General features: G+C 60.8%; 49 protein-coding genes (2 of these 49 running past the window's edge). 13 read left to right on the top strand and 36 right to left on the bottom strand.

Annotated elements, in window-relative coordinates; all coding sequences use genetic code 11:
• Positions 1-73, bottom strand: the start of a protein-coding gene (locus tag XI04_RS06110) for a class I SAM-dependent methyltransferase (RefSeq protein WP_049824231.1). It extends 1,472 nt beyond the left edge of the window; only the first 73 of its 1,545 coding nucleotides appear in the window; it begins with the start codon at positions 71-73; its stop codon lies beyond the left edge, outside the window.
• Between the two features lie 185 nt (positions 74-258).
• Between XI04_RS06110 and XI04_RS06105 the strand changes: the two genes are divergently transcribed.
• Positions 259-1,578: a glycosyltransferase family 4 protein gene (locus tag XI04_RS06105; protein ID WP_049801690.1), complete on the top strand. Its 1,320-nt coding sequence runs from the start codon at positions 259-261 to the stop codon at positions 1,576-1,578.
• Here the strand turns inward: XI04_RS06105 and XI04_RS06100 are convergent.
• From XI04_RS06100 to XI04_RS06060, 9 genes are all read right to left on the bottom strand, one after another.
• Positions 1,548-2,798 carry a DegT/DnrJ/EryC1/StrS family aminotransferase gene (locus tag XI04_RS06100; protein WP_271608094.1) on the bottom strand — a complete coding sequence of 417 codons (1,251 nt, stop codon included), beginning with the start codon at positions 2,796-2,798 and terminating at the stop codon, positions 1,548-1,550. The two genes, XI04_RS06105 and XI04_RS06100, sit on opposite strands and share 31 nt — an antisense overlap.
• Positions 2,738-3,739 carry an NAD-dependent epimerase/dehydratase family protein gene (locus tag XI04_RS06095; protein WP_028143648.1) on the bottom strand — a complete coding sequence of 334 codons (1,002 nt, stop codon included), beginning with the start codon at positions 3,737-3,739 and terminating at the stop codon, positions 2,738-2,740. Before XI04_RS06095 ends, XI04_RS06100 begins: the two co-directional genes overlap by 61 nt.
• Positions 3,736-4,914, bottom strand: a complete 1,179-nt coding sequence (locus tag XI04_RS06090) for a DegT/DnrJ/EryC1/StrS family aminotransferase (protein WP_028143647.1) — start codon at positions 4,912-4,914, stop codon at positions 3,736-3,738. The genes XI04_RS06095 and XI04_RS06090 overlap by 4 nt, the downstream gene beginning before the upstream one ends.
• A 97-nt stretch (positions 4,915-5,011) precedes the next feature.
• Positions 5,012-5,533 carry an acyltransferase gene (locus XI04_RS06085; protein ID WP_038970400.1) on the bottom strand — a complete coding sequence of 174 codons (522 nt, stop codon included), beginning with the start codon at positions 5,531-5,533 and terminating at the stop codon, positions 5,012-5,014.
• Between the two features lie 31 nt (positions 5,534-5,564).
• Positions 5,565-7,040 carry an oligosaccharide flippase family protein gene (locus XI04_RS06080; RefSeq protein WP_271608095.1) on the bottom strand — a complete coding sequence of 492 codons (1,476 nt, stop codon included), beginning with the start codon at positions 7,038-7,040 and terminating at the stop codon, positions 5,565-5,567.
• 46 nt (positions 7,041-7,086) lie between these two features.
• Complete coding sequence (locus XI04_RS06075; protein WP_152103151.1) at positions 7,087-8,148, bottom strand: Gfo/Idh/MocA family protein; 1,062 nt, start codon at positions 8,146-8,148, stop codon at positions 7,087-7,089.
• Between the two features lie 70 nt (positions 8,149-8,218).
• Positions 8,219-9,481 carry a UDP-N-acetyl-D-mannosamine dehydrogenase gene (wecC, locus tag XI04_RS06070; protein ID WP_038970402.1) on the bottom strand — a complete coding sequence of 421 codons (1,263 nt, stop codon included), beginning with the start codon at positions 9,479-9,481 and terminating at the stop codon, positions 8,219-8,221.
• On the bottom strand, positions 9,474-10,598 hold the full coding sequence (gene wecB, locus XI04_RS06065) for a non-hydrolyzing UDP-N-acetylglucosamine 2-epimerase (protein ID WP_271608096.1): 1,125 nt from the start codon (positions 10,596-10,598) through the stop codon (positions 9,474-9,476). The genes wecC and wecB overlap by 8 nt, the downstream gene beginning before the upstream one ends.
• A 3-nt stretch (positions 10,599-10,601) precedes the next feature.
• The gene (locus XI04_RS06060; protein WP_038974206.1) at positions 10,602-11,396 is read right to left on the bottom strand and encodes a WecB/TagA/CpsF family glycosyltransferase; all 795 of its coding nucleotides are present in this window, start codon (positions 11,394-11,396) and stop codon (positions 10,602-10,604) included.
• 178 nt (positions 11,397-11,574) lie between these two features.
• Here XI04_RS06060 and XI04_RS06055 point away from each other — a divergent pair, with 178 nt between their 5' ends.
• Positions 11,575-12,462, top strand: coding sequence for a glycosyltransferase (locus XI04_RS06055; protein ID WP_271608097.1), 888 nt, complete (start codon positions 11,575-11,577; stop codon positions 12,460-12,462).
• On the opposite strand, the gene XI04_RS06050 is transcribed toward XI04_RS06055, so the two are convergent.
• From XI04_RS06050 to rfbC, 9 genes are all read right to left on the bottom strand, one after another.
• Positions 12,459-13,679 (bottom strand): hypothetical protein, encoded by a 1,221-nt coding sequence (locus XI04_RS06050; protein ID WP_271608098.1) that lies wholly within the window; start codon positions 13,677-13,679, stop codon positions 12,459-12,461. The genes XI04_RS06055 and XI04_RS06050 overlap by 4 nt on opposite strands.
• Positions 13,680-13,705: 26 nt before the next feature.
• On the bottom strand, positions 13,706-15,133 hold the full coding sequence (locus XI04_RS06045; protein ID WP_173015862.1) for an HlyD family type I secretion periplasmic adaptor subunit: 1,428 nt from the start codon (positions 15,131-15,133) through the stop codon (positions 13,706-13,708).
• Positions 15,130-17,334, bottom strand: coding sequence for a peptidase domain-containing ABC transporter (locus XI04_RS06040; protein WP_370156909.1), 2,205 nt, complete (start codon positions 17,332-17,334; stop codon positions 15,130-15,132). The genes XI04_RS06045 and XI04_RS06040 overlap by 4 nt, the downstream gene beginning before the upstream one ends.
• Positions 17,312-17,647 (bottom strand): hypothetical protein, encoded by a 336-nt coding sequence (locus XI04_RS06035; RefSeq protein WP_028143639.1) that lies wholly within the window; start codon positions 17,645-17,647, stop codon positions 17,312-17,314. The genes XI04_RS06040 and XI04_RS06035 overlap by 23 nt, the downstream gene beginning before the upstream one ends.
• A gap of 10 nt (positions 17,648-17,657) precedes the next feature.
• Entirely contained in the window at positions 17,658-24,323 is a 6,666-nt protein-coding gene (locus XI04_RS06030) for a DUF4082 domain-containing protein (RefSeq protein WP_271608099.1), read from the bottom strand.
• A gap of 87 nt (positions 24,324-24,410) precedes the next feature.
• Complete coding sequence (gene rfbA / locus XI04_RS06025; protein WP_080670220.1) at positions 24,411-25,313, bottom strand: glucose-1-phosphate thymidylyltransferase RfbA; 903 nt, start codon at positions 25,311-25,313, stop codon at positions 24,411-24,413.
• On the bottom strand, positions 25,222-26,211 hold the full coding sequence (gene rfbD / locus XI04_RS06020) for a dTDP-4-dehydrorhamnose reductase (protein ID WP_271608100.1): 990 nt from the start codon (positions 26,209-26,211) through the stop codon (positions 25,222-25,224). The genes rfbA and rfbD overlap by 92 nt, the downstream gene beginning before the upstream one ends.
• A gap of 7 nt (positions 26,212-26,218) precedes the next feature.
• Positions 26,219-27,277 carry a dTDP-glucose 4,6-dehydratase gene (gene rfbB, locus XI04_RS06015; protein ID WP_152103155.1) on the bottom strand — a complete coding sequence of 353 codons (1,059 nt, stop codon included), beginning with the start codon at positions 27,275-27,277 and terminating at the stop codon, positions 26,219-26,221.
• Positions 27,278-27,287: 10 nt separating this feature from the next.
• Positions 27,288-27,845 (bottom strand): dTDP-4-dehydrorhamnose 3,5-epimerase, encoded by a 558-nt coding sequence (rfbC, locus tag XI04_RS06010; RefSeq protein ID WP_028143636.1) that lies wholly within the window; start codon positions 27,843-27,845, stop codon positions 27,288-27,290.
• A gap of 297 nt (positions 27,846-28,142) precedes the next feature.
• Between rfbC and XI04_RS06005 the strand changes: the two genes are divergently transcribed.
• The 3 genes from XI04_RS06005 to XI04_RS05995 all read left to right on the top strand — a co-directional run bounded on the left by XI04_RS06005 (position 28,143) and on the right by XI04_RS05995 (position 34,287).
• The gene (locus XI04_RS06005) at positions 28,143-30,476 is read left to right on the top strand and encodes an AAA family ATPase (RefSeq protein WP_038970407.1); all 2,334 of its coding nucleotides are present in this window, start codon (positions 28,143-28,145) and stop codon (positions 30,474-30,476) included.
• 95 nt (positions 30,477-30,571) lie between these two features.
• A complete protein-coding gene (locus tag XI04_RS06000; RefSeq protein WP_050995559.1) occupies positions 30,572-32,671 on the top strand; it encodes a hypothetical protein in 2,100 nt (699 codons plus the stop codon).
• 146 nt (positions 32,672-32,817) lie between these two features.
• Entirely contained in the window at positions 32,818-34,287 is a 1,470-nt protein-coding gene (locus XI04_RS05995) for an exopolysaccharide biosynthesis polyprenyl glycosylphosphotransferase (protein ID WP_038970425.1), read from the top strand.
• 55 nt (positions 34,288-34,342) lie between these two features.
• Here XI04_RS05995 and XI04_RS05990 read toward each other — a convergent pair whose 3' ends face one another.
• Positions 34,343-34,708, bottom strand: a complete 366-nt coding sequence (locus XI04_RS05990) for an H-NS histone family protein (RefSeq protein ID WP_028143633.1) — start codon at positions 34,706-34,708, stop codon at positions 34,343-34,345.
• 679 nt (positions 34,709-35,387) lie between these two features.
• Here XI04_RS05990 and XI04_RS05985 point away from each other — a divergent pair.
• On the top strand, positions 35,388-35,771 hold the full coding sequence (locus tag XI04_RS05985) for an H-NS histone family protein (RefSeq protein WP_028143632.1): 384 nt from the start codon (positions 35,388-35,390) through the stop codon (positions 35,769-35,771).
• Between the two features lie 128 nt (positions 35,772-35,899).
• On the opposite strand, the gene XI04_RS05980 is transcribed toward XI04_RS05985, so the two are convergent.
• The 3 genes from XI04_RS05980 to XI04_RS05970 form a co-directional block, all read right to left on the bottom strand.
• Positions 35,900-36,976: a nucleotidyltransferase family protein gene (locus XI04_RS05980; protein WP_240536270.1), complete on the bottom strand. Its 1,077-nt coding sequence runs from the start codon at positions 36,974-36,976 to the stop codon at positions 35,900-35,902.
• On the bottom strand, positions 36,963-38,174 hold the full coding sequence (locus XI04_RS05975; RefSeq protein ID WP_244429138.1) for a serine/threonine protein kinase: 1,212 nt from the start codon (positions 38,172-38,174) through the stop codon (positions 36,963-36,965). The genes XI04_RS05980 and XI04_RS05975 overlap by 14 nt, the downstream gene beginning before the upstream one ends.
• 114 nt (positions 38,175-38,288) lie before the next feature.
• Positions 38,289-38,510 carry a hypothetical protein gene (locus XI04_RS05970; RefSeq protein WP_240536271.1) on the bottom strand — a complete coding sequence of 74 codons (222 nt, stop codon included), beginning with the start codon at positions 38,508-38,510 and terminating at the stop codon, positions 38,289-38,291.
• A 680-nt stretch (positions 38,511-39,190) separates the two neighbouring features.
• Between XI04_RS05970 and XI04_RS05965 the strand changes: the two genes are divergently transcribed.
• Together XI04_RS05965 and XI04_RS05960 are read left to right on the top strand one after the other, a co-directional pair.
• Positions 39,191-39,406: a hypothetical protein gene (locus XI04_RS05965; RefSeq protein ID WP_038948928.1), complete on the top strand. Its 216-nt coding sequence runs from the start codon at positions 39,191-39,193 to the stop codon at positions 39,404-39,406.
• 773 nt (positions 39,407-40,179) lie between these two features.
• Positions 40,180-40,377: a hypothetical protein gene (locus tag XI04_RS05960; protein WP_240536272.1), complete on the top strand. Its 198-nt coding sequence runs from the start codon at positions 40,180-40,182 to the stop codon at positions 40,375-40,377.
• 31 nt (positions 40,378-40,408) lie between these two features.
• Here the strand turns inward: XI04_RS05960 and XI04_RS05955 are convergent, their stop codons facing one another.
• From XI04_RS05955 to XI04_RS05910, 10 genes are all read right to left on the bottom strand, one after another.
• Positions 40,409-41,410, bottom strand: coding sequence for a formate dehydrogenase subunit gamma (locus XI04_RS05955; protein ID WP_038948932.1), 1,002 nt, complete (start codon positions 41,408-41,410; stop codon positions 40,409-40,411).
• Between the two features lie 39 nt (positions 41,411-41,449).
• Entirely contained in the window at positions 41,450-42,046 is a 597-nt protein-coding gene (gene fdh3B, locus XI04_RS05950; RefSeq protein WP_028143626.1) for a formate dehydrogenase FDH3 subunit beta, read from the bottom strand.
• 13 nt (positions 42,047-42,059) lie between these two features.
• Positions 42,060-45,002 carry a formate dehydrogenase subunit alpha gene (locus XI04_RS05945; RefSeq protein ID WP_038948933.1) on the bottom strand — a complete coding sequence of 981 codons (2,943 nt, stop codon included), beginning with the start codon at positions 45,000-45,002 and terminating at the stop codon, positions 42,060-42,062.
• Between the two features lie 12 nt (positions 45,003-45,014).
• A complete protein-coding gene (locus XI04_RS05940; RefSeq protein WP_028143624.1) occupies positions 45,015-45,224 on the bottom strand; it encodes a twin-arginine translocation signal domain-containing protein in 210 nt (69 codons plus the stop codon).
• Between the two features lie 29 nt (positions 45,225-45,253).
• Entirely contained in the window at positions 45,254-46,033 is a 780-nt protein-coding gene (locus tag XI04_RS05935; RefSeq protein WP_271608101.1) for a molecular chaperone TorD family protein, read from the bottom strand.
• A 147-nt stretch (positions 46,034-46,180) separates the two neighbouring features.
• On the bottom strand, positions 46,181-46,816 hold the full coding sequence (locus XI04_RS05930) for a DUF3306 domain-containing protein (protein ID WP_271608102.1): 636 nt from the start codon (positions 46,814-46,816) through the stop codon (positions 46,181-46,183).
• Entirely contained in the window at positions 46,813-47,328 is a 516-nt protein-coding gene (locus XI04_RS05925) for a DUF3305 domain-containing protein (protein ID WP_028143621.1), read from the bottom strand. Before XI04_RS05925 ends, XI04_RS05930 begins: the two co-directional genes overlap by 4 nt.
• On the bottom strand, positions 47,325-48,332 hold the full coding sequence (locus tag XI04_RS05920) for a DUF6352 family protein (protein WP_028143620.1): 1,008 nt from the start codon (positions 48,330-48,332) through the stop codon (positions 47,325-47,327). The genes XI04_RS05925 and XI04_RS05920 overlap by 4 nt, the downstream gene beginning before the upstream one ends.
• A complete protein-coding gene (locus XI04_RS05915) occupies positions 48,329-48,868 on the bottom strand; it encodes a DUF6505 family protein (protein WP_028143619.1) in 540 nt (179 codons plus the stop codon). Before XI04_RS05915 ends, XI04_RS05920 begins: the two co-directional genes overlap by 4 nt.
• On the bottom strand, positions 48,865-49,587 hold the full coding sequence (locus XI04_RS05910) for a biotin/lipoate--protein ligase family protein (RefSeq protein ID WP_240536273.1): 723 nt from the start codon (positions 49,585-49,587) through the stop codon (positions 48,865-48,867). Before XI04_RS05910 ends, XI04_RS05915 begins: the two co-directional genes overlap by 4 nt.
• Before the next feature lie 182 nt (positions 49,588-49,769).
• On the opposite strand from XI04_RS05910, the gene XI04_RS05905 reads away from it, so the two are divergent.
• On the top strand, positions 49,770-51,740 hold the full coding sequence (locus XI04_RS05905; protein WP_271623537.1) for a 4Fe-4S binding protein: 1,971 nt from the start codon (positions 49,770-49,772) through the stop codon (positions 51,738-51,740).
• Positions 51,741-51,792: 52 nt separating this feature from the next.
• The gene (locus XI04_RS05900) at positions 51,793-52,092 is read left to right on the top strand and encodes a hypothetical protein (protein WP_038948941.1); all 300 of its coding nucleotides are present in this window, start codon (positions 51,793-51,795) and stop codon (positions 52,090-52,092) included.
• A gap of 7 nt (positions 52,093-52,099) precedes the next feature.
• Here XI04_RS05900 and XI04_RS05895 read toward each other — a convergent pair whose 3' ends face one another.
• Positions 52,100-53,389: a c-type cytochrome gene (locus tag XI04_RS05895; protein ID WP_028143616.1), complete on the bottom strand. Its 1,290-nt coding sequence runs from the start codon at positions 53,387-53,389 to the stop codon at positions 52,100-52,102.
• 483 nt (positions 53,390-53,872) lie between these two features.
• Between XI04_RS05895 and XI04_RS05890 the strand changes: the two genes are divergently transcribed.
• The 3 genes from XI04_RS05890 (at position 53,873) to XI04_RS05880 (ending at position 56,053) form a co-directional block, all read left to right on the top strand.
• The gene (locus tag XI04_RS05890) at positions 53,873-54,109 is read left to right on the top strand and encodes a hypothetical protein (protein WP_028143615.1); all 237 of its coding nucleotides are present in this window, start codon (positions 53,873-53,875) and stop codon (positions 54,107-54,109) included.
• A gap of 90 nt (positions 54,110-54,199) precedes the next feature.
• Entirely contained in the window at positions 54,200-54,322 is a 123-nt protein-coding gene (locus XI04_RS05885) for a hypothetical protein (protein ID WP_256379433.1), read from the top strand.
• A 570-nt stretch (positions 54,323-54,892) separates the two neighbouring features.
• Entirely contained in the window at positions 54,893-56,053 is a 1,161-nt protein-coding gene (locus XI04_RS05880; RefSeq protein WP_028143614.1) for an iron-containing alcohol dehydrogenase, read from the top strand.
• Between the two features lie 92 nt (positions 56,054-56,145).
• Here XI04_RS05880 and XI04_RS05875 read toward each other — a convergent pair whose 3' ends face one another.
• Complete coding sequence (locus XI04_RS05875; RefSeq protein WP_271608104.1) at positions 56,146-56,757, bottom strand: TetR/AcrR family transcriptional regulator; 612 nt, start codon at positions 56,755-56,757, stop codon at positions 56,146-56,148.
• A 117-nt stretch (positions 56,758-56,874) separates the two neighbouring features.
• A protein-coding gene (locus XI04_RS05870) for an NAD(P)H-dependent flavin oxidoreductase (protein WP_038948944.1) crosses the window boundary here: on the bottom strand, positions 56,875-57,671 show its 3' portion. It continues 208 nt past the right edge of the window; 797 of the gene's 1,005 nt are visible here — the last part of the coding sequence; its start codon lies beyond the right edge, outside the window — the gene reads right to left on this strand; the stop codon is at positions 56,875-56,877.

The raw sequence follows: 57,671 nt of genomic DNA, 5'->3' as shown, positions 1-57,671 counted from the left end.
CAATCGCGACCAGTAGGCGAGGCAGGTGACGGCCGTCTTGGCGCGCCACGTGCCGTGCTGCATGCTCGTTCATCGGATTGGGGTCCCGGTGAGGGTCAAAAGCGGGTCTCGCGTTTAAATTCACGCAGATTATATAACCAAATCCGGACCGGTCGACATTTATTATGATTTAAATTTAGATTATATCGCGATATGGTTCTCAGCAATGTCAGGTTGGTCTCTTAGCGCTTTGGCGCGACACCCGGAGAATCCCATCGCATGAAGGTGCTGGTCTATCCCCATTCCATGGAACTGGGAGGGTCACAGCTCAACGCAGTCCAGCTCGCCGAGGCGGTTCGAGACCTCGGTCATGAGGTCACCGTGGCGGCAGAGACTGGCCCTCTTCTAGACAGAATAAGGGAGACCGGCCTCAGACATATTGAAATTCCTCGCCATCGGGCCCGCCCCTCGCCTCGTGTTGGCCAGATGCTCCGCAGCATCGTCAACGAACGCACCGTAGACGTGGTGCACGGTCATGAATGGCCCCCTATTGTTGAGGCTTTTCTGAGCGTTGGACTATCGACGAGGGCTGCCGTGGTGGGAACGGTCATGTCGATGTCCGTCCCCTCCTTCCTGCCGCGCAGCGTTCCCCTGACCGTGGGCACGGAGATGATCCGTCGCGCTGCGATCACTGCAGGACATCAGGATGTTACCTTGCTCGAGCCGCCAGTCGATACGAAGTCCGACCACCCCCTCGTCGATGGCACGGGCTTTCGCGCGGCTCACAATATTGGTCCGGACGAGGTCGTCATAGCGATGGTCTGTCGACTTGTGCCGAACCTTAAACTGGAGGGGCTGCTATCTGCGTGCGATGCTGTCGGCGAAATCGCGCTCGACGGCCTGCCAGTGCGGTTGCTGATCATTGGTAATGGACCGGCGCGACCGAACGTCGAAGCGCGTGCGGCCAGAATTAACTCGCTAGTCGGCCGGAACGCCGTCGTACTGGTGGGCGAGATGTCCGATCCGCGCCCTGGCTATGCTGCCGCGGACGTCATCATTGGCCAGGGTGGCTCGGCGCTGCGCGGAATGGCCTTTGGAAAGCCGCTGGTGGTCGTTGGTGAAGACGGGTTCAGCGAGCTGTTGACACCCGAGAGTGCGCCGACCTTCCTGCAACAAGGCTGGTACGGATTGGGCAAGGGCTCGCGTGGCGCCGGCGCCAGCGCACTTCGATCGGCTCTCGAGACCATTCTCGCCTCCGCGTCGCTCCGTCAGGAGCTTGGCGGATTCGGGCGGCGGCTGGTGGAGCACCGCTTCAGCCTCGCGCAGGCGGCGAGAACGATAGAGCAAACCTATCTACATGCCCTACGCAGCAAGCCCTCAACCAGCCAGCGATTGGCAGACGCCGGCCGATGCTCGGCCAGCCTTGCCAACTATAAAGTGCAGCGAAAATACCGGCGCTGGATGGGCCTGGCTTCCGCCGAAGACGACAACGATCGGGCACGAATCTCTGCGGTGCTATCCGCAAAGTCGGCGGCCCCTCGATCAGAAAGGGCCGCGCCAGATCCGACTCATAAGATATCCCGGCAGACAGATACATGACCCGCCACGGTGGCAGCGCGGTTTGAGCGGGCAAGTTCAGCCTTCACCGCATCTACGATACGATCCTGGTCCGCGCAGTCCATCTGCGCATAAAGTGGAAGCAGGATCGCGTGATCCTGAGCTAGCTCGGATTGCCGCAGATCATCGCGCGACCCAGCGCCGGCATAGGGCGCCTCGCGATGGCAGCACATGATGCCCCTGCGCGTAGCGATGCCCTGATCGAGCAGCGATTGCATCGTCGCCCGCTGATCCAATCGATCGGGCAAGCGTACGCAGTAGCTCTGCCAGTTCGATCGTGCCCACGCCGGCTCGAACGGCAACCGCAGCCCCTCAATATTTCCAAGCAGTTCGGCGTAACGGGATGCCAGCGCGCGCCGCCGCGCAATCAGCTGCGGAAGTCGCTCGAGCTGTTTGCGCCCGATCGCAGCCTGCATATCCGTCATTCTGTAATTGTAGCCGACGAGGACGTACTCCTCGAAAATGACACGCTGCGAACCATGACGCACGATATCCGGAACGCTCATCCCGTGTTGACGCAGAAGCCTGAACTTGCGATCGAGTTCGGCATCGGCAGTGGTGAGCATTCCCCCCTCACCAGTCGTGATCACCTTTCGCGGATGAAATGAAAAGCAGGCAATGTCTCCATGCGGCTTGCCGATCGCCTCCCATTGCCCGTTCATGCAGATCTGCGATCCGGCGGCACAAGCCGCATCTTCGATCACAGCGATCCCGTGACGACGCGCCACGGCCATGAGCGTTGCCATGTCGCATGGCATGCCCATCTGGTGCACCGCGATGATCGCGCGTGTGCGCTCGGTGATGGCTTCAGCCAGCCGAGCGCAATCCAAATTGTACGTCTCGGGCTCGATGTCGACGAAAACTGGAGTGGCGCCCTGATATCGGATCACGTTCGCTGTCGCGATGAAAGAATGGCTGACCGTGATCACCTCGTCGCCGCTGCCGATACCCAGCGCGGCCAAGGCAAGGTGCAGGGCGGTCGTGCAATTCGCGACGGCACAGGCGTGCGGAGCGCCGACAAGTGCGGCGAACTCCTCTTCGAACGCAGCCACCTGCCGACCTTGCGATACCCAGCCCGACAGCACCACGGCGCGCGCAGCGTCAGCTTCTTCGTCTGCAAGCAACGGAACTGCGATCGGGATCACGATGCCGCCACCTGCCGCTGGCGATCCGAAGGGAGTTCGCGTTCTGATCGCCACCATTTCACGAGGTCGGCGAGCCCCTGCTCGAGCGAAACCGTGGTGCGGAACCCCAGCAGACGATCGGCCTTTCCTGTCGATGCCAGCCGTCTCGGCACCGGATTCACCGAGCGCTCAGGCGCAAATTCGGGAGTCAGACCGCGGCGTCCCATCACCGAGGCAAGCACCGTAGCCAGTTGCGTCAGGCTGGTCTCAGTACCGCTCCCGACGTTGAAGACCTCGTCGGTAATCTTCGCCCTGGCCGCAAGGATGTTGGCGCGCGCGACGTCACGGACGTGAACGAAATCCATCGTCTGACGGCCATCACCAAAGATAACGGGAGGTAACCCGGCCTCAAGCCGCTCCATCCAGCGGATCAGGACCTCGGTGTACCGTCCGTGGATGTCCATGCGGCTGCCATAGACGTTGAAATATCGGAATGCCACGTAGTCGAGGCCGCATGTGTCGTTGAAGGCCCGCAGCAGCCCTTCGTTGAACGCCTTGGCCGCTCCGTATAGCGTCCGGTTGTTGTACGGATTTTGCCGCTCGGTCGTCGGAAACTCCTCGGCCAGGCCGTATACGGACGCCGAGGAGGCTGCGATGACCTTCTCGATATCGTGCTTGATGCACAGCTCGAGGAGGTCGTAGGTGGCGTCCACCATGACCTCCTTGGCCAGGCGCGGCTCCGCCGCGCAATGAGTGATGCGGAGTGCGGCCTGGTGAAACACGATGTCGGCAGCCTTCACCAAGGCTTCCATCAGCTTGCGATCGCGTATGTCGCCGTGAACCAGTCTCACCGGTCCACGACCGAGCGCACGCCGGAGATTTTCGGGGCGGCCTCTGACCATGTTGTCGAGCGCAACGATCTCGATGCAACCCTCATCGCAGAGCTGATCGACGATGTGGGAGCCGATGAACCCTGCCCCGCCAGTGATCAGAACGCGCTTTCCCTTGAGCTCAATCAAGACGCCCTCCTGTTGCAGGACCTTGTTGTGAAGCTTTGTGATTGCTGCGCCCGGTTGCCGGCGGCTTCGCTGGGGCGCAATGCTCCGGCGTTCCTCAACGTGGAGACAATTTCGGTCGCCCGGTCCGGCAGCAGCTCCGGATAAATGGGAAGGGAGAGAAAGTCGTTCGCAAGCATCTCGGTTACCGGCAGATCACCGGCCCGATAGCCGAGTTCGGCATAGGCCTTCTGCAGGTGCACCGGAATGGGATAGTGAATCCCTGCACCTATGCCTGCCTCCCGCAACAATGTGAGCGCGTCGTCGCGACGCTGCAATCTGATCGAATAGACATGATAGACGTGGCGGGAGTACGAGGGCGGTCGCGGACGCGCGAATGGGAGCTCGGAAAGTAGCTCGTTGTATCGTTCTGCGATCGATCGGCGGGCCTCGGTCCAGCCTTCGATGTAGTCCAGCTTGACATTCAGTACCGCACTCTGGATCTCGTCCATGCGATAATTGTATCCGGGAATGACGTGGTCGTATTTTGTCTCCTGCCCCCAGTCCCGCAGCAGCGACACGCGGTGCGCAAATTCAGGCCGATCGGTTACGACGGCCCCACCCTCGCCGAACGCCCCCAGATTTTTGCCTGGGTAAAAGCTGAAGCACCCCAGATCTCCGATCGAACCTGCGCGGCGTCCTCGGTATTCCGCGCCGTGCGCCTGCGCGGCGTCCTCAATGACGACCAGACCGTAACGTTGCGCAATCGACATGATGGGATCCATGTCGGCCATCAATCCATGGAGATGAACCGGCACAATGGCTCTGGTTCGAGGTGTGATTGCAGCCTCGATCAGACCGGGATCCATCGTCCACGTGACCGGGTCAACGTCGACAAAAACCGGCTTGGCGCCGCTGTAGAGTATCGCCGCGGTTGTCGCCACGAAGGTCATGGACACGGTGATGACTTCATCGCCCGGCCCGACGCCCGCCGCCAACAGCGCAAGGTGGAGCGCAGAGGTTCCACTATTCACGGTGAGGCAACGCGCAGTCCGGCAATATTCCGCAAAACGTCCCTCGAACGCCGCCACCTCCGGCCCGAGCACAAAATGCCCGCTGCTGACGACCCGTGCCACGGCGGCGTCGACTTCCGGCTTGATTTGACAGTATTGGGCTTTCAGATCCAGGAAGGGTATCAAGATTCAAACCTTGGATTGGAGCAACCGTTATTAAATAATTAACTCGGATTATAATATTTAATCAAGCGCCATTTTCAAGAAAATAAATTCGGTTAATTCAATCTAGCCCGAAAGACCGGCGGACGGAGGCACGATCGGCGGTGGCCCTGCTTCCGACTGCGGACATGGTCCGAGCGGGTACTCCGGCGACGGTGGCACCCGGGGCAACATCCCTCGTCACGACGGAGCCCGCGCCGACGGTCGCTCCCGCGCCGATCGTGACACCACATAGGATTGTGGCGTTGGAACCGATGGCAGCCCCCCTGCCGACACGAGTGCGCTCCAATGTCCAGTCAGAAGCTTGCTGAGGGCGACCATCCGCGGTCGTTGCCTTCGGATATTTGTCGTTCGTGAACACCACGCCATGACCGATGAACACTTCGTCCTCGATTGTGACGCCTTCGCAGATGAAACTGTGCGATGATACTTTGCACCGCGCGCCAATCTTTGCTCCCGCCTGGATTTCGACGAAAGCTCCGATCCTGCTCTCATCACCCACCGTGCAACCGTACAGATTGACCAGTTCCGGGTGAACGATGCGGACATCGCGACCAAGTTCTACGTCTTGTGTGATAGGCATATCGCGCACTCCGAATGATGTCGTAGAACCGCTATGGCGCCGTCCGCGAGGGCCACAGCCCCGGCGCCATTCTCGCCAAGCCGGCTGCGGCGTAGTGAAACTGCTGCAGGAGCGGGTGCCCAGTGACCATCAGTCCAAGCCAACAACAGAGCACAGCGACGGAAAAGGCTGACGCCAGCCCAGCACCCGAGGTAAGGCCTCCAGCTTCCGTCAGCGCCGCGCAAATAGACACACCGGCAATCACCAGAACCGTTACAGCTCCGCTTCTCCATAGGGTGCGTACAAATTCGGCGGGCCGAAGGCCGAGTTGTCGTCCCAGAAAATAGAACGCAACCAACGCCTGAAATGGCAATGTCACAAGAGCGGATGCAGCAACGGCGTGCACGCCAAGGAACGAGGCGCCCAAGATGACCAGAAGTGATGGTGGCAGCGAAATCAACGACGAGATCAGCGCATCCTGAACCCTTCCGACCGCAACAAACATCGGGTAGGTCAGGCACGCCGCGAAAAGCGCAAGGTTTCCGATACAGAGCAGCTGCACCAGCGGGACGATCTCCAGCCACGTCGGGCCGAGCCAGATCAGAATGATCGGCCGCGCCATGATCGCCATAAAGACCAGGAACGGCCACTGCACGGCGGAGAGCAGCTGGATGGCCTCGAGATAGACGGCCTTGAGATCACCACCCGCTTTGCTTCGCGCAACAATTGCCGGCATGACGACCGGACTAATCACCTGCGTGACCAGCTTGTCGAATATCTGTGTCGAGGCGGTCGCGCGGCTGTAAAAGCCGACAGCGGTGAAGTCGAGCACTCTGGCCAGAAACAGCTGCGGCGCCAGGCCAAAAAACACATTTACGACGCTCACCGCGCCCGAGTAGAGGCCGAAACCGACGATCTCTCGGCAATCGATCAAGGATGGCCGCATCGCACCGAAATCTCTCCGCCATATCAGCAGCATCACGGCCAGCACCCCGTTGCCGGCCACCCCTCCCCAGAGCGGGGCCATGTAGCTGAAGTGGGCCATTGCGAGGCCGACCGAAACGACAGCGATCGTCGTACCAGCCGCCAGATTGCAGATTGCGAGCACGCCAAACTGCATCTCACGACGGAACAATGCGGCTATGGTTCCGGAGAACGGCAGCAAGAGAAGATTTAGCGAGGAAACCTCGATCCCTCGGCCCAAGCGGTCCAGCTCGAAGAAGCGCGCGATCGGCTGGGCAGACACGAACAGCACGAAAGCCGTGGCAGCCGAAATCATGAGGGTAATCGTGAACGTGGTCTGCACGCTCGCGCGCGACAACTCTCGCTTCTGAATCAGATAGCTTGCGCCCGCAAATTCCTGGAAGCAGGCCGCAATGATGGACGTGACGGCGTTCGCGACGGCATAGATGCCAAACTCTTCCGGGGACAGCAAACGGGCAAGCACGGCGGTCACAACAAAGACCAGCAGCAGGCCGACGTAACGGTCGAGCGCCGAGAACAGAATGGAGCGCTGCACGGACTTCATTGCGTCGTCTGTCATGTCGGTCAGGTGAGCTGGATCGCCGCGCGCGTCATGCTATCGCTCTGGCGCGCTGCCGGGTTCCGTAAGGCTCGCGCAGCAAGACGGGCGCACCCTGCTTTGCGATCGAGCACGATGCCGCCTCCAGAACCTCGATCACGTGGAGTCCCGAGATGCCGCTGGAAATCGGCTGGCCACCGGTGCGGATGCAATCGACAAAATGATCGACCTCGGTCTGTAGCGCCTCCATAGTCGAGATATGCGGAGCCCACATGTCGCCGGCGCGATATCCGATCCGGAATTGATGTGCATCTTCGGGAGGCGCGTCGAGCGTAATTCCCTTGTCATAGACCTTGATCTTTTCGGTCGGCTCGAGATCGTCGTAGACGATCATCTTCTTGCTGCCACCGATGAAAGTCTGGCGCACCTTGACGGGCGACAGCCAATTGACGCTGACGTGGGCCACGCATGCGTTGGCAAAGAACAGCGTGATATGCGCCATATTTTCCGGCGAGCCGACAACGTGGCACGAGCCGGTTGCCGAGACCGCGATCGGCGCTTCATCGAGGATATGGTGGATGATCGAGATATCGTGCACCGCCAAGTCCCAGATCACATTTACGTCCTTTTGAAACAACCCGAGACTCGCGCGCGTGCTGTCGTAGTAGTAAATGTCGCCAAGTTCTCGGCTCAGCAGGAGCTCCCGGATCTTCTGGACCGCCGGCGTGTAGAGGAAGGTATGATCGACCATGAGCGTCAACCCACGCCGATCTGCCTCTTCGATCAAGCGGGTCACGAGCTCAGCGCTCGGCGCGAGGGGCTTTTCGACCAGAACGTGCTTCCCGGCTCTCAACGCCGCAATTGCCAGCTCGTAGTGCGTATGCACCGGCGTGGCGATAGCGATTGCATCGATACGGACGTCCTTCAGCAAATCTTCGTAGCGAGAGGTCGTCTCTACCGCCGGGTAAAGCTGCTTCATCGCGCCGAGCCTGCCTGGGTGCAGGTCGCTCACGCCGACGACGCGGGTGGCAGGATTGATGGAGAAATTACGAACGAGATTGGGTCCCCAATAACCGCAGCCCACGACGCCGATTCCCAGTTGACTGTCTCGCATGCTAACCTCGATGCATCCAGGTGATACGCCTCAAATCATCCCATTGCCGACGATCACTTCACGCCGGGCACTAGGTCCGCGCTGGCATGTCCTGCCATATGCCCCGGGTATCTATGACGTCGAGATGTCGGCGCTCCGATAGGGGCACCATCTTGAATTCGTCATGATCGACGAGGAGAACCGCGATTTCGCAACTGCGCAGAGCCTCCTCGATGTTCACGAAAGCGACACGGTGATCGGCCAACTGAGGCGGCAGGCGGCGAAGGTTCGGCTCAACGACCTTGACTCGTTCTCCGTACTTTGCCGCGAGATGCGTGGCGATCTCCATGGCGGGACTCTCACGCAAATCGTCGACATTGGCCTTGAAGGTCAATCCACAACAAGCGACGTTTGCATAGGGATGATCGTCGATCAGCGCCTCTGTACGTTCGATGATCTTCTGAGTTTTGGCGTTGTTGACTTCCCGGCTTGTTCGCATCACTCGAGCGAGGTCTGGTGCGGAGTCGATGATGAACCAGGGATCGACCGCAATGCAGTGCCCGCCTACTCCCGGTCCTGGCCGCAATACGTTTACGCGAGGATGGCGGTTGGCGATGTCGATCACCTCCCAGACATTGATGTCGAACCTGTCGCAAATCAACGAGAGCTCGTTCGCGAATGCTATGTTGGTATCGCGGAACGCGTTTTCCGTCAGCTTGACCAATTCGGCTGCCCGCGCTGTGGTCCCGACGCAGGCGCCGCGAACGAACATTTTGTAGAAGCGTTGAGCACGCCGCGTGCATGTTGGCGTAATTCCCCCAATGCACCTGTCGTTGTTGATAAGCTCTGTCAGGATCCGTCCCGGCAACACGCGTTCTGGACAGTAGGCGACGTAGATCGCTCCGTCTTCCTTGCCGTTGACGCCTATGTGTAGATCTGGCCTGCGTTCGACGATACGTTTTGCTATGGCCTCGGTCGTCCCGATCGGCGATGTCGATTCGAGGATGACGAGATTACCCGGCGCAAGGATGTCGACGATTTGGTCGACTGCGGCATTAACGCTTGAAAGGTCTGGACGGTTTTCGCGGTCGATCGGCGTTGGCACTGCGATGATGAAGACGTCCGCAGGCTGCGGCTTGGTGGCGGTCGTCAGGGCACCGCTCGACACGACCTTGGAAACGAGACCATCGAGATCGGGCTCCGCGATGTGAATCTTTCCGGATGCGACCGTATCGACGATACGCTCGTTTGTGTCGATGCCGACCACCTGCATTCCCCGGCTCGCAATCAGCGCTGCGGTCGGGAGCCCGATATAGCCAAGTCCAACGACATTGATCTTCTGAAATTCAGGCATCGAGAAGCACCTTCACGATACGCTCGCTCGCGTGCCCGTCACCAAACGGATTATGCGAACGGGCCATGGCGGCATAAGTCTCGTCATCGTCGAGCAAGCGAAATGTCTCGGCAACGATCTTGTCGTAGTTCGCGCCGACCAGGCGCGCCGTCCCGGCCTCCACCCCCTCAGGACGCTCGGTCGTATCGCGCATCACCAGGACTGGTTTGCCAAAGGTGGGGGCCTCCTCCTGCACGCCACCTGAATCCGTCAGGACCAAATGGGACAACGAGAGCAGACTCACGAAGTCCGTGTATTCCTGAGGAGAAATGAGGACGACCCTCGGGTGATCCGACAATCGGGACGCGAACAAGTCGCGGACGTTCGGATTCGGATGCACTGGGAGCACCACAGCAACGTCTTCCCTTTGCAGGATCGTCTCCAACGCGTTCACGATGTTGACGACACCGCCGCCGAAATTCTCCCGGCGGTGGCAGGTCACCAAAATGATGCGCCGATTGCCGTGTCGCTTCTTGATGCCGTCCCAGCGGCACGAAAGCCCCGGATCGGATTCGACCATGGCTTTCGCGAGGATGAGCGCGTCCACCACCGTGTTTCCGGTGACATGGATGCGGTCGTCCGAGACGTTCTCAGAGCGCAGCGCGCGGGCAGCGCGCTCTGTCGGCGCGAAATGCTGATCGGCGATCGACCCGACGATCTTGCGGTTCACCTCCTCGGGCCACGGAGCGAAGATGTCGCCGCTGCGCAGTCCTGCCTCGATGTGCGAGACCGGTATCCGGTGGTAATAGGACGCCAGCGCGCCGACCATGGCAGTCGCCGTGTCGCCTTGGACGATAACCCTGGTAGGCTTCACCTTGTCGAGGAGCTCACCGACTTCTCCGAGCAACCGGGCCGTTAGATGATCCAGCGTCTGATTGGCCGTCATGACGTTCAGATCAAAATCCGGAACTACGTTGGCAAGCTTGAGGACCTGATCAAGCAGCTGTCGATGCTGTGCCGTCGCACAGATCGTTAGCGAAATGTCCTTGCGATTCTCGGCCTTGAGTCGGTTGATGACCGGAAAGAGCTTGATGGCTTCTGGTCGGGTTCCCAAAAGGATGAAAAAATGCTTGCGCACGTCTCACCCTCCGATCCGGCTCGGGCCGGGCGGCACGGCGCCCGGCGTGCCAAATGTATGCCCTATCGCTTGCTTGGCGAGCGCTTGCAGCAGGATGCCCGCAAACAGCGTGTTCGTTGTGGCGTATCGCCACCACATCCGCCCGGGCTCTTGATAGATGCGGTAAAGCCATTCGAGGCCCAGCCCCTGAATCCGCGCCGGCGCGCGCCGAACGGTGCCTGCAAGGATATCGAACGCACCGCCCACGCCCATGATAAAGGGTACGCCGAGCTCGTCACGATGGGCGGCGAGAAAGCGCTCTTTCCGTGGTGTCGGCATGCCAATGAAGAGACAATCGGCCGCGCTGGACTGGATGTCCCGCACGACCTCCCTTTCCTGCTCCGGCTTGAAGTAACCATCGTGCCAGCCGGCGAAGACGAGTGAGGGATATCTCTCTCGCGCGCGCTGCATTGCCTGCTGCAGGACGGCGGGGGTGGCACCCAGGAAGTAGGGCTTGTAACCTTCCCGCGCACATACCGCGAGCAACTCGGCCAGGAGATCGACGCCGGCGACTCGGGACGTTGCCGGCAGCCCTAGGGCTCGGGCACCCCAGAGAATCCCCATGCCGTCGATGCTGACGATGTCGCTATTGGCGACATCGGCCGCGAGCATGGGATCCGATCGCATATTGACAAATTTGGCAACGTTCAACGCGACATGCTGCAGCCGTCGGCGGCAACGCATGGCGCCGCGCGCGAGCTCGACGGTTTCCGCCATTGTCAGCAGGTCGATGGGGCAGGCCAGGAACGATGCACGCATTTGAACCGACCCTCCGAAACGCAATTTGTTTAAGTTGCATTTAAGATTATAATAACGATAATAATTGGCTACCATTTAATTGCAAGGATTAAATGCATCAACCTCCTTCAGAGACGCCAAAATAGCGCGCCGGCAGATATGCCGCAGGCCTACGTGAATTAAATAGGGAATCACCAAAATGATCTCGGTCATTATTCCCCACCTCAATCAGGCTGACGCCCTGGAAGCCTGTCTGCGAAGCCTGGATGCGCAGACCCTGTCACGGGATTTGTTCGAGATCATCGTGGTGGACAACGGCTCGACCGTACCGCCGATAGACGTCATTGCCGACCATTCCGGCGTCAGGCTGGAGCACGAAGCGCTTCCCGGTCCGGGCCCGGCGCGAAACACAGGCGCAGCTTGCGCGAGAGGCGATATCCTCGCTTTTGTGGATGCCGACTGCCGGGCTCATCCGGACTGGCTGACCGCGATCCGTGAGGCGTTCCAGCAAGCCAGGGCGGCGACGATCCTTGGCGGAGAGGTTCGCATCAGGCCTGCCGCCGAAGGGCGTTTCACCGCGATCGAAGCCTATGAAAGCGTTTTTGGCTTTCGCAATCGCTTGTACGTCACCAAGCACGGCTACTCCGTCACGGCAAATCTGGCGGTTCGCCGCGCCGACTTTGAGAGGATCGGACCTTTCCCGGGCATTCAGTTCGCGGAAGATATGCAATGGGGACAAATGGCCATCCGCGCCGACTGCGAATTTCGCTACATTCCCGGGATGATCGTGTTCCACCCTGCGCGCCGCTCGCTTCGAGAGCTGTATGCGAAATGGGACCGCCAAATTGCGCACTACCGCAACACCGCACAGGCCGCGCGCGGCTGGCAGCTGCGCTGGTTTGCCACGGCCCTGCTCGTCCTGGTATCACCGGCGGTCGGCGCCATCACTGTACTGACGAGCGGACGCCTCCATGGGATAAGCGCGCGCCTCAAAGCGATTGCCGTTCTCTGCGCGGTTCGCAGCCATCGAACGACCAGGATGCTGGCCCTGCTCCGGAGAGAGGGCACGGTTGTCTGGAATCGCTAGCCGAGCGCGCTGCCGTTGCGCTGCGGCACGCCGCCGGCCGGGCCGGCTGGCTGTTCGAACGCGACGTTGTGACTGAGATCCTGCAGGTCGGTGCGCCGACCGAATGACCACAAAATCCAACCGAGCTCGTAACTGCGGCACTCGAGCCGAACGCCCACATTTTGGCGGTCGATCAGCTCTCCCCCGCTCTCGCGCCAGACGTTCTTGATCGCGCGCAACACCCGCGGCGCCTTGGTCGTCAGTTCACCCTTGCGGACCTGCGAGCGGATCGTCAGGTTCAGTTCAGGCACGAGCATGGTCCGGCCCAGCTGGTTCTGACCGAGTACCCAGTTGAATCCCTTGACCAGCGCTTCCCGCGCTCCCCGTCGTCCAAAGCGCTCGGCCCATTCCAGCAGCGCAGGGGCCATTCCATACTGATGGACCGAATAGATCTCGTAGAAATCGAGGATGCGGCCGCTCGTCGCATCGAAGAACCACGGCCATTCACCTTGGGGACCTTGCAGCGCAATCAGATCGCGCACGCAAGTATCAGCCATGACGAGCGCGGACGCATCGCCGGTGAATTCGCCGTACTGATAGCAGGCGATGGAGAGATAGGTTTGCGTCGCAAATGATGCGAAACGGCGACGAAAGCCGGACGGCGCGTCGAAGAACAATCCGGAATCGCCATGGAAACGTTCCTTCAGGAAACGGTAGAGCGGGCCGGCGAAGCATAGCCACTCCTTCTCGCCCTCCCTCGCCTGGGCGATGACACCCGTCAGCAGCATGCCCAGATCCTGCGCCCGGAAAGCGTGCCACCGCGACTGATCCGAGAGAACCGCTTTCAACTCTCGCCTGACTGGCTCCGGAATCGGGAGGCGGAGCTCGGCGGCGGCCCACAGCGCCATGCCGAACGCATATTTGCGCACGGGGAGCGCGGTAAGCTTCATGGCATTTCGATAGAAGATCTCCGGGAGATCAATATCAGCCGGAAGTTTCGCGACCCGCGACATCCCAAGCAAGACGTTGAGAGTGTAGAACACGTCGCTATGCGGCAGCGACTCGTTCGGCGAAGCGGGCCGGTCGAGGTGATAAACATGCGACCAACGACGCTCTGCAGGCAACCAGCAGCGTTCAAGCCCCTGCAACGCGTAGTTCACCAGGGGCGAGTTTGATAACGGCGCCTTCGCTGCAGCGGGCACTATGAATTTCACACCAGAATTCGGACTGATCATCATTTCCAGTACACCATTGTAAATTCGGCTCAGTACTCCCGGATGCTTTCATCCAAGCCGCGAAGCAGGGGATAGAGAAAATATGAAATCACCGTTCGCTGTCCGACCTTCATCTCGGCGGTGACCGCCATACCAGGCATCAACTGAACGCGCTCGGACGGCAGCCGAAGGTGCGTGTCCCGCAGATCGATCAGTACGCGGTAATAGGGAGCTGACGACCGGCGCACACCTTCGGCCTTCGCCTCTGGCGAGAATGAGTCCTGACTAATGACTCCGACCTCGCCAGTAGCGGTGCCGTACTTCTGAAATGGAAATGCCTCGAACTTCACTCGTACGGCCTGCCCGACCGCCACCTGCCCGATATCCCTACCCTCCACGTTGACCTCCGCCCGGAGCGTCTCGTCCCGTGGAACCAGCACAAACAAAGTCTCGGCCTCGCGGACCACCGAACCCACCGTCCGATTGGCAATGTCGAGTACCACCGCATCCGCCGGTGCATTCAGCACGATCAGCTGCCGACGGAGCTCCGCCTTTTTGAGCTCTTCGGCAGTGCCATCCCGCTTTGGCAACGTCTCGACAAGTTCCTGATAGGCGCCGCGGCGAAACTCGGCAGCGAACACCTTCTGGTCTGCACGGGCCTTGTCCAGACGATGCGTGTTGTCGACGATGCTGCCACGGACTCGCGCCAGGTTGCTTTCGACCTCCAACCGCGCATCCCGTGATAGCAGGAAGTTCAGTCTTGAACCGACCTCCTTGGCCATCAACGCGCTTCGCATGGCTTCAATGGACTGCATCGTGTCCAGCCGCTGGGCCAGGACCAACTCCTCGCTCTGAGCCGTTTTTAGATTGGCCTGTGCGGATGCAATCTGTGCGTCATAGTTCTGGATCTGAAGGTCGTAAGCCGCCTTCCTCTGGAGGAATACCCTTCTCTGCAGAGCTTGGTCGGCGTTCGCCGCCTCATCGAGGCCGTAGTCCGTGCCGTCCAACTCGGCTCGAAGCCGGCCGATGGAGGCGTCGAGACCCGCCAGGCGACCGCGCAGTTGAGCAAGATCGGCTTGAGAGAATGTCGGATCGAGGACCGCAAGAACGTCGCCGCGATTGACGGCGTCGCCGGCCTTGACGCGAATCTCCCGAATAACCGACGTTTCCAGCGGCTGTACGACCAGGTTCGGACGCGTCGTGATCAACTTTCCCTGCGCAGTCACAATCATATCAACGCGAGACACGCACGCGAATGTGATCGCCGCAGCGATCAGGGCGACGACGCAATAGAGCGTGATCCGTCCCACACGCGGTGGCGTCTGCTGCTCGATCTCGGCTGCGTCTGATTGAAATTGCGCGACAAAGCGAGAATCTGTGGGCGCGGACCTCATGAGCCGGCGTCTCGTCCGTGAACCGGATGGAGACCCGGATCTGCCTGAGGCTGCTTCAGCTCTGATCTTTTCAGCCGCAGTCATGCGACCTGCCTCGTCTGCTGGTTCCAGAGATGCCTGTAGAAGCTGCATTTCGACAGCAGCGCGTCATGACGATCTACATCGACGACCCGTCCACGGTCGATCACCAAGATCTGGCTTGCGTCCGACAACATCGAAAGCCGATGCGATACGATGACGACGGTCCGTCCCTCCGCGATACGTCGCAGATTGCGCCTAATGATCGCCTCGCTCTCGGAATCCAGTGCGCTGGTGGCCTCATCGAGGATCAGGATACGCGGGTTGACGATCAATGCCCGCGCGATCGCAAGCCGCTGCTTCTGCCCGCCTGAAAGGTTCGATGCCTGCTCCTCGAGCATGGTGTCGAACCCCCTCGGCAACCGCTCTATGAACTCGTCCGCACCGGCGAGCTGAGCCGCCCGGACGACCTCCTCGAACGTGGCGTCGCGCCTCACGCATGCGATATTTTCGCGCACTGTGCCCCGGAACAGGAAACTGTCCTGGAGCACGATCCCTAGATTCCGTCGCAGATGGGCGAGATCGATCTCGCGCGAATCGTGACCGTCGATGCGCACCAACCCCTGCTGCACCGGATACATTCCCGCGATCAGGCGTGTCAGCGTCGTCTTGCCCGAACCGCTCCGGCCGACAATTCCGAAGATCGAGCCGGGAGCGATCGAGAACGACACGTCGTCCAGCGCCGGCGTTCCCTCCCCATAGCGAAACGTGACGTTTTCAAATTCGATCTGCCCGGCGAAGTCGGGCCGCACGCCTTCGCGACGACCGTCGCGTTCCAGCTCCGTGTTCATGACCTCGCCGAGCATCTTAACGGCGAGCGCAACCTCTTGATATTCGTGCACCATGGTCACCATCTGCACCAGCGGCCCCGAAACGCGTCCCGCCAGCATGTTGAAGGCGACAAGTGCGCCGATCGTCATCTCGCCGCCGAAGACATCGAGCGCACCAAGTGCGACGATGCCGAGCGTCATCATCTTCTCGAGGAAACCGGTCAAGGCCTGAGCGCCCGCCGAGATTTTTTCGACGCCAAACCGCATCGATACCGACTGCGCGCAACGATCGTCCCATGTCCTGTTCTGGCCGGGCTCCATGGCCAACGACTTCACGGTACGCATGCCGTGCACGGTCTCAACGAGGAGCGCCTGGCGCCCGGCTTCGGCCTGATAAAGCTGGTAGAGCCGCCGTCGGAACGGTCCCATCAGAATAGCAATCACGCCCGCGCTGATGGCGGTGAAGGCCAGCACGACGCACGTCAGCTTGATGCTGTAAAGCGCCAGAACAGGCAGAAAGACGAAAAGCGAAAGCGCGTCCAAGACGGTCAGGAACAGTCGGCCGGTCAGGAACTCACGGATTCGTCCGGCCTGCTGCATGTGCTTCACCAACACGCCGGCCGAGATGCGCTCGAAGAAGGTTACCGGAAGTCCCAAAAGATGCCGAAACGTCCTGGTCGCGACCCGGATGTCGATCTTGTTCGTGGCATAGAGCAGCAGGTAGCGCCGCAAGAAGCTGAAGACGGCGTCGAAACAGAGCGCAAGGATCGCGCCAGCCGAGAGCACGTAGAGTGTCGTGAGGCTCTCATGGACAAGAACCTTGTCGATCACGAGCTGAAAGAAGATCGGAAGCGCCAGCCCGAGCGCATAGAGGAACACCGCAGCAATTGCGACGTCGGAAAGGAGCCGCCACTCCCGCAGCATTTCGGGTATGAACCAGCGCAGCCCGAAGGGCCTGTGGCCCTGCGATGGGGAACTCTCGCGCTTGAACAGAACGACCTTTCCGGTCCACCTGGAGCAGAAGCGGTCCGCATCGACCAGCAGGTGCTCTCCCGTCCGCTCGGCCAGAGGATCAAAGACCGTTACAGCGTCGCATTCCGGGCCGGCGCCAACCACGAGGACCCAGTTGAGGTTCGAGAGCTGGACAAGAGCCGGATAGGCCTCGCCGAGCTGGCATATCGCCTTCCAATCGAGCTGCGCCGTGCGGGCGCGAAGGCCCGCATCATGAGCCATGCGGAGCAAGAGATCGGTCGAGATGCCGGTCTCGTCGACGGCATAGGCGTGCCGCAGCCGATCAGAAGGCAGATCGATACCGTGATGGGCAGCGATCCTTGACAGGCATTCAAGGGCCGTTTGAGCAGCCCGACGCGGCTCGTCCTCGGACGACGGCGGTTCTAGTTCGAACCTCTCGATTTCAACGGAAGTTGGTTGAGGCATTGGAAGATCGCGGATTGTCCGAAACTGACGAGGCAGGCTCGACGCGCGCACTCGCCTGTGGCGCGGCCATCGGCGTCCTCGGCCGAGAGCGCTGGACGACGCCGGCATCGACCAGACCCTGAAGCGCGTTCTGCATCACCTCCACGGAGTTCGCGAACGACTCCGCCGAAAAGATCAGCCTTTGCCGAAAGACTTTCTTGGGCGCGTTGTTGGCATCACGTTCCGTGGGTGAGAGACTGACCAGGTCCACTCGCACGATCGACCCGCCAATTGTGACCTCGTCAATCCCGTCAGTATAGAGCTCTGTATGCATTGCGGTTCTCCTATGCTGCTAGCTGCGGCCTGAAGAGGACGTCAACCGCGTAGCTCGTCGCGTTGAAGGTGTTGGTGGGGAAGAGGCTTCCGGATCCGTATGCATAGACGCCGTTTCCGCCGCTGGACGCGGATGACGGAGCGGTCAATGGTCCGTTGGTTACCGAACTGGCAAATAGATTCGGATCGTCCGAGTAGTTTCCCGCAGTGTGGTAGGAGGCGATATAGGTCGTGCCCGCCGTGATGGTGACCGGCGTCGCGAAATTGACCTGCTGCCAGCCGCTCGCCGTCTCATTGGTAAATGTGGCCGTCGCTAGCAGGGTCCCGGTGCTGCTCCAAAGATCGGCGACGTGAGTGCCGGTATTGGATGGTCCCTTGTAGAAACGCAGCCCCATGACGTCGCCAGTGGTGGACGCCTGGAACTTCATACCGAGCTCAACCGAATTCGGATCATTCACCGTCACCACGCTGGGCGTTGGATTCGAGCTGAACAGGCTTACGGTGCTTGCTGACGGCGCGTGAACGGTCACGGTCGCACTTGCGCTCGCCGTCCCGCCTCGACCGTCCGAGATCGTGTAATTGAACGAGGCCGGTCCGGTGTAATTGCTCGCCGATGTGAACGTCACCGTATTGTTCTGGGTGCTGAAGCTAGCGGTCCCGTTGACGGCCCCGCTGACCCCGGTGATTGTTAGCGCATCCCCGTTAGGATCGGTATCGTTTGCGAGGAGTGCCGAACCAGAAATGCTGAGTGGCACGTTTTGGGTGGCGTTGAAGCCGCTGTCGTTGTTGGCGATCGGCGGCTGGTTCGTGCCGCCACTCCCGTTGCTGAACAACACATCGACCCAATAGTTTGTCGCGCTGAATGTACTGGTTGGAAACAGATTGCCTGTTCCATAAGTGTACACACCATTGTTGCTCGCGGGAGCCGTGAGCGGCCCGTTCGTGCGTGCGGCGGTAAAGTAGTTTGACGTCGTCGCATAGCGTCCGTTGCTGTGGAAGCTCGCCACGTAGGTGGATCCGGCCGCAATCGAGACGGGGCTGCTGAATGTGAGGGTTTGCCAACCGCTGCTGGTCTCGTTGGAGAAGGTTGCGCTCGCGAGAAGCGTTCCCGTGCTGCTCCACAGTGAGCCGGTGTGAGAGCCGGTGTCGTTTGCACTCTTGTAGTACTTGATCCCGGTAATCGTGCCGGCAGCGGAGGATGTGAACCGTACGCCGAGATTGACCTGAGATGTGTCGGACGTCGAGAGCACCGAAGGCGTATCGGACGCCGAGAACAAGCTGACCGTCGAGGAGGCCGTGCCCACTGCTATGTTGAACGTCTCGCTGGCCGTGAGTCCGCCGAGATCAGTCGCGGCGGCCTTCACACCGAGCGTGCCGACGTCGGCCGACGCCGGCGTGCCACTGAAAGTCCGGGTCGACGCATTGAAAGCCAACCAGGCGGGAAGCGCCGAGCCGTCGGCCGCAGTTGCCGTATAGGCGAGTGAATCCCCGGAATCCACATCGGTGAAGGTGCCGGCCGGCAGCGTCAGCGAGAAGGCCGAACCAACCGTTGCAGTCTGGTTGCCGGTTTGGGCCGCCAGGACCGGCGCATCATTGGCGCCATGAATGGTGACTGTGAGCGTAGTCGACGATGTTGCGCCGGCGGCGTCACGCATCGTGTAATTGAACACGTCCGTCAGCGTGGTAGTCGATAGCCGCAAGGCTTGGATGGCAGAGTCAGTTTCATTGACGGTATAGGTGAAAGCACCCGAAGCATTGAGCACGAGACTTCCGTGCGCTCCATTCAGCGCCGAGCCCAGCGTGCCGGAAGTCGAACCGAAGCTGACCGCAGTCACGGCCTTCGTATCGCCTGCGTCCGGATCGGTGTCATTGGTCAGAACGTTTCCCGTGGCGGGTGAGCCGCCGCTGCCGTTACTGACACCGCCCTTCTCGGTCGCGTCACCCGTGTCGGCGACGGCGGTTGGCGGGGCGTTCGCGGTCGTTGTCACGACAATATTGAACGTTTCGCTCGCGGTGAGGCTGCCGAGATCCGTCACAGATGCCTTCACACCCAGCGTGCCGACATCCGCTGACGATGGCGTACCGCTAAAGGTTCGAGTTGATGCGTTAAAGGTCAGCCAGGCGGGAAGTGCGGAGCCGTTCGCCGCTGTCGCACCATAGGTGAGTGAATCGCCGGAATCGACGTCGGTGAAGGTGCCGGCCGGCAGCGTCAGCGAGAACGCCGAACCCACTGTCGCGGTTTGGTTACCGGTCTGGATCGCCAGCACCGGTGCATCATTGGCACCGTGAATGGTGACTGTGAGCGTGGTCGAGGATGTTGCGCCGGCGGCATCACGCATCGTGTAATTGAAGACATCCGTCAGCGTGTTGTTCGCAAGCCGCAGCGCCTGCACGGCGGGATCCGTCTCGCTGACCGTATAGGTGAAGGTCCCTGAGGCGTTGAGCACGAGGCTTCCATGCGCGCCATTCAGCGCTGAGCCGATCGTGCCGGAGGTCGAACCGAAGCTGACCGCAGTTACGGTCTTCGTATCGCCGGCGTCCGGATCGGTGTCGTTGGTCAGCACGTTTCCAGTGGCGAGCGAACCGCCGGTGCTGTTATTGACGCCGCCCTTCTCGGTGGCGTCGCCGGTGTCGGCCACGGCGGTCGGCGACCTGTTCGTAGCGGCGGATCCATTGAAGACCACGTCGACAAAGTAGTTGGTCGACTTGTAGACGTTGGCCGGGAAGACGGTCCCGGTTCCGTAGGCGTACACTCCATTCCCCGCCGCTGGCGCGGTCAACTGGCCGTTCGTAACTGAGCTCGTGAAGTAGTTCTGAGTGTCGGAATAATTTCCGTTGGTGTGGTAGGACGCGACATATGTCGTTCCCGCGGAAATGGCGATCGGGCTCGCGAAACTGACCTGCTGCCAGCCGCTGGCCGTCTCGTTCGCGAAGGTCGCCGTACCAAGGAGCGTTCCCGTCGAGCTCCACAGATGCGCGACATGGGTACCGGTATTCGACGATCCCTTGTAGAAACGAAGGCCGGTTATCGTCCCGCTCACAGAAGCGGAAAACTTGACTCCGACCTCGACGGAGCTCGTATCACCCGAATTGGCCACGCTCGGCGCGGCGTTTGTGGCGAACAGGCTTTGCGCGGAGACGGGATAGTTGACGTTGAGGAGAACCTGGCCGGTTCCGGTGGCCTCGCTCGTGTCAGTGATCGTATAGGAAAATTGCGCCGATCCCGCGAAATTCGCGGTCGGAGTGAACGTCACTGTCTGAGCCTGAGCGTTGTAGCTTACGCTACCGTTGATTGGACTGCTCACGCTGGTGATCGAAAACGACAGGCCGGCCGGATCCGTATCATTGGCGAGCAGCGCCGATGCCGGAATGGTCAGAACACCGTTTTCGGTTACATTAAAGCCGCTGTCATTGTTGGCCTGCGGCTGCTGGCTGGTATTTCTGAAGACGACATCGACCCAATAATTCTGAGCCTTCACAATCGAAACAGTGTTCGGGAAGAGCGGTCCGGGACCGTAGGCATAGACACCGTTGAGGCCGCTGCCTGTCGCCGTCAGCGCACCGTGCGTATGGCCGGCATTGTCGAAATAGAAGTCGGTCGTAGAGTACTGACCGGCATTCGTGTGATAGGAGGCGATGTAGGTGACCCCGGCCTGCACATGGACCGGTGTCGCGAAATTCACCTGTTGCCAACCACTCGCGCTTTCGTTGGTGAACGTGGCGCTCGCAAGCAGTACGCCATTCGTCGTCCAGAGATCGCCCAGATGCGTCCCCGTGTTCTGCGGCCCCTTGTAGAACCGAATGCCGGTGATATCGCCGGACTCGGCGGCGACGAACTTCACACCCAATTCTACAGCGCCGGCGTCGTTGGTTGTGACTACGGCCGGCGTATCGGTCGGATTGAAGATCGTCAGGTTCGACGAAGGCGTGACGGTGTAAGCAACGCCCTGGCCAGCCGTCTCGAGGTTCAGGCTGTCGTCCACCGCCCGGCTCTTGATGTTGTACTGGCCGGAAGCGCCAGCGGAGAATGTATACGACCAGGTCACATTCGCGATGCCGACTCTGCTGCTGGCGGGATGCCACGTCTGTCCACTGTCTGCCGAGACTTCAACACCGCCGATGACGCCGCCCGCATCGCTCGCCGATCCGGTGACGGTAACCGACTGGCCCTCCGGGATGCTGCCGGCCGAGACGTTCGTGACGGTGGATGTTGGAGCAGTGTGATCAGTCGATTGGGAAGCAATTACCAGACTCGCTTGCAGCGTCGCGGGTTGCACGCCCATGTCGGCGAGCACATTGACCGTTGCTTGCTGGACGTTCGGATCAATCGGCGTAGCGGACCCAACCACCTGGTCGTGATCGGAGGCGAGGCCCCACGACCAGAACACCGTGCCGGCCCCGAAAACAAGGGCACCGCTGACCGGGTCGCGAAACTCGACCAGATTATGAGTTGCTGTTCCGTTGCCCGTGGTGTTGCCGTAGTCCAGGAGATATTGGCCGGTGATCTGCAGCGTCGAAGACGACACATTTACCAGTCCAGCCGGACGGAAGCCGTTATCAGGCGACGAATCCCACTCATAACCGAGCAGATTCTGTACAAGCGAGGCGGTTTGGCCCACCGGCGTATTGGCAACCGACGTATTGCGCCAGAAGCGCAACTTCGTCATGTCGTACGGAATCCGGATAATATCCGTGCGATCGGAGTCCACCTGAAATACCTGGCCGGTGAGGGCGTTGGAAGGGATTCCCGACAGGCCTCCAGTCGACGCAAAGCGCGCGTCCATGAAGGTGCCAGTCGCCGTTCCAGTTGGGTCGATCAACTGATTGGCGTGGGTGTCCTTGTACGAGATCAGGGTGCGGTTGGCCGTCTGGCTGGCATCGATACTGGGCGCGAGTCTCGTTTGCCAATACACTTCGTTGCCACTGAGAAACATCAGATTGACGCCGGCACGGCCGGCCGCCTGGACGTTGGAGAACTGGCTGTCGGTCCAATATTCATCGTGACCGACATCCATGTAGACTTGATGGTTGAGCAGGAGTGATCCGCTGGTCGCAGCGTCGATGCCGGAGATATAGGAGACGTCGTATCCGTTCTGCTCAAGCCAGTAGATCGCCGGATATTCCGCCGAGAACACCATATCGTTGGCGGTGCCGTACAGACCACCGTCACGCGTCGTAATGGGGCGGTTGTAGCTTACGGCATAGGCCGAACCGTTGATGCCAGGTCCGTTGCCGGTGTAAAGATTGGCTCCGCCCCAGGGGTTGTAGGCTTGCCACGTCTGATCAGCCGTCTGAAATACCACAGCGCTGTGCGACGCATCGTTGCGGATGACGAATGGAATCTGGAAGATCTGCGTTCCGTCGATGACGTTGGCGATGTACACGCCAGAAACGGCGTCAGTCGGTATGCTCCATGAGTCGGTCACGCTCCAGTTGCCGGCGTCGACGAGGCCCGTCGATGCGTTCTTCAATGGCGCCGGCTGCACAACCGAAGTTGCGGCCTGATGCTGTACGGTCGTAATCAGTCTGGCGCCGTTGCCGCCGTAATAACCCAGCCGGTAGATATCGATACGATAATTCGGATTGCCCGTCTGGTTGTTGATCTTGAATTGAACGGTGCCGCCGATGTTGGTACTTATCGCTGTCGTGAACCCCTGGATTTTCGTTGAGTCCGCGCCAGGGTCGATCTGCCAGATATTTGGCGCTGTGCCTTGTTTCTGATTTTCCAGGACGATCGGGTTCGTGACTGGGTCTGCAACGAGCGTGCCGCCCTGCCCATCACTTGCAAAGGTCCAATTTGAGTCGTTCCCGGAGAACAGCAGAGTGACATTGCCGACTCCATTGCTGAAATCGACTGTGCTGATGTTTGAGCCCAGGTCGTAATGAACGGAGGCCGACATCGTCGACGTGAAAGCGAAATCCCTGAGGTCGATCAGATTGCCGGTTGAAAGCGGTCGGTCCGGCGACGAGCTCCCGATCAGGCCATGAAATTGGGCGGAGCGATCGAGAACCAGGGTGCCGACGTCCGTCTCGAACGAGACGGTTATTCCGTAAAACGAACCGTTCACGAGCTGTCCGGAGACCGAGCCTCCGATCTCGAGTGCCGATTTGTCGGAAATCGCGAAGGCGCCCGACCCGCGGACATCACCTTTGAAGTCCGCTGCGGCAACCCCCTCGCCGCCGGGTGATCCGACCTTGATGCTCCCGTTATTTATGGCGTTACCTTCCACCACGAACGACGAGTCTTCCCCGAGCGCGATCGTCACACCTGCTTCAACGATCAAACTGCCCACATCGACATTGGCTCTGGTCGTGACAACATAGGATCCAGGCGCGCCAATGAAGGCGCCGTGCGCCGCCGTCGGAATACCCGCACTCCAATTCGTGGCGACATTCCAATAGCCGCCGCTCGAACTTATCCAATGTGTCGTACCGGCTCGCGAACGCGAAGACGCGGCCACCGCTCGCAGATCGGAGCTTGAGGAGAGTAGCGAGCCGAGGCTGTCCGGGCGCGTCAGGGTGCTGGTCGTCCTCCACAGCCAAGCAGCGTCTCTGCTCCGGATCGCATTCCAGAGGGGCGCACCGAGCAAGTCAGCATCTATCTGGCCGAAATCACCCTCTTCCGGGAGGAGCGGCCTTGCCGGCCGATGGAAGACGCTCGCCTTTTGATTCAACATGGCCAGCCCTCGAGCTTCGCAAGCGAAGTATTTAATTTAAAAGAACCGCGCCGGTCAATTAATTAAATCGGAAATAATAATTTTAAATCAGCCATCGATTGCGACGCCGGAGCGCGCCCCGGGCAACCGCAGGATTTCATTGAGGTATCTGCCGTATCCGCTCTTCTCCAGCGGCTGAATCAGTCCAAGAAGCTGATCTTCATCGATGAATCCCTGCCGAAAGGCGACCTCCTCGAGACAAGCCACCTTCATGCCCTGTCGTTTTTCAAGCGTCTGCACAAAGGTCCCTGCGTCGAGAAGCGACTCGACCGTGCCCGTGTCCAACCATGCAAAGCCCCGTCCCATGCGCTCGACGTGGAGAGCGCCGGCCGCGAGATAGCGCATTTGCAGATCGGTGATCTCGAGCTCTCCCCGCGGCGACGGCTTGACACGGCGGGCATATCGCACGACCCGGTTGTCGAAGAAATAAAGACCGGTGATCGCCCAGTTCGATGTCGGCTTTCTCGGCTTTTCCTCGATTCGTAGTGGGCGGCCCGCCTCGTCGAACGTAACGACGCCATAGCGTTCGGGATCGCGCACGTGATACGCGAACACGGTTGCGCCTTCCTCGCGGGCTGCCGCCCTTGTGAGAAGTTCGCGCAAGCCGCCGCCGAAGAAGATATTGTCTCCGAGCACCATTGCGACGCGATCGGTTCCGATGAAATCGGCACCTACGATGAAGGCTTCCGCCAGGCCGCCGGGACGAGGTTGCTCCGCATAGCTGAGGCTAATCCCCCACTGGCTTCCATTTCCGAGCAATCGCTCAAACTGAGACCGGTCTGCCGGGGTCGTGATCACCAGGATTTCGCGGATTCCTGCCAGCATCAGCGTCGACAGCGGGTAGTAGATCATCGGCTTATCATAGATGGGCAGCAACTGCTTGCTCACCACACGCGTGATCGGATAGAGCCGCGTTCCGCTGCCGCCAGCCAGGACTATTCCCTTCAGCATCGGTGTCTCCTTTTCCGACAAGTTGGTCGAGACAGGTTTCGAGAGAGTGGCGCCAGGCCGGCAATCGAATTCCAAACACGCGCTCCACTTTGGACGAGTCCAGGCGGGAGTTCAGGGGCCTGCGCGCAGCGCAGGGGTACTGCTCAGTCGTGATCGCTTCCAGCGCCGGCGGCCGCACTCCACGACGGGATAAACCATCGAAAATTGCCTCGGCGAAGCCGTGCCAGCTCGTTGTTCCCTGGCCGGACACATGGAAGATGCCTGCCGCGATGCGGCGATCATCTGTGATCGACCGCTCTGCGATCTTCAGGAGCGCTGCGGCCAGCTCCGCTGCTGACGTCGGGCTTCCGTGTTGGTCGCAGACCACCCTTACGATTGGACGCGTTTCGGCCAGCCGCAACATCGTCCGAACGAAGTTGCTGCCTGTTGCGCTGTAGATCCAAGACGACCTGACGACAGTCGCGAGAGGATGCGCCGCCAGAACGGCCGCCTCGCCGGCCAACTTTGACGCGCCATATGTGTTCAACGGCGCCGGAACGTCGGTCTCGTCGTAAGCCTCGCTCTTGGCACCGTCAAAGACGTAATCCGTCGATAAATGCACAAGCGGAATGTTTCTCTGCCATGCGACATCCGCTAACGCAGCCGCACCATCGCGGTTGACACTGAAGGCTTTTCCGACTTCCGACTCTGCCCGATCCACAGCCGTATAAGCCGCGGCATTAATGATCATGCAGGGGGCGATCGAGGCGACCGTCCTGTCGATCCCGTCCCGGACTTCTAGGTCGAGCTCCTCACGTCCGAGGGCCACTGCAGATAGGCCGCTAAGCGCAGCGAGATCACGAAGGCAACTGCCCAATTGGCCGTTTCGACCAGCAATCAGAATCGGTCGTTCGATCATGGCAACCTCAGTGGCGGGTGGCTGGGAGACCAAGGCGCGCGCCGTCGTAGACCATATTGCGAGCCCGCGCCCACCAGGCGCCGCTGGCCAGATACCATTCCACCGTGTCGGCGAGACCTTGTTCGAAGCTTCGGGTCGGCTGCCATCCCAGCTCGCTGCGCGCTTTGGACGCATCGATTGCGTAACGTGCGTCGTGTCCCGGACGGTCCGGCACAAACGAGATCAAGGATCGCCTCGCTGTCGGCCCTGGACGTAGTCGATCAAGCACGTCACAAATCTGGGTGACTACCTCCAGGTTCGAGCGTTCGCTATCGCCGCCGAAATTGTACTTCTCTCCGGCCCTGCCCTCGAACAGCAGCCTGATCAGGCCTGCGGCGTGATCGTCGACATGAAGCCAATCGCGCACATTGCTGCCGTCGCCATAGACAGGCAACGGCTTGTGCTCAATCGCGTTGAGAACCGTCAGGGGAATGAGCTTTTCCGGGAATTGGAATGGTCCGTAATTGTTCGAACAATTGGAGACGATCACCGGCAAGCCATAGGTCTTATACCAGGCGAGCGCGAGGTGGTCCGAGGCGGCCTTGCTCGCCGAATAGGGTGAACTCGGCCGGTAAGGGGTATCTTCCCGGAAGCAGTCGACCGGCCCCAATGAACCGTAGACCTCGTCCGTCGACACGTGAATGAACCTGAACTGACTTCGCCTCTGGCTTGAAAGCCCGTCGTAATATCGTCTGGCAGCTTCCAGTAGAGTATAGGTACCGACGATGTTGGTGCTAACGAACGCTGCCGAGCCTGTAATCGACCGATCGACATGGCTCTCCGCTGCCAAGTGGATGACTGCGCTTGGCTCCCACTCGTAAAACAAGCGAGTGACCGCCTCCTGATCGCAGATGTCATGCTGCTCGAATCGATAACAGCTGGTACCTTCGATGGATGCCAGCGAGGCCAAATTGGCCGCATAGGTCAACTTGTCGACATTGACGACCGAGGCACCGGCTTCCAGCACCAACTGTCGACAGACCGCAGACCCGATAAATCCCGCTCCTCCGGTCACCAGGACACGCATGCCACGCCCTCTATTCAAACACTGAAGCAAGCTGGTCGAAACGGGGAAGCGCCCGATCCTTCGGTGAAAGCTGGGCCGCCGAGGCCCTCACCGGCCACTCGATAGCCAATTCCGGATCGGCCCAATGGATGCCGGCGTCGTGGTCCGGAGAGTAGACCTCGTCGACCTTGTAAAAGACCGTAGTTTGAGGCTCGAGCGTACAGAAACCGTGAGCGAACCCTTTTGGAACGAGCAACTGCTCGTCAGTCTCGCTATCCAGTTTGACCGAGACGTGCCGGCCGAATGTCGGCGACCGCCGCCGAAGGTCGACCACCACGTCAACGATCGCTCCCCTTAACACGCGAACCAGCTTGGTCTGCGCGAAAGGAGGCTGCTGGAAGTGCAATCCGCGAACCGTCCCGACTCGCTCCGAGCAGGATTGATTGTCTTGGATGAAATCGTGAGAAATTCCTCTTTCGGCGAAAGCAGAGCGACGAAACGTCTCGCAAAAATAGCCGCGCGTATCGGAAAAGCGTTTCGATCGGACCAGCTTGACATCCGGAATCGCCAAACTTCGCACTTCCAGCATGACCGCACGCTCCGATAAGCGGCGCTAGCGCCCGGACGGTCGGCCTATTCTCCCCATGTCCTCCCAACTGAGCGGCGCAGCAGACCAAGTCCGCCTCGCTCAGTTCGCGACAAATATCGGGTTTAATCGGACGCCGGCCCTTCATCGAGTTAATTTCCAGACAATTAATGCCTGAGCCAGATTTAATTGGCAATACAAAATTTATCAGATATATTATTTTAAATACGGCCGCGGATTCGAATAACGCCTACGGCCCCGTGCTCCCGCGCGACTGTCAATAGCCGAGAGAATTGTCCGATGCTTCAGACCAATACGCTCCAGACCGATGGGGCACGTCTGCCCTCCTCCATGCCAATGCAGGCTGATCGCCAAGACGCCGCGGGCATCGGCGAGCTCATTAAATTGGCGCTCGTCTTTATAAGGCGGCAATACCTCGTCATCATTTTCACCACCGTCCTGGCAGGTGCCGCCAGCCTCATATACCTCCGACTGGTCTCGCCGGCCTATACGGCGCAGGTTCAGGTCCTGTTCGAAAACCCGAGGGCACAATTCCTCCAGAAGCAATCGTTGCTCTCCGAACCGATCGTCGATGTCACTCAGATCGAAACGCAGCTGCAGATCATCAAGTCGCAGGCAACCGCTGCGGCCGTGATCAAGCAGCTAAAATTGGGCGATCATCCGGATTTCAAGGAGTCCCGGTCGCTGCAGTCCTGGCTACTGAGCTGGCTTCGACGATGGCGATCGAATGCGTCGGAAGCTGCGCAATCTGCCGCGCCAGAGCAACTCTCAGAAGCCGCCATTGCGAGCTTTCTGGATCGCCTATCTGCAGGTCGAGTTGGCTATAGTCACGTTATTGAAGTCAACTTCACCTCGAGCGATCCAGCGCTAGCGGCGGAAATCGCGAACGCAATTGCCAAAGCCTACATCAACGATCAGCTCGACGCGAAATTTGAAGCCAGCCGCACTGCAACAAGTTGGCTGCGGGAACGGCTGCGAAACCTCGGTGAGGAGGCGTTGACCGCCGAACGTGCCGTTGACGCTTACAAATCTCAGAACAACATCGTTTCGCCCGGTGGAAAACCGATCGACGAGCAGCAGATCACGGAACTCAATACTCGGCTGGCTACCGCCCGTGCGCAGAGTTCGGAGGCTGCGGCCAAGCTGTCCCGCTACGAAACTCTCCTCGGCACCGACCCGGCAAAACCATCCGCGATGAGCAATCTGGATGCCATCGGCTCCGACGCGATGAACAGTCCAATCATTACGTCGCTACGCCAGCAATATCTCGAACTCTCCAGGCGTGAGGCCGAGTTATCGGCACGCGTTGGGCGCGATCATCTGGCGGTCGTTAACGTCCGAAACAGGCTCCGTGAATTTCGGGTCTCCATTCTAGACGAGGTGAGGAGACTTTCCGAGATCAGCCGCAGCGAAGCCGAACTCGCAAAGCAACGGCAGCAGGAGATCGAAAAACGTCTGTCCGTTGCCATTGCGCAGTCGCGCCTCACGAACTCGGCAGAGCTGACGATAAGAGATTTGGAAAGTCGAGCAAAAAGCTTGCGGGCCCTCTACGATACCTTCCTTCAGCAGTACATGGGCTCGACGCAACAGGAGACCTTCCCTATCTCTGAAACCCGGGTCATCTTCCCCGCCTCCGCCGCTCAAACCAAGAGCAAACCGAAGACGAAGGTCGTGCTGAGTTTCGGTCTTCTGGGTGGCCTCGCGCTGGGACTACTGCTCGGTTTCGTGAGAGACGTAATGGACCGCGTTTTCCGTACCTCTTCCCAGCTCGAGGCCGCGCTGGAACTGCCGTGCCTGTCTCTCGTGCCAATCCTGAACTTACCCAAGCCGCAGAGGCCGTCGGCCCGGCTTCAACAGACGCAGGAAGACTCGAGCCAACGAATACTTTCGACCGCTCCGGACATTCATCGCGCCGTCGTAGGCATGCCCCTGTCTCGGTACACGGAGGCCATCCGTGCGATCAAGATTGCGATCGATCACAGCCCGGCAAAGACCCCCAACCAGGTGATTGGCCTGACGTCAGCTCTCCCAAACGAAGGCAAGACCACGATTGCTGCTTCCGTGGCGCAACTCATCGGACACAGCGGGAAGAAGGTCATCATAGTGGACTGCGATCTCCGGAATCCATCGCTCTCGGCCCGTCTCGTCCCGAAGGCGGTGGATGGCATTATTGAAGTCATGAACGGTGATCGCCCACTCGAGGAGGTGGTATGGCGGGATCCGAGGACAAATCTTGCCGTTCTTCCGGCCGTTCAACGCGGGCCCGTACTTCACTCGAGCGAACTTCTGTCCGACAGCGCGATATGCAAGCTCTTTGATCGCCTGCGACAAAGCTATGACTATGTCATTGTAGATCTTCCGCCGCTGAGTCCGCTTGTCGACGTACGGGTCACGGCGCCTCTGATCGATTGTTACGTTCTCGTCGTCGAGTGGGGACGCACCAAGATCGAGGTCGTTCAGCATGCACTGCACACCGCCCCGACGATCTCGGACTCGCTGATCGGCGCAGTCTTGAACAAGACGGACATCAAGGCAATGGCGCGATACGACACCCATCGAAGCGACTACTACGACGACAGTCACTATGTTCGTTACGGTCTTTCGAGCTCTTGAGCGGCCCCCTCGCCGCGCACCATCACGATTTGCGCGTTAGACGGTCTGCCGATCGGAGCATCCGGAGGAACGTCAAGCCAGAGAGGTGACGTGGTATGCTCGTCAGGTTCCTGATGCTGGCACTCGTTGTGTCCGTCGCAGCAGCTTTTGCAATGCCCGAGATCCCGCAGCAGCGAGCTCTATCCTCTGCTCTCCTCGCGACGGCGGTGCTGGCAACCGCAATCTTCGCCTCATCCTCCGCAATCGCGAGTCTGGTACGGCGGTCAGGACTCGTTCTCATCCTCATTCTCGCTGTACCGGCGATTTACATGGCCGTCCAGCTCGCGCCAGTTCCTGTCCACGGCCTCGGCAATCCGATATGGGAAACGGCATCGGCCGCCTTGAATGCTCCCCTCGCCGAACGGCTCACGGTGGACGTCCGTGCAACCGTGCAGGCATTCTTGCACTACAGCACTGCCGTCGCCCTCGCGCTCATCACGACCGTCGTCGCGCTGGACAGACAGCGTGCGTGGCAACTCCTCTCCATGCTGGTCGCGATCTCGACGATCGTCAGTGCGTACCTGCTGTTGCGGCAGACGATCGGAGCGGACGGTTTCTCGCGCGGCGATACTCCTGTCCTCGCAGCGACCGGCGCAGTCCCGGCAGTGCTGGGGCTGGTGCTGTCCGCAGCGATGATGACCCGTGCGTTCGAGGACCGCCGCCGTGTCAAGCAACGCCCATTTCGAGTGGCAACGACCCCTTGGTTCGCACTCCTCGCGACACTTCTCTGTCTGTCGGCAATCCTCGCCAGCGGAGACGGGATGGGAACGGCCACAGCGGCATTGCTCGGAGTGGGAATCGTGCTCGCCGCGTTCGCGATCCGGAACTGGTTCTCTGGGGTTTGGGGTATCGCGAGCGTCCTGGCCACGGCTGCCGTGTTGTTTCTGGCGGCCTTCACCCTCATGCCAATAAGGCCTAATGCCGATCTGACAGTCGCCCTGTCCGAGCACCCCCCGGGGGCGACTGAGCGGATGTTGCAGGATGCCGGCCATGCCGGCTCCGGCGCGGGAACCTACGCGGCATTGCTGCCAATCCATCGCGATATTGCCGCGCCGTTGTCACGAGAGCGCCCGACGGCTGCCGCGGCCATCGCAATCGAGATGGGCCGCCCCTTTCTGTACGGCGTGTTGATCGTTGCGGTGGTTGGCGCCGGGGCCTTGCTCAGATGCTCCCTGCGGCGAAGGCATGACTACGTCTACGCGGCCATTGGCGCCGGCGCTGCGACTTCGTTGGTTGTGCTGGCCTTGGTCGAAGACGGCATTCTCGAGTTCGGCGCATCGCTGTTGGCTGCCGCGCTGTTCGGACTTGCGGTCGCCCAAAGCCGGCGTGATACAGGAGCCGTAACCGAGCAGTCGCGGTCGGCGCGGCCCGTCGTTGGACTGGATAGTCCGGGCCCGGCATGCGCGCCAATACGCTCATATGGGATTGGCAATGCATCGATGCGTATTGGATTGGGCTCCATCGCAATCGCGCTGATCGCGCAAACGGTCTGGCTGCTCGCTCAGCCGTCGTATCCCGGCGGTTTGCCGGTTGAAGCGCTCGTTCCCAATGATGCCTCACGCCAAGCACTTCTGAGAGTGCTGCCGCAGAACTCACTGCGCAGTGATGGCGATTTGCGGTCTGGGAGACCCGCTCCCGCCCCACAGCCCGCGGCCAATGGAGCAGCAGCCTCAAGACCGGAGTTCGGAGTCCATCCTGCCGCGCCGACTGTACTGGCGCAGGCACTGCGGTCCTCGCCATTACGAGGGGATCTTTGGCTCATGCTTGCGGCACTGTCGAGGGAACAAAGATCGGTCGAATACGACGTCGCGGCCTTGCTGAAACTCTCGTACTACACAGCTCCAAACGATCTGGCCCTGCTTCCGCTACGACTGACTGCCGCTCTCGGCGAGGCTTCGGTCGTCAGCGATCCCGAATTGCGTGAACTGGTGCAGCGCGACGCCAAGATTGCCTTTGCTAGGCAGCCCGCTCTTCGACCCGCTCTCATTGCAGCCTATCAATCGGCGTCGGCGGAGGGGAAGGCCCTGGTGGACAATCTGATTTCGGAATGGGATTCAGCAGCTCTTCAAAGCATGCGCAAGGAAGGCCCGATCCCGGGACCTAAAGCGGATCCACCTTTGCCGAGCCGGACATGGGGTCGAGGGGCGGCGCGGTAGTTCCAAACCCGTTCCGCTTCGATGGGCAGTTCTTCGAGCACGCGCCAGATCCGAAGAGCGTCATTTGGTATCATTTAAATTATGATATTTTGCTTGATATATTCAATATTAATAATAAATTAAATACGAATTCCGAGTGCCCCGCCATGAACTTCGTGAACCGGCACCTCCCCGATCGAAACGATACGGCTCGTGTCAGCCTCGAGCCGTCGGTGTCCTCCAGGCATAAATGGCCCCTCCGTTATGATTGGATCGAACCTGTTGCACTCTGTGCCGATATCGCGACGATTTTGTTGGCCAGCATCGTCTCCACATTACTGTACCGGCTCCAAAACGGGCAAGCTGAGGGAGACCATGGCAACGCATTTGGCTTAGCGCTGGTCAGCGCAGCTTGCGTTGCATCCGTGCTGAAGGCTCAAGGTCTTTATCGCCCGATTGAGCTCCTCGTCCTCAAAAACCAGGTTCGGGCCGTCTGCGTGACGTGGGCGTCATTGCTGCTCTTGATTTGGGCCGCCGACGGCTTTGCAATTCGGCCGGGCGTATCTCAGGAAGCAGGCCCGCTCTTCGCCATCCTTGGCCTGTGGTTGCTTGTAGCCGAGCGATGGGCTGTCAAATCGCTGCTGATAAGAGGCCTGAGCGAAAGAAGATTTGCCAGCACGAATATCGTTCTAATCACGGACCAGCCGCTTTCGAAGAATGCCGGCCTACCGGAAACCTTGGCTATGCATGGATATTGCATCCAGGGGCGGTTCAGCCTGCCGCCCATTGGGTTCGGTCCCGCCGGTCGCAAGCGCCTCACGTCTCGCGTAATCGACCACATTCGCAACGCTCGGCTCGACCAGGTGGTGGTCGAAGCCAGCCCGGAGCGATGGCCCGAGCTTCGGGCATTTGTTGCCGAGTTGCGGGTACTGCCGTTTCCGGTCATATTCGTGCCGGTCGGCACAACAGCCGAATTGCTACGACATCCTACGCGCAGCCTTGGTAGTGCCGTTTGCGTGGAATTGCAGCGCGGTCCCCTTACCCCGTTCGAGTGCGCAACCAAGCGAATCATTGATATCCTTGGCGCGGGGCTCGCCTTGGCGGTATCCGCACCGCTGCTTGCGCTTGCCGCAATCGCAATCAAGCTGGATTCTCCCGGCCCCGTGTTCTTCCGACAACAACGCTGTGGTTTTAATGGTCGGACATTCTTGATCCGCAAATTTCGGACCATGCACGTGCTCGAGGACGGCAGCGTGATAGTTCAGGCCACCCCGGTCGACCAACGCATCACCCGCGTGGGCAGATGGCTGCGTCGGTCTAGTTTCGATGAATTGCCGCAACTGCTGAATGTGCTTGAGGGCAGCATGTCGCTGGTGGGTCCGCGCCCCCACGCCTTGGCCCACGACGGACAGTTTGACAAGCTCGTGCGAAACTACGCGTTTCGTCGCAGGGTCAGGCCAGGACTGACCGGATGGGCCCAGATCCACGGCTGCCGCGGCGCAACACCTACAGCGTCCATGATCGAAGCACGTGTACAGTACGACCTCTGGTACGTCGACAATTGGAGCCTTCGGCTGGATCTCGCAATCCTGTTGCAAACTCCGATGGAGGTCTTGCGGGGCCGCAACGCCTACTAGGCTCGATCCCCGCTCAAAGTGCGAAGCTGCGCCGACCTGCTGGCGTAACGACGTCTCACGCCCGCTGCCGAAGCTTCGGAGTCGCTGCCCCTATGCGAAACTCCTCGATCCGTCGGCCGGATTTCATGGCAGCAACCAACCACCGCGGCCGCTTGCCACGTCCTGACCAGGTTTCAGAAGTCTGGGGGTTGCGGTACTTCGGCAGCACACGCGGATATTTACGCCTCTGCTTGCCGGTCGGGGAGACGGCCGGCCCGCCTGTTTCGAACACGGCCATTCCCCCTCCGAGAACCGCCAGGCGCTTCTCCAGTTCCTGCTTTTCCGCCTTGATCCGATCCGACAAAATGCCGCTAATTTCCTCATGAAGCGACCATAGATCGTCCAGAGACATCGCTTCTAGTTCGAGCTTCTTGGTCGACATGCTAGCATCCTGTAGTTGCGCCCATTTAATATTGTCCCGGTCGGCTAATCAAGAACCAAGTGGTCAGCTTAAACAAAAATATGTGGAACCGAACGGCAAGTTCGTGCTCCACATAACTGCGCCGCTGGTTCTAATCAAGACAAAAAAATGAACTTATCCGCTCAATTTAATAGTGGCCAAAGTAACATTACGCGCCTTACGTGCACCGATGCCCCGACTCAAGTGAAGAACGACACGTTAAGCCGGGCCTGGGATCAATCTGCCACGCCGCACTTTCGACAAATATGCTCGGCATCCGAGGCCGCGTTGCATCGTTCTTACCCTCGGCAACAGGGAGCGTACGACTCAGTTACCCTCAGCGCGAGCCATCGCAGCTGGATTTGTGGCTTCAAGCCTGGATATCAATCAATCTAGCCGCGGCAGCGATGAACCGGCCGATCGCTTCCTGAAGGGCGCCCCAGAGGGCAATCGTAACATCCAATGTTTCTCGTCTGGCTCGCATTAAAAACTGATGAAAATAATCCTCGCAATTAATAATTAAATAATATATTATTATTTATTGTCACGCCAATTTGAAAGACCAGCCTTGGACCTATCCGTATTTTGCGCTCGAAAACGATACTCGGCGTGGAGATGACAAGGTAGTCGGGAGCGTGAGTTGAACGGTGACGAGAATGCTATGCGCAGGCAAGATCTCGAAGCCATGGATTTTGAAGAACTATGGCTCCTCCACGAGGAGCTAACAAAGATTCTTGCTGAAAAGATCACGGCCGAAAAGCGGGAACTGGAGAAGCGCCTGGCGCAACTCAATCAACCGGAACAGGTCGGTGGGCCCGAAAGCGGGGCGGCAGAGATGGGCCTAGGCCAGCCTCCCCGCCGCAAATACCCAAAGGTCGTACCGAAATACTTCAACCCTCTCAAACCGACAGAAACTTGGTCCGGGCGTGGCAAACAGCCGCGCTGGCTGGTCGCCGCACTACAATCCGGGCACACATTGGAGGAGTTCAGGATTCACGAGAACGGTGAAGCCTCCAACCAGAATGCTGGTGGTCAGGGGCACTGATTGCCCTACCACTGCAAATCCCCGCATGCGCAAAGTCGTTGGATCCAGGGAAGCTGGCGCCCGGTCGGAACCGGCCAATTGAGGTCGTTCGCTTCGGAGCTACCGCCCTAACGGAGCGGCTTGTGATTTTAGGCCTTCCCTGCGCGCACCGCGACGGCCGCCTTCAACAGAAACTGCAGGGTTCCCATCCTCGGCAGGGACCACAATCCACGCCGGCGCGCAGTGGGTTGGATGGTGTCATTCGCCACCTTCCGGTAGTTTCCGAGATCCAGCATCATCATTGCGAGGAAGGGCACGCGCGTGGCTGGAAATCGTGCTTGCATCAACTGTCGCATGAACTGCAGACGGGGAATCAGCCGAGAGCGCAACTCTTGCGGAATCTCGACGCCAAGCAACTCAGCAAGAGCAAACAGCTGGGTTTCAACCGCGTTCTTCATCAATTCGCCCGAGACAAGAGAGGCAAGCTCTTTCCAATCCAGGCCCTCGGCGGAATTGCTCATATCGCGCAATTCAACTAGGTGCCGCAGGTCGAGGTCGCCCAGCCAATAACCGTAGTCTTGAAATTGATCATGGATGATCAACATGAGCGCCCGGTAGGTAGGCGCGGGGATATACACGCGTCCGCGCCCCAGCGGCGCGGGCACACAATGGTTCAGCGGGTGCCCGAAGCTCCGGTAGAGGTACGCGGGACCTGGAGCTGCCCGCTGCAGGTCGATGGTCCCGACATCCTGCGAGCGATTCAGCTCGACATGCCATCTGTGGCTTTCGGGAGGGGTCTCATAGTCAACATCGTAGCCAATTGCGCATAGAGCGGAGACTGCCATTCTGGCTTCGTCCGGCATAACCATAATATCCAGGTCGGACATTAGCCGAACGCCTCGTCGCTCTTCAGGCGCGGTCACCAGCGTCGATGCCCCCTTAAGCATGATTGGCGTAATTCCCAGGTCGTTCATCGCAACGACGGCTTCTTCGAGTTGAGCGACGAGCCGATTGTTCCGCAGCACGTTTCGGCCGTGGATCTGGCGAATATATCCGCAGACGTCCTCCGACAGGACCGGTGCAAATTTGTCGACAAAATCGATGAGCGCCGGTGTCGTCAGAGTCTGATTTGCGAGCCCGATTACGGACGTCCATTCGACATCGACAGGTGGCATGCCTTGCAGGCAATTGCAGAGGCTCGTGAGCGCCGCGCTATGCCTTGCCATTGCATAGATCCATAAGCACGCGGCGAGCCTCCACGGCCTCGCAATAGGTGAGTTGAAGCGATGGCGCGCCCGCGACGATCCGCTTCAAAGCGAAAAAGCCGGCCTGCGAAAGTCTTCCGTCAGCAGCAAATCCGTTGTCGATGAGCCGCTTCATCGAATCCAGTTGATCTATCGCGGTTAGTTCGGCCGGACCGCTCGCGACACGGTTCAAGAAGATGATCCAGCCTGCGGAAAAGCTTTGGTGGTACGCATCCGCAATGGGTACGTATCGCACCAGAACGCCGTCGGAGCGGCGATGCGTCGCGTCGTACCGGCCGCCATGTAGTCGCGAGAGCAAGTCCCACGACCCCTCCTTGAGCGTGAGAGCAAACGGGATGCCGCAGATCGCTCCGTCAGCGCCAACCAGCGCAACGTCATCGCCGGCGTACCGAAGTCCGGCATCCACCAGCTGCAATGTGAGGGTAGACTTTCCGGCTCCCGGCTGGCCGCACAACAATAGTCCCATACCGTCCTTCACAAGAGAAGCGGCATGAAGGGAGAAGGTCCAGCGATCGCTTCGAATAAGCCGCTCGGTGATGTGAGCTTTGATCGTTGGGGCAAGTGCTTCGACTTGACATCTGGAGATGCTGGAATCCTCTCCGCGCAAGAGCACTTGCTCGTCCAGCATCATTGCCTCGATCGCAATGTCGTCGTCGCCGCCGGCGCTCTGGTCCGAAACACAAAACAGCGAACACAGCCGCCTCAAGAGGTCCCGATTTGCAGCCCGGACCCCTATTCGGTGCCGGCCTAGTACCGCCGAGAAGGCAAAATCGGTCGGCATTCGCCAGTCGACCTCGAGCAACGCTCGATCGATCCAGACATCTACGACCTGTCGGGTGAACTGGCGCGCGGTCTGCTCGTCGATGCCTAGGGTCCCAAGCCCCTTACAGGTGTCTTCCAGAGAGGCGCCTTGCGCCAGCTTACACCAGATGAATGCCCCTACTCGGTCCAGTTCAAAGATCTTCTGCCCTGCTTCGCTGAAGAGCATTGATCGACCGTCCAGCAGCGCGAACACTGCATCCGAAGCCGGTCTCAATACCATCTCTGCCGACGATCTTTCCAGCACGGTTCCAACCAATGTGAAGACATCTGCCTCGTCCTGTGCCGACGAAGCGACGACAGCGCCCGGGATGCTAGCGTCGCGGCCCTCGGCAGCCACGAAGTTCAATCTGAACCGTCCGCGGCGCGGCAATTCCCGTCTGCCGGGCACAAGTGACCCAATCGGTCTCGTTTCGAAACGACAATCAGGTCCGGCACGCCACAGCTGACCGCCCTACCCCCTCCCTCCGGAGAAATGTTCAACACCTGCTCTCAAAGAAAGCGCGCTCGCACTCAACCGATGAGCATCCAGGAGGTACCGATAGGCTTCGCGATCGGCACTGCGTTCCCGCAGAATGCGCTCCTTCTCGCCAATACCTACCAATTCGGCACGCATCTGGGCCAACTGCGGCGCATCGGGGGCGAAATCGTACTCGCTAAGAGTTAAATCCCACATTGTCTCCTCCAGCCGAACAAAACCTGGACGAGCTTAGCTTACGTGATCGGCAGCAATTAACAACGATATTTACATCAGTGCCATATAATCAAAATTTATTTCATATTTGAACCGAACCTAACCACCCGTTTACCAAAGCCAAATCGCAGCGCGCGCCGAACTGATGGCAGGTGGCGAGGGATAGGCTGAGCGTGCGAAAGGGCCCGCCGCGACAGCCCGCAAAATAAATCGGTCGAGAGTCGCAAACCGGACCGACAACGCGCATTTAATTGCGCATTAAATAAAAAAAACGATAATGTTGACGAATTGCGTGAGGGGGGAGTGAGACCAGTGATCCGGTTGGCTGATCTGTCCGTCAAAGGGAAGATATTGGCTTCGTTGCGAGCGGAATATTCGGCACGAAGCCGCAGGGATTTGAACATGCTAATTGTGAGGGGCCTCCCAGAAGCCTTCGGTTGAAGCCGAAGCCTCATTTCATAGGCCTGCCGGCCAAAGCCGGCGGTATCCCCGAGAATTCGCCAAGCAGGAATCCGGTCGGTTGGAGAAGCGTCGTCACGAGCAAGCTGCCCTTTGCTCGACAACGACCCCAGGTGCGATGCCCCCCCAAGTAACCCGCACCGACGAGAGCGCACTCCAGCCGACCGGCCCCTTTTTCAGCCGTATGTTTCTGGGAGGCTCACATGGGTATGGTCATGGTCGAGTGTCCGCAAACGGGTCGCGCGATTCCTACCGGCATCAAATCCGATCGCGAGACTTTCCTGCGGAGCATCGTGTTTTTCGGCAATACTCGTTGCCCAATCTGTGAGGCCAATCATAACTGGTTCGCCCGCGAGGCCTGGGTCGAAGAGTCAATCATCCGGACGGTGGATATCCTTCGTGCGGCTCCTTCGCGCTGACATAAATGCCAAGGCCGTTTGAAAGAGCGCGTCCAAATTCCCTTTTCCGATGCGAGCATTTTGGTGCAATGCACTAGAGTGCTCGAAAATATTTCTGCGTATCGTCGTAAAGCGAACGGACGGCTCCGGGATCCATTGCTTACAAATTATTGGCACGTCGTCACAAATTCGATCTTTCCGTCACGGCTTCGGCAAGGCCTGTTGGGGTATTATAGTGAGTAGTGGGTTTTGCAGCCTGGCTGTTCTGCATCATACAGCGATCGAGCTCGTTAGCCTGCTCGCTCAATTGAAGCGGCTCCGGGAGAGAGTACGAAGGGCGGAAGCACGGCGCTCGGGAGAAAGACGGCAATCGGCGTCGCGTGCGCGAAGGCCCCGAGCAACGAGATATCGCACGCGAACGATTCCCAGGTCAGTGCAATTCTGATCATCATGCTGGCTGAATCAAGGACCAGCATGGATGCGCAAGGCCTATTCACCGCAAGCGTGCCGTGTTCTCTCTAGCCCGCTTTCGACAGGCGCTGGCCGGCATACATCGCAGGCTTGAACCCTGATTCCGGCTTTCATCACGACAAAGCCGCATCACAACAGACGGCGCAGAGCGCGTTGGCGCGAGTCCGATCGAGCTCTTCCAGTTTCCTCGCTTCATACTTCCGGCTTCGTTGGACGGAACGCATCGACGACTTTGGAACCGCTGGCTGTGAAGTGGCTCACATTGCGCAAGACAATATACGTGTATCCGTCGTGCTGGGTGGACATGGCAGACGGAGATGCGCATGAAACGCCTCATGCTCTCGCTCATTGCAGCCTTGCTTCTCGCCGGAGCGGCCAACAGCATGCTCAGATCGCACGCACTGTTCGACCAGAGCGGCATGCCATCCATCCAGGAACTGCAGACAGGTCAGGCAAACAAGCTCCCTGAACAGGAGATGCAGGACCGTTCGATCTTGTTTGCGAAAGAACCGGCGCAATAGAGCGAACCGCCCGCTTTCCCGGCTGTCCGTCTTACTCGGCCGCCTCGGTTGCGGGTCGTGACTGTCCGTCGTTTGGCCCCGCTCGTGCCGTCTCCTGGTCGAACCAGAGGCTATGGTGCTCGCGAGCCCAATTGACGTCGACCTCACCCGTGCCCATGGCCTCGAACGCACCTTCCATTCCGATCGTGCCGATATAGATGTGCGCGAGCATCGCCGCGACAAACAAGACGGCCACGACGGAGTGCACCACCTGGGCAATCTGCATGCCCTCGATCCCCGTGCCGTAGAACGGAAACATCAGCGCATAGCCGGTCGCGGCGACGAGCCCGCCGCCGATCACGACGATCCAGTAAATCGCCTTCTGCCCGCCATTGAAGCGATTGGCCGGCGGATGGTCATGCCCGAACAAGCCGCCGCCACGTTTCGCCCATTCGATATCCACCTTGTTGGGAATGTTGCCGCCAATCCACATCAGGAAGATCAGGACCACGCCGAGCGTGAACGGGAAGCTCAGATAATTGTGGGCGTACTTCGCCCATTGCGACCATTCGGAAAAGGCCTCGAAGCCGATCAGCGGCAAGAGCAGCGGCCGGCCGAAGGTGATGTTGAGGCCGGAGATCGCCAGGATGATGAAGCAGGTTGCCGTCATCCAGTGCACGAAGCGCTCGAAGACGTTGAAGCGCACAATGGTACGACCCGATCGGCCACTTTCCAGCCGGACCATGCCGCGGGTGAGATAGAAGATCATGATCAGGGCGGTCATCCCGATGATCGCGATGCCACCGATCCAGCGCAGCGTGACATCGCGGAACTCGCGCCACTCACGTCCCTGTGGCTGCTCCAGGACGCCGGACCGCTGGTCCGGAATGCTCACCCGGCCCTGGATCCGGTTCAGCTCCTGCAGAAGCTGCTGCTCCTTGACCGAACTTGCAGTCGGATTGACCTGTTGAGCACTCGCGGGCGCCGCCATCACCAAGAGAAGCAGCGTGCAGACGCCGAAAGCCAGGCGAATGAACATTCCAAATGACGCCATCACGTCCTCCCCGGTATTGCGCGCCCTCGGCTGCCCACCTCAAGATTCGATCGTCTCGCGATAGGCGGTCTTCCAGCCCCACGCGCCCGAACCATAGCCGCGCTTCATGACCCGCTCTTTGTAGATCTGGGCAATGATCTCGCCGTCGCCGGCGAGCAACGACTTGGTCGAGCACATTTCGGCGCAGAGCGGCAGCTTGCCTTCGGCCAGCCGGTTCGCACCGTATTTCTCGTATTCTTCCTTGCTGCCGTCGGCCTCGGGGCCGCCCGCGCAAAAGGTGCATTTGTCCATCTTGCCGCGCGAGCCGAAATTGCCAACCTTCGGATATTGCGGCGCCCCGAAGGGACAGGCGTAGAAGCAATAGCCGCAGCCGATGCAGAGATCCTTGGAGTGCAGCACCACGGCATCCGCCGTGGTGTAGAAACAGTTCACCGGACACACGGCCGCGCAAGGCGCGTCCGTGCAGTGCATGCAGGCCATCGAGATCGAGCGCTCGCCCGGTTTGCCGTCGTTGATGGTGACGACGCGGCGCCGGTTGATGCCCCAGGGCACCTCGTGTTCGTTCTTGCACGCCGTGACGCAGGCGTTGCATTCGATGCACCGGTCAGCGTCGCAAAGAAACTTCATTCGAGCCATGTTCGTTGCTCCCTCAAGCCGCGACGATCTGACAAAGCGTGACCTTCGGCTCCTGCATGCCCGTCGCCGGGTCGTAGCCGTAGCTCGTGATGGTGTTGGCGCTCTCACCGAGCACGATCGGGTCGGTGCCGGCCGGATAGTTCTTGCGCAGGTCGGCGCCGCCCAGCCAGCCGCCGAAGTGGAACGGCATCCAGGCCACGCCCTTGCCGACACGCTCCGTAACCAGCGCCTTCATCCGGGCGCGCGAATTGTTTTCGGCGCCGCTCACCCAGACCCAGCCGCCGTCCTTGATGCCGCGATCGGCGGCATCGGCGACGCTGATCTCGATGAACATGTCCTGCTGCAATTCGGCGAGCCAGGGATTGGTGCGCGTCTCCTCCCCGCCCCCCTCATACTCCACCAGCCGCCCCGAGGAGAGGATGAGCGGAAACTGCTTTGCGATCCCCTTTTCGACCGCCGCCTTCTGCACGGAGAAGCCGATATTGGGCAGACGGAACTGCTTGGCGTCAGGCAGGGTTGGATACTTCTCCACCAGGTCGACGCGCGGCGTATAGATCGGTTCACGATGCACCGGAATCGGATCCGGCAGACCGAACGCGTTCATGCGCGCCTTGCCGTTGCCGAAGGGCACGCAGCCGTGCTTCAGCGCGACGCGCTGGATGCCGCCTGAGAGGTCGAGTGCCCAGGATACGGCATCCGGATTAGCCGCGTTGACCTTCTGGATCGTCGCCATTTCAGCCTCGGTGAGATCCTTGTCCCAGCCGAGCTTCTTCAGGCTTGCCAGCGTGAACTCGGGGTAGCCGTCCTCGATCTCCGACCCCTTGGAAAAGGATTTGTCGGCAAGCAGGCTCACCTTCCGCGTCGTGCCGTCCGGCAGTTTTTCCTCGCGCTCGATGCCGAAGCGTGGGCGGAAAGCGCCGCCGCCGTCCATGACATGCAAATTGTTGTTGTAGAGCAGCGGCGAGCCGGGATGTTTCACCTCCGGCGAGCCCCAACACGGCCAGGGCAGGCCGTAATAGTCGCCGCCGACCTCCGGATCGTCCTTCGGCGCGCGCATCGTCACCAGATCGAATTTGTTCTGGTTCTTCATATGCGCCTTGATGCGCTCCGGCGACTGGCCGCAATAGCCGGTCGACCAGCTTCCGCGGTTGATCTCGCGGAGCACGTCCTCCGCGAGCGGAAGGTTGTTCTCGACCTTGATGTTCTTGAACATCTTGTCGGCGAAGCCGAACTTCTTCGCCATCAGGTAGATGACCTCGAGATCGTCCTTGGATTCGAAGATCGGCTTGACGATCTGCTCGCCCCACTGCATCGAGCGGTTGGAGGCGACGCGCGATCCCGAGCATTCGAATTGCGTGGCGACAGGCAGGATATAGACGCCGTCCTTCCGTCCCGCCTCGACCGCGAGCGACGCCCAGGTGGTCGGGTGCGGATCCGCGATCACCAGCAGGTCCAGTGCCTTCAAACCCTTCATCGACTCCGGAATGCGGGTGATGCTGTTGCTGGCGTGGCCTTGCACGAATACGGCCTTGACGTTGTCCTTCTGTGCAACGTCGGCCTTCGGCAAGAGCGCAGCATCGAACCATCGCGTCAGCGGGATGCCTGGGGTCTCCATCTGCTTCTTCTCGTCGAAGCGGGAGACCAGGTACTCGTAGTCGACCTCCCAGACCCGCGACCAGTGCTTCCAGGCGCCTTCCGCAAGGCCGTAATAGAACGGCAGGGTCACGATATCGAGGCCAACGTCGGTTGCGCCTTGCACGTTGTCATGGCCGCGCAGGATGTTGGCACCGGCGCCCGCCTTGCCGACATTGCCGGTCATCAGCAGCGCGATGCAGCTCGCCCGCACATTGGCCGTGCCGACGGTGTGCTGGGTCTGCCCCATGCACCAGATGATGGTCGCGGGCTTCACGGTCGCGAACATCTTGGCGACGCGTTCGAGCTGCGCAGCGGGCACGCCGGTGACGCGTTCGACCTCCTGCGGATTCCACTTCTCGACCTCCTTGCGCAAATCGTCGAAACCGTAGACGCGCGAGGCGATGAACTCCTTGTCCTCCCAGCCGTTCTTCAGGATGTGCCACATCATGCCGTAGAGCACGGGAATGTCCGTGCCGGGACGGATCCGAACATATTCGGTGGCATGGGCCGCGGTGCGGGTCAGGCGCGGATCGAAGACGATGAAGTTCGCCTTGTTGAGCTCCTTCGATTCCAGGAGATGCTGCATGCTGACGGGATGCGCCTCCGCGGCATTGCTACCGATGAACAGCATCGTCTTGGAGTTGCGCATGTCGTTGATGCTGTTGGTCATGGCACCGTAGCCCCAGGTATTGGCGACGCCCGTGACCGTGGTGGAATGGCAGATACGCGCCTGGTGGTCGGTGTTGTTGGTCCCCCAGAACGCGCCGAGCTTGCGGAACAGATAGGAGCCCTCGTTCGTCATCTTGGCGGAACCGAGCCAGTAGACGGAATCGCTGCCCGATTTTTCGCGAACCTGTAAGAGCTTGTCGCCGATCTCGTTCACCGCGGTGTCCCAGGACACGCGCGTCCATTGGCCGTTCACGAGCTTCATCGGATAGCGCAACCGCCGATCACTGTGCACGAGCTCGCGTACGGAGGCACCTTTCGCACAATGTGAGCCGCGGTTGATCGGCGAATCCCAGCTCGGCTCCTGGCCGATCCAGACGCCGTTGAGCACTTCCGCGGTCACCGTGCATCCGACGGCGCAATGCGTGCAGATGCTCTTCTTGACGACGGCCCCGGCCGCGAGCGGTCCGGCCACCGCGGCTTCCGCCTTGCGCACACTGCCGATCGGCATGGTGCTGAGTGCCGCAAGCGCGCCGCCGGCAAGGCCGGACCTGCGCAGGAAGGAACGGCGATCCAGACCGCCGGCCTGACCCGCAAGGGATTCAGCGACGGAGCCGCGACGATCGGAACGCTGGTGTGTTCGCTTGATAAGCACGGGAAGCCTCCCTCAAGCCGGATAGCGATTGACGCGGTAATAGGTTTTTACGTGGTCGGATTCCTTGTAGCGCGCCTTGCGCTTCTCATCGTTGTTCTCGCTGTCGGCTTGTGCCGGCCCGACCAGCGGTGTCGCGAGCGTCGCGCCGGCGCCGACCGTGCCGATGCCGACCTTGCGCAGGAAATCGCGGCGTCCCACCTTGGCTTTCGTCTCGTCACTCATCGCATCTCTCCCGCACCGACGCGCGTCGGTCAGTTGGCGAATGTGAATGCTTCCGTCTCGATCTCGATAAAGGCACGGCCGAGTGCCCCCACGACCCGATAGAATCGGGCGTTGTCGGTGCTCTCCATGTCGGCGAACAGCCGCCCGATCCAGGGCGACACGTGTTTTTCAAAAAAGGCGCGTTGAGCCTCCGGCGAGGCGTCGAGGCTGCCGTCGGCAAAGCCCGACATGATCTCGCAGAGGATGGCGGCGTGATCCTCGGGCTCGGAATTGTTGGCGACCCGCCCGATGCCGAGCGCGGCCATATCCGCGCGCAGCCGTGACAACGGCCGCTCGTTGAGGAAGCCGGTGAGGTAGTACGAGGCATAGGGCAGCAATTCCCCGCGGCCGAGCCCGACGAACAGGTCGAAATATTCGCGCTCGACTTTCGCCGCGACAGCGCTTGAGGCCGCCTCAGCCAGCGCAACATGCGCGCGCCCGAGCGGCGTCGCGTCGCCCGTCAACATGGAAAGCTGGTCGAGCAATCGTCGCGACGGTGGCGCAGATAGAAGCATTGCCAGAAGCGCGTATTCCTGCGCGCGCGCCGCATCGACGGGATCGAGTGGTTCTGCGGAGAAGGCCTGTTCGCTGTAGAGATCGGGCCGCAGATCGTTGCGAGCTACGCCGGTGGCGGCTTCGACTGCAACCACCCGTTGTGCGGGTACCTTGGTCCAGTTCGAGACGGATGGCTGGCTGATGCCGATTTTGCGCGCAAGCTCGGCTATGCCGCCCGCGGCATCGATCGCGCGATCAAGACCGTCATCCCGCACGTGGACCTCCCATCCGAGTCCCGTCTGCCTAGTCGCACCTGCTCGATTATTCTTTTGTTACAAAGCAGTATGCGGAGGGTAGTCCTGGTTCCACGGACGGTCAATCGCTTGGCCATAGCCGGAGGCTATAGCCTTTCGTCGCGCTGCTCAGGACGGCAGTGCACCACCATGCGTGCGCGGCATGACGGGCTCGGCAAAATCCGCGTGTCTCTCCGCCACGATCGGTTGCGCTGCAACAGGGGCTGTTGGCAGTTCCGGCGCATTCGCCTGCTCAGGAGCTTCGAGGGCAGCGCTCGTGTCGGCTTGATGCAATTCCTCCGAAGAATCCGCTGATTCACCAAGCGCATCGGGCAATGACTCTGCCACTTCGCGCACACCGCCAATGACGCGATCGACGAGAGCCGCCAGTTCTTCCGAGGTACAATCCAGCGGTCCAAATCCCGGCATTGCGGTCGGGTCGTTGAAATCCCATGCGTTCTCCGCAAGCCCGACGAAGTCGCGGATGGCAGGATCGGCGACCCAAGCGCGGCGAAGGGCCGCACGGCTCAACTCCTGTGGAATACCCTTGCGCAGGAACGCGGTGACGTCGGTCGCAGCGTTGATCTCGTCGATCGATGGCAGGCTTGAGAGGTCGAACTCGCTCTCGCCGTCCTTCGCAACGTCCTTTAAACCATCCTTGGCCTCGGGCGGCGGCGCGGGCTGCGCCTCGGCAGGCTTCGCCGGCTCTGGTCGCGACTCGCGCTTGCGGCGGGACCAACGCGCAAGGAACTCTTCCTCGCTCATTCCTGTCCGCCTTCATGTTCGCGCCGGGCGAGCGCCTCGGGGTCAGCCCGGCGCCGCTTGCGCTTGACGAATTCCCGCTCAACATGGTGCTCGACAATGAAGCTTTCAATCGCCTCCCTCAGCACCTCCGGCATCGGCACCGCCTCGACGAGATTGTCGGCAGCCTCGGTAAAGCCCTCGCCTTCCGAGGGATCGGCGGTAACGGTCGTGACGACATAGGGCCACACGCCTTCCGAAGGGGACAGCACGGTCCAGATGCTCGGACTGCCGGAGGCGAGATTGTCGCGATAGCGCGCCGTCTCGGACGGATAAAGATCCACGGTCGCGCTTCCGGCATAGAACAGCGTCGTGCCGTCCTGCTCGCGAAGCACGGTCCAGGGTCTCATGGCGGGCTCGTCCGGCAGGATGGCGACGCCACGCCAGATGAAATCGACCCAAGGGGAGTCTGCCTTGCGCCGCTCGACCACGACACCGACCGGAATCGACAGCAATGGCAGCGCCGCGGGGCTCATGTCACCATCTCCAGACGTTTGACCGGCAAGCCTGTCAGCAGATTCTGGGGCTTCATGCGCAGTTTTTGATCCGCCGACATCGACAGGATCAGGTAGACCGGCTCGTCCTCGACATCGTCGAGCGCGAGCATTGAATCGACGAAGGTGAGGCGGAAGAGCGCGAGCACACGCTCGGCGCTGGGCCCGTCGAGCTCCTCGCCGTGCCAGAGACGATCGCCGAGCCTTGTGGCATCGGCATCGAGCCCGACATACCAGGTGAGCTTTGCGTCCTGCAGTGCGCGCAGCGGTTCGATCGTGACGTCCAAACCGAGCAGATGAGAGAGCCAGCGCCTCATCACCTGCGCCAGGGCGGTCGGCCCCAAGCCGTCGGCCGTGAGGTCGAAGGCCATGTCGAACTGGTCGCTGCGCTGCCAATAGGCAGCAACATTCTCCGCGTTCAAGACATCGACCACCGCATCGGTTGTGGCGCCTAGCATCGACATCAGCGATAGCACCGGAGTTGGGCTAATTCCGCCGACAATCTCCTCGTCGCCGAGCAGCAGGGCCTGCTCATGCGGCAGAATCCGCTGGGCCCGGAAGAACAGTTCGGCCGCGCGCAGCACGAACGGATCGTCGCAACCGTCGAGCGCATTGCGCAGGATGACGTGCACGAGCTGATTGACGAACAGCGGCGGCAGATCGTTCGCGCCTGCGCGCACCGTTGCAAGATAAGCAGCTTCGAGCGTCGGATGCCGCAACAGGAGATCGCGAAAGGCCAGCACGAACTGCCAGTTCTCCCGGGCGTCGGGATCGGCAATACCGGCGATTTCGCCGGCGCTGACCGGTTGGCGCGGATCGGAGAGCAATTCCCGGTGCAGCCGGCGTTCGACCTGACACGCATCCTCCGGCGGCATCAGTTCGGGACGGGCAAAATAGGCCTTGAGGAATTCGTCGGTAACGCGGAGCCCGCCGCCCTCGTCGCGATCGAGCAGATGATGGCCGCAGGCAATCCAGAAATCGTTCATCTGGCAGTTGGCCTCCGGCCCAGATCCACAAGCTTGAGATTGCCGTCAGGCTCGATGTCGTCCTCCATTTCCATGAACGAGAACGCCTTGCCGTGCCCCTGCCCTTCGCGCAGTTGCAGTCGGCGGAAGGACTCGCGGACCTCGCCGTCGCTTACGGCCCGGTGCACCGCAACAAGGGAGCTGATCGGATGGCTGCAGAGCGACTGCGAAAACGCCACCTCCTCTTCTGCGGCGCTCTTCGCTGTCGCCATATCCGGCGCGCCGAAACGATCGACCAGTTGCCCGGCAAGGAGATCGACCAGGTTGCGGTAATCGTCCTCGGTGGCCGGAACGATCTGCGCCAGCGTCGACCAGCCCCAGGACTGCACCCCGAGGAAACCGCCGCGGAAGGCCGCGCGCGCCTTGCCCTCGAGCTTCGCAGGATCGCAATCCCAAAAGCGGAAAACGCCGGAGACGGCCCATTCGCCCGGCTCTGCCGCCACGTCAAACACGAATGTGTCGGAGGGATCGAGCGCGATGGTACGCAGGAGCTTCACAGCCGCGGCCCCCCGAGTGCCGGATCGAGCCAGGATGGGGTCGCAAGCGCCTGGACGAGGTCGCCACGCTCGATCGCGCCCGCCCCAACCCGGCGCGTCAGCAGATCGCCGAGATCGTCGATGCGCCGCACGGTCTGTCGCTCGCGCGGCATACGCGAGACATAATCGCGCGCGACACCGTCAAAACCGTCTGCCTGCCAGCCGTCAATCACCAGCATCAGGTGCCGGGCAAAGCTCTCTGTCAATTGCTCGGCGCCGGCCTCACCAAACCCTTCCTGGTCGAGCGCCGAGGCAAGCGGGTGAACGCCCGGCTCGTCGTCGTCCATGGCAACCGTCCGGATCATGGCGCCAAACACCAGCCATGGCGGCGGTGTGTCTTCGTCGGCGTCGCGTGGCCATCCCAACCGTCCGCCGCCGACCAATCCCCCGTCGACCCTGACCGCGTCAGGCCAATCGATGGTGATCGGCTTGCTCGGCGGCGCATAGGCGCGCAGCGCATCGGTGAGTGCGACCATGCCGGCGTAGAACGCGCGACGCGCGCTGCACAGAGGCTCTCGGGGCTCAAGGACCACGGCAAACTCAGCAAGATCGAAGCGGCCGACATAGACCAATGTGCCCGCACCACTCTCCGGTGCAATGCGGCATGCATGGGCAAAAGCATCGCCACTCTCGCGCAGCCGCACCAAGGTGAACGGCGGCGGCAGGCGGATCGGTTCCACCGGGGAAACGTGGCTGACTGGGGTCGACGGCAGGCCGTCCTCCGCTTTCCTTTTCTTCCCGATGGATAATGTCTATACGAGGCAAAGGGCCGGCGCGAGTCCACAGTCGGCGCCCGACTAGCGGAGGGATTAACCTGTCGCAGCCGTCGAAGACCGTCTTGATCTGCTCGTGCGAAGACACGATGCGTCTCGACATGGCCGCGATCCGGCGCGGATGTCCGAACAGCGAGATCAGAGGCTTTCGCCATCTCTGCGGGCCCGAACTCGATCATTTTCGCAAGGCAGCCGCGGAGACTGGCCCGCTGACGGTCGCCTGCACGCAGCAGGCCGCGCAGTTTTCGGACGAGGCCGGCGAACGGGCCAAGGCGATCAGCTTTGTCAATATCCGTGAGACGGCCGGCTGGTCACACGAAGGGGCGCGCGCCGGCGCGAAAATGGTCGCCCTGTTGGCGGCCGCCTCCATCCCGGCGCCCGACTATCCGCTGGTCACCCTGTCGAGCGACGGCGTGATCCTGATCTATGGGCGCAACGAAGCTGCGATCGAGGCCGGCCGGCTGCTTGCGGATCACCTCGACGTCACGGTCATGCTGAAGCAGATCAGTGACACCGTGCCGCAGGCGGCAACGGTCTTCCCGATCGTGAGGGGCACCATCCGCTCTGCAAAAGGACACTTTGGCGCCTTCGAGCTCATGATCGACGACTATGCCAGGCCCCGCCCCTCCTCGCGCGATCGCTTCGTGCTTGACGCTTCCCGAGACGGAGTGACGTCGCACTGCGATATCGTGCTGGACCTTTCGGGCGGGATGCCGCTGTTTCCCGCACACGACCTGCGCGACGGGTATCTCCGCGCCGACCCGAACGATCCCGCCGCGGTGCTGCGCGCCGTCTTGACCGCACGCGACCTCGTCGGCAGCTTCGACAAGCCGAAATATGTCGACGTTACGCCCGGTCTTTGCGCCCATTCGCGCTCGAAGCGCACGGGGTGCCATCGCTGCCTCGATCTCTGCCCGACCGGCGCAATCACGCCCGCCGGCGATCATGTCGCTGTTGATCCGAACATCTGCGCGGGCTGCGGGCAATGCGCCGCCGCCTGCCCGACTGGCGCTGCATCTTACACGTTACCGCCCGCCGATACGCAGCTTCAAAGACTTCGCGCCATGCTGCTCGCCTACCACGCGGCCGGCGGCGCCAACGCGGTGCTGCTGTTCCATGACGGCTCGCACGGCACACCGTTGATCGAAGCTCTGGCACGACATGGCGACGGTCTTCCCGCGAACGTGCTTCCCTTTGTCGTCAACGAACTCACGCAGGTCGGGTTGGAAGCGATCGTCGGCGCATTCGCTTATGGTGTAACAGCCGTGCGCTATCTGCTGCGCGCAAGGCCGCGCCACGATGTGACCGGACTATCGCAGACGATCGGCATGGCCGATGCGATCCTTGGCGGTCTCGGCTTTGATGGCCAGCGCGTCGCCACGATCGAGACCGACGACCCTGACGCGCTCGGCAGCCATCTCAGCGGCATCGGCCCGCTTGCGGCGGTCGCAACACCGGCGACCTTCAGAACCGTCGGCAAGCGGCGCGACCTCCTGCGCTTCGGCCTCAGCGAGCTGCATCGTCTTGCGCCAAAGCCGGTGGACGTGATTGCGCTGCCGCAGGGCGCTCCAGTCGGCGCGATCAGCGTCGACACGGACGGGTGCACGCTGTGTCTCTCGTGTGTCTCCGCCTGCCCGACCGGCGCGCTGCGCGACGATCCCGAGCGGCCGGTGCTGAAATTCATCGAGGACGCCTGCGTGCAATGCGGCCTGTGCCAGACCACCTGTCCGGAAAAGGTCATCACGCTCAAGCCGCAGATCGATTTCCGCGCCGCCCGCGCTCCCGCCGCGGTCATCAAGGAAGAGGAGCCCGCGCTCTGTGTCCGCTGCGGCACGGCGTTCGGGGTGAAGAGCACGATCGACCGGATCGCCGCCAAGCTCGAGGGGCGGCACTGGATGTATCCCGCCGGCGACAAACGGATCGAGGCGCTCAAGATGTGCGCCGACTGCCGCGTCATCGTCATGAGCGAGCAGCAGTTCAATCCGTTCAAGGGCATTCCCGAACGCACGCCGCCGCGAACGACGGACGACTACCTACGTCAGCGCGAGGGCAAGGACTAGACAAGACCAGCAGACATCTACGCAGGGGCAGGAAACCAGGGGAAGCATCACCATGTCTCGTTTGATCACAGCTCTGTCGACGTGCTTGATCTCCATCGCTTTCGCCGGCACAGCGGCCGAAGCTGCCGCTCCTCCACTGACCAAGGCACAAAAGGTTGCCGTGAAACAGGCGATCGCCGCCTGCAAAGCCGAGGCCAAGGGCAAGAAGATCGCATGGCTGTCGCGTCGCAAATACGTCAATCACTGCGTCGCGGAAGCGCTCAAGGAGCACCCCAGCATCGACGTCATTCAGATCCTCAAGCAACATCCGGAGATGAGGGATCTTCCGATGGACAATTGGGATTCGATCTGAGAGGCAGCTATCGCGACGTCACGCGGCCAAGGAAATCGGTGAGCGCGCGGCGATCCTCGGGCGAGCCGATGCGCTGCTCCGGCATCTTGGTACCGGGGGTGTAGGCATTCGGTCCAACCTCGAACAGCTTTGCAACCGTCTCCGGCGTCCAGACGATGTCCATCGTCTTCAGGGCATCGGAGAAGCGGTAGCCCGGCAGCGATGCGATCTTACGGCCAAACAGTCCGGCAAGCGTTGGGCCTGCGCGCTGGACCTCCTTGTCCGACAGCGTGTGACAGGCAACGCACGCCCGGAATACGTCGGCGCCATGATCGCCGGCATAGGCAGCGAGCGGATCGGCCGGAGAGCCCATCAGACTCGAGCCGACGGGATCGCCGGTGCGTGCATTCCACCGCCTGATCTTGCCGTCCGCGCCCCCCGTCATCAGCGTCTCGCGATCCGGAAGGAAGGCAACCGACCACACCGGCAGCCCGGGCCCGACCAGCGTGCGTAGCAGGCTGCGCGACTTGCGATCGATGATCGCAACTGTGCCGCCGATGCCGGCCGCGGCAATCAGCTTGCCGTCGGCCGACATGGTCACGGCCACCACCGGTGTTGGGCCGGCCGATATCTCGCCGCTGACCTTGCCGTCCGTGGTCAGCATCCGCAATATGCCGTCGACCGCGCCTGTGACGATTTCACCGTCCGGCGCCACGGCTACCGCGTTGAGCGGAGCCGGCAACGTCACGATCTCAGGCCGGCTATCCGGCAAACGCCAGATACGCAACGTAAGGTCGTAGCCGGCGCTGACGAGCGACCTGCCGTCCGGCGTGAAGGCGACGCCGTTGACGTTCTGCGAATGCCCTTCGAGCACGCGCGACACGCCGTCCGACAGCGACCAGATCCGCACCGTCCGATCCCATGAAGCCGATGCGAGCAGTGCGCCGTCGGGAGAGACCGCGAGTGCGACGATTGGACCGACGTGTCCCTCGAACACCCGGTCCGGCTGCCGCCGGCCCGCCGTCCAGACCGCAATTCGTGCATCGGCACCCGCCGTGATCATGCGGCCGTCGTTCAGAAAGGCGACGGCATTGACCGCATCAGCATGATACCGCAGCACCTCCTCCGCTGTCTCCGCCTTTAGCGACCAGCGAATGGCGGCTGAGTCGAAGCTGCCGGACAAGAGGCTGTCCCCATCGGGGGAAATAGCAAGAGCCCGCACGGAGCCGCCGTGTCCGGCCATGTCGGCGTGCACGGATGATACGGCCAAGATGGCCCACAAGGCTGCGGCGCCGCCCGCGCAGAAAGGTAGTCTCATTGACCCTCGCCGCGTCCCGTTCACGCTCTCAAGATTGCCAGAAGAGCCGACGGAGGAGAATATCCGAACCGATCTATTTGGCTGGTGCCGTCGTGGTTTTGGAGGATCCTTGAGGCGCGGCCTGCATTCCAGGCGGGCTCTGACCCTGGGGACTTTCGGCGGGCGCGCCACCCGAGCCTGTATTGATGGGGCCCGTCCAGCCTTGCGGCTGTGGTTGGCCCTTCTCCTCGGGAGGGGTTGGTGCCGCAGATGAGTTGGTTTGCGCGGGTTGGGCGGAGGCGCTCTGGAAGAAGCAGAGTGCCGCGAAGCACAAGATCGTTGTTGGCAATTTCACGTCGGATCCTCCGGTGCGTGTACTAAACCGGGCAACGCTGCCTTCCGTTCCGGAGCGTGCATTGCAATAACCTGACTTCTCTCATCCTCCGCTTGAACGCCGGTGGTCCGAAGACTAGTCTCTGGCTGGTCACGTCAAGGACGACTGGCATGCAGGGGCCAACGCGGCCATTTCTGCGGATGATGGCGCGGTTGCGCGCTGTCCGCGCGCTTGATGGGCCGCAAGATCCCATTTCCCGAGAAGCCTCGCCCTTCCTGATCCTCGTTGCCATCGTGCTTGCGCTTCTTTTTTCGATATTAGAGGTCGACCTGAATACCGCGGCGCTTCAGTCCGTAGGCTTGATGGGCAATGGATTTTCCATCGATCCCATCTTCAAGAGCCCATAAGATCGCTTGTGCCTTGGTGCGATCAACGAGTTTGCTCGCGGCAAGCCGTGTCGTATAACACCTTGACGTTTCGATCGAAGGAGGCTGCGGATGAAGGCTTTTCTTCTTGGCTGCGTCGCGGCCATGGTGGTCGCGATTGCGGGAATGGTGGTCTTGAATCGGGTCCAGGAGCCCGTCGCCCAGGCGTTTGCTACGACCGGCGTGCGTCTCTGAGACACTCAAATCTCGCAGAGCGTTAGGCCCCGTCGGCCGGTGCGATTCTCCACGCTTCCGCGTGCGAAAGACCCCACGATCGTCTCGCCTTTCGAGACCGTCGGGGCATCCTGTATCGGCAAGACGACACGCGAGGAGTTCGAGAGCATCGAGCAACTTTCGTGCACGGGCCTTGGCGTTTGCGGTGCAAGGTATGCTGCAAACGCCGAGGGTGTGGACCATCGCAGCGTTCGGCGTCAGCTTTTCTCGACTAGCCCTACCCGTTTTGGCCTTTCGGTGCATACGAAAGCTGGAGTGCACATCCGTGTGGCCTTCACCCAAATCGGCATCAGGAAACTGGCGCGTCGGAGCCCGCTACAAGACATTGATGCGGCTGAGGCTTTCCGACGGCGCAAGGGCGCCGAAGGATGGGTGACCGCGAAGTCGGCAAGCCAGGCTGGTGCTTCGCGTGGAACTTGGCGAAGGCCGTAAAACCCTGAGTTCGTGCGATATTTTTGAACAGCTATTGCATGATACTCATAATATAAAAGACTATCTCCGCTTCGACCGCAGTTCCGATGGGAGGATAAAATGCGCAGGACTGGTGCACACAATTTTCCGGCAATTGATCGCGTGATCTATGGCAAACCGGCGGCTGAGGCCATCAACGAAGAAGCGGAACGACTGAAGGCAACGCGCGTCTTCCTTATCGTCAGCCGCACCTTGAACACCCAGACCGACGAGATTGAGAAAATCCGGCATACGCTGGGCGACAAACATGCTGCGACCTTCGACGGAATTGCACAGCACACCACGCGCAAGCAAGCTGCCGAAGTTGCGCTCCACGCCAAGGAAGCACACGCCGATCTCGTCGTGGCCGTCGGCGGCGGTTCTGCCGTTGACCTCGCCAAGATCGTCATCATGGCGATGGAGCACGATATCCGCGATGAAGCCGGCTTCGATCCGTTCCCCATGGGCCCGGGCGTGAGCCATTCCCCGTTCCGCACGCCTGCAGTCCGACAGATCGCCGTGCCGTCAACGCTGAATGGCGGCGAATACAATGCCGCGGCGCTTGTCACCGATGAGCGCAACAAGCTGAAGCAAATATTCTTTCACCCCCACATGATGCCGGTGGCAGTCATCCTCGACCCTGCCCTCACGCTTCATACGCCTTCGAATCTCTGGATGGGATCGGGCACTCGCTCCATGGATCACGGCATCGAAGCATTGTGCTCGCCAGCTGGCACCCCCCTTGCTGACGAAGTGGTTCTGGCGGGTATCCGCACGCTGCGCGATGGAATGCTCCGGACCCTGCAACAACCTGACGATTTCGAGGCGCGCCGCTTGTCTCAATACGGCTCATGGCTTGCGTCCTTTGGACTGCAGGCACGCGTTCCCATGGGCGCAAGCCACGGCATCGGCCACGTGCTTGGTGGGACTTTCGGGGTTCCTCACTATTATTGCACGCCGGTCATCATGCCGAGCCTTCTTCGCTATAACAAGCCGTTCACCGATGACGCGCAGAAGCGTTTGGCGGCAGCTTTGGGGGCTCCCGGTGGGGACGCGGCAGACGCCTTTGCGGAGTTCGTCAGGCAACTTGGACTACCGGGCCGCCTCGCTGAGGTCGGCATCGGCGAAGACAAGTTCGGCAAGATCAGCGAAATCGCGATCAACCATCGCTTCGTCAAAGCCAATCCGCGCCCCTTCAACGACCAAGCCGAAATCGTCGATCTGCTGCGAATGGCCGCGTAGCTGCCATGGCGGCGGCCGATGGTAGAGGCACAGCCGTTTGCCTCCGCCATCGGCCTACACCGCCCAGAAGCCAACGTCGGTTAAGCCGTTTCTCAATTGTCGGCCGAATGCGTTCTCTCGCACTCGCTCGCGACCGGGCTGCCCAAAGCCTGCCGTCCGGCCTCCAGCAGGAGGTCGGACAAACGCTTGTCGTCGACTGCACGCGCCAGCACGACCGCACCGACCATGGTCGCAATTGCGCCGGCGGCGCTCTGTCTCACATCCGATGACGGCCTCGCCGAGGTCAGCCGCGCGATGATATCGATCATCTTGCTGAGCCCCCGTTCAAGGGTGCGCCGCGCCTCCGGACCTGAACGTCCGATGTCGGCGGCCAAGGCCGGCAGCGCGCAACCGCGCCCCGGATCGTCACGGTGGAGAGGACCCAGGTAAGACTCGACAAGTGCGTCGAATCCCTTCCCGGCGGGCAGCCCCTGCGTGAGGCTGAGCCAATGCACGATCGTTCGATCCATGGCCAGGGCGAGCCCTTCGACGACCAACGCGTCGCGCGATTTGAAGTAGGCGTAGAAGCTGCCATGCGTCAGATTGGCGAGCTTCATCAGGTCGGCCACACTCAGGCCATCGGCGCCGGCCTGGCGCAGACCGCGGGAAGCGCTTTCGACGATGCGTCTGCGGGTATGCTGCCCATGGTCTTTCGGGTAACGCATCGCCTGCTCCGGGATGGCACAAGATATTCGCTGTTGACGATCCCATCACGGCCGGAGCTTCCAGCCCACGCAGAGACGACGAAATGTCGTCTGCAGCGCGGGTCGCAAGCCGTGGCTTCACGCGACCTTGAGATTGGCCCCACTGTCGGCATCAAGGAATCCCGTCAGCCTGCCCCTGATCAATCGCTCGGCGTCCGCCATGATGCGGTCGATCAACTCCTTCACGGTCGGAATATCGTGAATGAGTCCGACGACCATGCCGCAGCTCCAGGCGCCCGCGTCCATGTCGCCGTCGATCATCACCCTGGGATAGACGCCCGCTACCTGATCATGGATGTCGTCGATCTTGAGGTTCTTGCCCTTCTCGCGCTCGACCTCGAGCAGATGCTCGACGCCCTTGTTGTTCAGGACCCGCTCGGTGTTGCGGAGCGCGCGCATAACGAGCCTGGTGTCGAGCTCGGACGCCGCGACCAGCGCCTTCTTGACGTTCTCGTGCACCGGCGCTTCCTTGGTGGCGATGAACCGCGTACCCATGTTCATTCCCGCCGCTCCCATCGCAAGCGCCGCAACCAGGCTGCGCGCGTCGGCCATGCCGCCGGATGCCACGAACGGGATCTTCAGTTCATCGGCCGCACGCGGCAGCAGGATCATGTTGGGCATGTCATCCTCGCCCGGATGGCCGCCGCACTCGAAGCCGTCGACGCTGACGGCATCGCAGCCGATCTGTTCGGCCTTCAACGAATGCCGGACCGAGGTGCATTTGTGGATCACCTTGATGCCGCCCGCCTTCAGGGCCGGCATGTATTGTTCAGGGCTACGTCCGGCCGTCTCGACGATCCTGACGCCGCCCTCCCTGATGGCAGCGATATACTCCGGATAAGGCGGGGCGCTGAAGGTCGGCAGGAAGGTCAGGT

This window comes from Bradyrhizobium sp. CCBAU 11430, from assembly GCF_028128855.1.
GTDB lineage: Bacteria > Pseudomonadota > Alphaproteobacteria > Rhizobiales > Xanthobacteraceae > Bradyrhizobium > Bradyrhizobium ottawaense.
Note: the sequence above shows the minus strand (reverse complement) of the source record. Positions and strands in the feature narration are given on the sequence as shown.

What these genes read in the sequence shown, in the direction of transcription:
- XI04_RS06105 (WP_049801690.1), top strand. Translation starts at nt 259, where the DNA reads ATGAAGGTGCTGGTCTATCCCCATTCCATGGAACTGGGAGGGTCACAG.
- XI04_RS06100 (WP_271608094.1), bottom strand. Translation starts at nt 2,798, where the DNA reads ATGGTGGCGATCAGAACGCGAACTCCCTTCGGATCGCCAGCGGCAGGT.
- XI04_RS06085 (WP_038970400.1), bottom strand. Translation starts at nt 5,533, where the DNA reads ATGCCTATCACACAAGACGTAGAACTTGGTCGCGATGTCCGCATCGTT.
- XI04_RS06080 (WP_271608095.1), bottom strand. Translation starts at nt 7,040, where the DNA reads ATGAAGTCCGTGCAGCGCTCCATTCTGTTCTCGGCGCTCGACCGTTAC.
- XI04_RS06075 (WP_152103151.1), bottom strand. Translation starts at nt 8,148, where the DNA reads ATGCGAGACAGTCAACTGGGAATCGGCGTCGTGGGCTGCGGTTATTGG.
- wecC (WP_038970402.1), bottom strand. Translation starts at nt 9,481, where the DNA reads ATGCCTGAATTTCAGAAGATCAATGTCGTTGGACTTGGCTATATCGGG.
- XI04_RS06060 (WP_038974206.1), bottom strand. Translation starts at nt 11,396, where the DNA reads ATGCGTGCATCGTTCCTGGCCTGCCCCATCGACCTGCTGACAATGGCG.
- XI04_RS06055 (WP_271608097.1), top strand. Translation starts at nt 11,575, where the DNA reads ATGATCTCGGTCATTATTCCCCACCTCAATCAGGCTGACGCCCTGGAA.
- XI04_RS06050 (WP_271608098.1), bottom strand. Translation starts at nt 13,679, where the DNA reads ATGATGATCAGTCCGAATTCTGGTGTGAAATTCATAGTGCCCGCTGCA.
- XI04_RS06045 (WP_173015862.1), bottom strand. Translation starts at nt 15,133, where the DNA reads ATGACTGCGGCTGAAAAGATCAGAGCTGAAGCAGCCTCAGGCAGATCC.
- XI04_RS06040 (WP_370156909.1), bottom strand. Translation starts at nt 17,334, where the DNA reads ATGCCTCAACCAACTTCCGTTGAAATCGAGAGGTTCGAACTAGAACCG.
- XI04_RS06035 (WP_028143639.1), bottom strand. Translation starts at nt 17,647, where the DNA reads ATGCATACAGAGCTCTATACTGACGGGATTGACGAGGTCACAATTGGC.
- XI04_RS06030 (WP_271608099.1), bottom strand. Translation starts at nt 24,323, where the DNA reads ATGTTGAATCAAAAGGCGAGCGTCTTCCATCGGCCGGCAAGGCCGCTC.
- rfbA (WP_080670220.1), bottom strand. Translation starts at nt 25,313, where the DNA reads ATGCTGAAGGGAATAGTCCTGGCTGGCGGCAGCGGAACGCGGCTCTAT.
- rfbD (WP_271608100.1), bottom strand. Translation starts at nt 26,211, where the DNA reads ATGATCGAACGACCGATTCTGATTGCTGGTCGAAACGGCCAATTGGGC.
- rfbB (WP_152103155.1), bottom strand. Translation starts at nt 27,277, where the DNA reads ATGCGTGTCCTGGTGACCGGAGGAGCGGGATTTATCGGGTCTGCGGTC.
- rfbC (WP_028143636.1), bottom strand. Translation starts at nt 27,845, where the DNA reads ATGCTGGAAGTGCGAAGTTTGGCGATTCCGGATGTCAAGCTGGTCCGA.
- XI04_RS06005 (WP_038970407.1), top strand. Translation starts at nt 28,143, where the DNA reads ATGCTTCAGACCAATACGCTCCAGACCGATGGGGCACGTCTGCCCTCC.
- XI04_RS06000 (WP_050995559.1), top strand. Translation starts at nt 30,572, where the DNA reads ATGCTCGTCAGGTTCCTGATGCTGGCACTCGTTGTGTCCGTCGCAGCA.
- XI04_RS05995 (WP_038970425.1), top strand. Translation starts at nt 32,818, where the DNA reads ATGAACTTCGTGAACCGGCACCTCCCCGATCGAAACGATACGGCTCGT.
- XI04_RS05990 (WP_028143633.1), bottom strand. Translation starts at nt 34,708, where the DNA reads ATGTCGACCAAGAAGCTCGAACTAGAAGCGATGTCTCTGGACGATCTA.
- XI04_RS05985 (WP_028143632.1), top strand. Translation starts at nt 35,388, where the DNA reads ATGCGCAGGCAAGATCTCGAAGCCATGGATTTTGAAGAACTATGGCTC.
- XI04_RS05980 (WP_240536270.1), bottom strand. Translation starts at nt 36,976, where the DNA reads ATGGCAAGGCATAGCGCGGCGCTCACGAGCCTCTGCAATTGCCTGCAA.
- XI04_RS05970 (WP_240536271.1), bottom strand. Translation starts at nt 38,510, where the DNA reads ATGTGGGATTTAACTCTTAGCGAGTACGATTTCGCCCCCGATGCGCCG.
- XI04_RS05965 (WP_038948928.1), top strand. Translation starts at nt 39,191, where the DNA reads ATGGGTATGGTCATGGTCGAGTGTCCGCAAACGGGTCGCGCGATTCCT.
- XI04_RS05960 (WP_240536272.1), top strand. Translation starts at nt 40,180, where the DNA reads ATGAAACGCCTCATGCTCTCGCTCATTGCAGCCTTGCTTCTCGCCGGA.
- XI04_RS05955 (WP_038948932.1), bottom strand. Translation starts at nt 41,410, where the DNA reads ATGGCGTCATTTGGAATGTTCATTCGCCTGGCTTTCGGCGTCTGCACG.
- fdh3B (WP_028143626.1), bottom strand. Translation starts at nt 42,046, where the DNA reads ATGGCTCGAATGAAGTTTCTTTGCGACGCTGACCGGTGCATCGAATGC.
- XI04_RS05940 (WP_028143624.1), bottom strand. Translation starts at nt 45,224, where the DNA reads ATGAGTGACGAGACGAAAGCCAAGGTGGGACGCCGCGATTTCCTGCGC.
- XI04_RS05930 (WP_271608102.1), bottom strand. Translation starts at nt 46,816, where the DNA reads ATGAGCGAGGAAGAGTTCCTTGCGCGTTGGTCCCGCCGCAAGCGCGAG.
- XI04_RS05925 (WP_028143621.1), bottom strand. Translation starts at nt 47,328, where the DNA reads ATGAGCCCCGCGGCGCTGCCATTGCTGTCGATTCCGGTCGGTGTCGTG.
- XI04_RS05920 (WP_028143620.1), bottom strand. Translation starts at nt 48,332, where the DNA reads ATGAACGATTTCTGGATTGCCTGCGGCCATCATCTGCTCGATCGCGAC.
- XI04_RS05905 (WP_271623537.1), top strand. Translation starts at nt 49,770, where the DNA reads ATGCGTCTCGACATGGCCGCGATCCGGCGCGGATGTCCGAACAGCGAG.
- XI04_RS05900 (WP_038948941.1), top strand. Translation starts at nt 51,793, where the DNA reads ATGTCTCGTTTGATCACAGCTCTGTCGACGTGCTTGATCTCCATCGCT.
- XI04_RS05895 (WP_028143616.1), bottom strand. Translation starts at nt 53,389, where the DNA reads ATGAGACTACCTTTCTGCGCGGGCGGCGCCGCAGCCTTGTGGGCCATC.
- XI04_RS05890 (WP_028143615.1), top strand. Translation starts at nt 53,873, where the DNA reads ATGCAGGGGCCAACGCGGCCATTTCTGCGGATGATGGCGCGGTTGCGC.
- XI04_RS05885 (WP_256379433.1), top strand. Translation starts at nt 54,200, where the DNA reads ATGAAGGCTTTTCTTCTTGGCTGCGTCGCGGCCATGGTGGTCGCGATT.
- XI04_RS05880 (WP_028143614.1), top strand. Translation starts at nt 54,893, where the DNA reads ATGCGCAGGACTGGTGCACACAATTTTCCGGCAATTGATCGCGTGATC.
- XI04_RS05875 (WP_271608104.1), bottom strand. Translation starts at nt 56,757, where the DNA reads ATGCGTTACCCGAAAGACCATGGGCAGCATACCCGCAGACGCATCGTC.